Below are 57,671 nucleotides of genomic sequence, written 5' to 3' on the forward strand. Positions count from 1 at the left end.
AAAGGGGGCGATCTCGGCAACGCTGGAATTCAGCAGGCTGAAGCCCGACACATGCAGCGCCAGCCAGGCCACAAGAGCCGTCATCACGATGTCGGCGGCTTTCAGGACTTCGCGCAGCAGCGGCCGGTTGATGGCATGGCGGCGCAGCAGAATGCGTTCGGCGCCTCGGGCAAGGTTGATCGCGCGGGAGCGCTCTGGCAGGTGCGCCTCGGTGGCACCGGGCGGCGTATTGGAATTTGCCGCCATCCTCATTTGTGAAAGCCCGTCGGCCATTCGGTGAGTCCCGTCACAGTCATCGCCCTGAGCTGTGCCAGATTAGGATCAAGATCAGGTTTCGGCTTTATGCAAAATTTGATCCAATTGCGCTTGAAGCGGGATCTCGTGCATGTGTCTGGCTGTGTTGCCATGAAGACAGGACGCGGCTGACAGCCGCCAACGGCATGGCCCTACCATCCTGGGCGGTGCGGTTCAGATCTTGTCCTTGTACCAGTCGCGGGTCAGGAAGCCGTCGATCATGTCGCAAACGAGCCCGATCTCGGTCAGCGTTTCGATGAAACGGTCCGGGTCCACCAGCGGTTTGAAAACCGACCCGGCTTCGAACTGATCGCCCGCCTCAAGCGCGATGGTGACATGGCCATCCTCGAAGACGCCGCGCAGCTTGCCGCCCTTGAAGTGTCGCTCCAGCGCGATGAGGCGTTCCATCCGGTCGGGTGTGAGCAGGGTGCGCGCTTCGACCTGGTCGGTGGAATAGACGGTGAAGGCGTCTTCAAGCTCCTTGGAGACGAGGGCGACCTTGTCCATGCCGTCGGTCCGGCCCCAGCTCCACCAGCCGTCACGGGCGATGAGGGTGCGTCCGTAAAAGCGGTCGGGATAATCGATATTGAACAGAATGCCCTGGAATTTGGTAACGGTGCGCCGGTTCTTGCCGGACCCCTGTTTCTCGGTGAGCTTGCACTCGACCATGGTGAAATCCGCCTCCGCGCGTTTGCCCTCGATCAGGTCCTCGAATTTCGAGGTGTCATGAGAGGGCAGGAGCTTGGCGTCCTTCAGCCGGTCGAAAGCCGGTGTCGGTGGCGTCTTGACGCTGGCAAAGCTGGTGAAGGATCCGCTGGTGGACTGGCTCTTGATCCAGCTGCCGAGGGAGCGCCAGTCGGAGATGGCGCTGACATCGGGGTGCAGCGTCTCATACCGGAAGCCGAAGCATTCGCAGGCCGCGCCAACGACGAGCTGTTTCGTCTGTGACTTCATCGAGAAGACCGGCACCCAGACGACCGCCGATGCGATGACAATGGCGATGATCCCGAAGAAGATGCCGAACGGGAAGATGACGGCGCCGCGGGTCAGGATGGCGATGATGGCCAGCGCGGTTGCCACGATGACCGCCGCGGTCACCGTGCGCGTGATGGCGCGCTTGATGACGGCCTTGCGCTCGGTTTCCATCTCTTTCAGGCGCGGGGCGAGCCGGTCGCGCCATGTCGTGATGGCGGCCTCGAATTCCGGCCGTTTTTGGCGGATTTCATCGAAATAGATGTCCAGCGCAGCTTGCATCGCCTCTCCCCTCCCATCGCCTCACCGTCAAGACCAGCCGGCTTATTCCTCCGGACCGGCCGACCAGAGGTCTCGTTCCGGCGAGGCTATATGCGCCAGACGGGTTAGCAGGCCGTGAAGCATGCGCGCCTCCTCCGGTGAAAGCGAAGCCAGGAGTTCGCGTTCATAGGCCAGGGCCCGCGGCTTGATCGCGGCGTAGATCTCCTTGCCCTTCTTCGTGAGGCGCAACTCTGCCTTGCGCCGGTCGGCATTGTCGGAGGTGCGCGAGATCAGGCCGCGTTCGGTCAGGCTGGCGGCGGCGCGGCTGACGGCAGGTTTGTCCATCAGCGTCTGGACGGCAACCTGGGTGGAGGTCAGACCTTCATGTTCGCCGAGCACCGCGATGATGCGCCATTGCCAGATCGAGATATCGAAGTCGCGCTCATACATGTCAGCAATTTTTCGCGAGACCGCGTTCGACAGGACAGACAGCCGATAGGGCAGAAATCCGTCGAGCCGGAGGGTCTCCCGGTTTGCGTCCTGTGTCGCATCTGTCGAATCCGTCATCCGTCTTTACGCCTCCGGCGGTTGATTTAGTTGCAGATGCAACTATTATGAGTCATGCAATCTAGCGGAGGATAAAGCACATGGCGGACCTGTTTGAAAATCCGGCTGGCCTCGATGGCTTCGAATTCATTGAATTTTCTGCCCCTGAAAAGGGCCATCTCGAAAAGGTTTTCGAGACGATCGGCTTTACGAAAGTGGCCCGTCACCGCTCCAAGGATGTGGAGCTCTGGCGCCAGGGTGGCATCAATCTGATCACCAATTACGAAAAGGGCACACCGGCCTATTACTTTGCCAAGGAGCACGGGCCGAGTGCTTGCGGCATGGGTTTCCGCGTGCGCGATGCGAAGGCAGCCTATGACCATCTTCTGGCCAATGATGCCGAGCCTTGCGACATTCCCACGGGTCCGATGGAGCTGAAACTCCCGGCTGTGCGCGGCATTGGTCACTCGCTGATCTATCTCATCGACCGCTATGACGACGAGAAGGGCGACGGCCTGTCCATCTATGACATCGATTTCGAATATCTGCCGGGCGTGGAGAAATATCCCGAAGGCGCCGGCTTCAATAAGATCGACCACCTCACCCATAACGTCTACAAGGGCCGGATGAAGTATTGGGCGGAATTCTATGAGACGCTCTTCAACTTCCGGGAAATCCGTTATTTCGACATCAAGGGCGAATATACCGGCCTCACCTCGCAGGCGCTGACGGCGCCGGATGGCAAGATCCGCATTCCGCTGAATGAGGAGGGCGAAGGCGGCAAGGGCCAGATCGAGGAATTCCTGCGCGAATTCAACGGCGAGGGCATCCAGCACATCGCCCTCATTTCCGACGATCTCATCGCTTCCTGGGACAAGCTGAAAGAGCTTGGCGTCCCGTTCATGACACCGCCGCCGGACACCTATTACGAAATGCTGGAAGAGCGCCTGCCCGGCCATGGCCGCGATGTGGCCGAACTGAAAAAGCGTGGTATCCTGCTCGACGGCACGACGGAAGACGGAAAGCCGCGCCTGCTGCTGCAGATCTTTGCCGAGACGCAGATCGGGCCGGTCTTCTTCGAGTTCATCCAGCGTGTCGGCGACTATGAGCAGGGCTTCGGCGAAGGCAACTTCAAGGCCCTGTTCGAGTCCATGGAACGCGACCAGATCAAGCGCGGCGCGCTGAAGGTTGATGAGACGGAGGATGCATAATGGCCGATGCCCCCAAACTCGGTGGGGTCCACCACGTTGCCTATCGCTGCAATGATGCGAAGGAGACTGTCGAGTTCTACAACAAGCTGCTCGGCATGGATTTCCAGCTCGCCATTGCGGAAAACAAGGTGCCCTCGACCGGGGCGCCGGACCCGTACATGCACGTCTTCCTGAATGCCGGGAACGGCAATGTGCTCGCCTTCTTCGAGCTGCCCAACAGCCCGGAGATGGACCGTGACCGCAACACGCCGGAATGGGTCCAGCACATCGCCTTCAAGGTCGACACGATGGACGACCTGATGAACGCCAAGGCACGCGCTGAAGAGATGGGGCTCGACGTGGTCGGGCCGACCCATCATGGCATCTTCAAGTCGATCTACTTCTTCGACCCGAACGGCCACCGTCTCGAGCTGGCTTGCGACATCGGCACGCCTGAGCAGATGAGCGAGCTCAAATCGGTCGCCTGGGACATGCTGGACGAGTGGTCGCGCACCCGTAAGGCGCCGCGCCACGCCGCCTGGCTGCACGAGAAGATCGCCGAGGAAATCGACTGAGGATCCTGCATTCGATAGAGTGTTCATTGAGGCCGTCCCTTCGGGGGCGGCCTTTTTTTCTAAGCTACTCCCCGGCTTTCCATTTGCCGGCCCGGTCGGGCTGGCGCATTTCGCTGCCGGGCTTGCGCGTCCGCGTGGAGGCCTTGCGAAGCGGCGTGAACCGGATGCTGAGCGCCCGCAGGTCGGCGCAGGAATTGAGCAGCGCCATTTTTTCCTTTGTGGTCAGCGCGCCAAGATAATCGCGCACGGAGGTGGCCCGTTCCGCCCGCGCCCTGGCCAGTGCCAGCGGCTCATAGACCTCATATCGGTCCAGCGGCCAGTAAGGGTCGACCAGGAATTCACGGCGTGCCTGCGCTTCGCGGTCCATGAGCAGGCCCGACAATTGCGGCGGGTGCACGGTGCGGAAATTGCCGCGGGCGTCCTGCGAGGTCTGGAAGGAGGGCGGCGCGTCCAGGTCCGAAGGGGTGACGAGGATGCCGGCCTTTCGGGCGGAGTCTCCAGCCGAGCGCAGGCCCGTCCACCAGGTGATCGGCGCGCTGAGAATGAGGCCCACTGTTGCCGGGGCAAGCCAGGCTGCGAAGACTGGCGAGATCGCCACCGCGGAAACCGTCAGCACGATGCCGAGCAGGGTGGCCGGGGCATTGTGGCGCAACGTGGCGACAAAGGTGTAGCCGCCTTCGGCACGCTGCTGCGGCGACCAGCCGGCGTCGCGGCCGAGAAGGACGCTGATGACGGCGCCGGTCTGCGTGGCCATCAGGATCGGGGCGATGAGAATGGAGAGCGCGGTTTCAGAAATCACGCCGACAAAGGTGCGCCATAGCCCCACGGTGCGCCGCCAGTGCTTGCTGGCAAAGCCATAGAGCAGGCCGTAGATTTTCGGCGCGAACAGGATCGTCATGGTCACGACGAAGAGTTTCAGCGCGCGCTCGGAGTCGATGACCGGCCAGGACGGGAAAAGCGAGGCACCGTCGCCGAAATAGGTGGGGGTGAGGAAGCTGTTCTGCAGCGACAGGAACATGCCGATTGTAATGAAGAGCAGCCAGAAGGGCGAGGCGAGATAGGAGAAAATGCCAGTGATGAGGTGGAACCGGCTCGTCCAGGTGAGCCCGCGCGTCTTCAGGAGGACGGCCATGTGCTGCATGTTGCCTTGGCACCAGCGCCGGTCGCGGATAACGAGATCGACGATGGTCGGCGGGCCCTGTTCATAGGAGCCTTCGAGATCGGGGCGGATATCGACATTCCAGCCCGCCCGGCGCAGGAGCGCAGCCTCGACGAAATCATGGCTGAGGATCGTCCCGCCAAAGGGCGCGCGGCCGGGCATGACGGGCAGGCCGGCGGCTTCGGCCAGCGCCTCGATCCGGATGATGGCGTTGTGCCCCCAGAAATTGCCTTCCTTCTGCGCCCACCAGGCGATGCCATGGCCGAGGACGGGGCCGTAGAGCGCCGAGGCGAATTGCTGATGATGGGCAAAGAGGCTTCTTGCACCGACCAGCTGCGGGATGGTCTGTATGAGGCCGGTCTGCGGCGCGGCCTGCATTGCGTCGACCAGCTTCAGGATCGTACCGCGCTCCATATAGCTGTCGGCATCATAGACGATCATATAGTCATAGCGCCCGCCCCAGCGGGTGACGAAGTCGCGGATATTGCCGGCTTTGCGGTGGGCATTGATGGTGCGACGGCGATAGCGGATGGCGACGTCGGAGGGGGCTTGGTCACGAAGACGCAGGAAAGCCGCCTCTTCGCGCAGAGCCGTGTCCGGATCGGTCGTGTCGCTCAGGATGAAGCATTCGAAATGGCCCGGCGCGCCAGCCAGCATGCGGGCCGTCGACAGCACCGTGGCGAAGACCTCACCCACGGCTTCGTTATAGATCGGAAAGCAGATGACCGTGCGCGCATGGGCCAGGCGTTCCGGATCGGGTTTCGCAGGCGCCCGCCTCAGTGTGCCGAGCGCGGCCAGGAAGCCGATCGTGGCATTGATGAAGGCATAGCAGACCCAGCTGATATTGATCGCGAAGATGGCGAGCAGGATCCATTCGAGGATGGTGAGGCCGGAGACCGTCAGCACCTCGTACATTTCGCGTGTCGTCCAGATCGTCAGGGCGAGCGAGGTGACGAGGATGAAGAGCTTGCGCCAGAGATAGGATTTCGGCCGGTTCGCCGGCGTCTCCGGCACGCGCCCGAAGGACTGGTCCGGCATGGTGACCGGAAATTCGGTCGGACGGGGCCTTGAGACACTCATTCGGCTCTCCAGCGGTATAACCAGGTTTCGGTCAATGGCTTGCCGGCCCGCACCAGCAGGGCTCGCAGCTCGGCGACATTGGTTGCCTGGGCATCGAGTTCGAAGCTGAGGCGCACCTTGTCGGAGTTGGGCAGGCGCTTGATCACGGCATTCTTGATCTCGCCGGCAGAAGACGAGATCTCCGGTTCGGCGCCTTCCAGCATGGTGGCATCGGGCACGTCATAATCGATGACGAAGATCTCCCGCTTGCCATCGAGCGTCTTGCCGGCCCGGGTCGCCTTGACCGCGATGGTGGAGGCGGCAGGCGAGGACAAGCCCCAGCGCATCCTGTAGGAAACATTATAGACATTGCCCTTGGTCCAGGCGTTCTCGGGGCGCCAGAAAGCGACGATATTGTCGTTGAATTCATTGATGGTCGGGATCTCGACCAGCATCAGCTCGCCATCCTGCCAGCCGCTTTGCGGTTCGATCCAGACATTCGGGCGGTGATAGTACTGGGCCTCGAAATCGGAATAGGCGTCGAAGCCGCGCTGGCGCTGGATCAGGCCAAAGCCACGCGGGACAGATCCGGCAAGGGCCGAGACCTGCAGCGCGGCTGGATTGACCAGCGGGCGCCACGCCCATTCGCCATTCGCCATATGAATGGCGAGCCCTTCGGAATCGTGCACCGCCGGGCGGAAGTCATTGGCCTGCTTGCGCAGGTCGTGCGGCGAGAAGAAGTACATCGAGGTGATGGGCGCCAGGCCAATGCCGTTGACCTCTCGGCGCGGATAGAAGCTGGCCTCGACATCGACAGCCGTCTGGACACCGGGCTGGACGGTGAATTTGAAGGCACCGGTCACGCTCGGTCCGTCAAGCAGGGCATAGAGTGTGACCTGTTCGGTGCCGGGCTTCGGCTTTTCCAGCCAGAACTCTGTGAAATAGGGGAATTCCTCGCCTTCGGGGGAGGCGGTGCCGATCCCGAGCCCGCGCGAGGAGGCGCCATAGACGCTGCCTGTGCCGAGCGCGCGGAAGAAGCTTGCCCCGCGAAAGCTGATCACTTCGTCGAATTTGCCAGACTGGTTGAGCGGGGTCAGCACGCGGAAGCCAGCAAAGCCGAGCGTGTCTCGCACCTTGCCCGGAACCGGCAGGTCGAGAAAGTCAAAATCCTCCGGGCGGTAGGGGCGCGGAGAGACTTGCCCCTCCTCGACCAGATTGATGGTGATTTCCTGGTTGAAGAGGTACCCTCGCGGGTCGAGCATCACGCGATAGCCATGCTCGCCCTCCGGCCAGATCGCCGCTTCGTCATTGAACTGAATGCGTCGATACTGGTCGTAATTGAGGCTGGACGCTTCTTTCGGCGCACCCGCTGGGGCCTTGTAATCCTTTGCGGCAAGCGCCTTCGCTTTCTCGCGCACCTGGGCGAAGCTGAATCGGGTCAGCGCCGGTGTCGCGGGATTGGCCGGGGACAGGGTCAGCGGCGCAATGACAGGCTCGCCGTCTGCCGACGTGGCAGGCATGCCGGACGTTTCGGAAGCGGCTGTCTCCGACGCAGGGGCCCCAGTGGTTTCGCCGGAGCCCGGCAGCGCGTTCGGGGCGGTCTCGACCGGAAGGGGGGCAATCGTCTGCAGGTGAGCAGCCGGGCTGATGTCTCCGGTCGTGTCAGCTTGTTCCGATGGCTCGGATGGCTCCTGAGAGGCGCTCTGGGGCGTTGGGGAACAAGCCATGATGGAGAAGGCGAGGGCCAAGCCTGCCATATTCCATCCGCCCCGGACACATGGCGTTGGTCTCAAGCTCCACGCTCCCTCACCAATGACGGCTTTAGCAAGCCGCCCGGCCTGCTGCAGCGCAACAATCCATTAAACGTACTAGTGCGTGAGGAAGGATTTGGTTGCCAAACAGGCTGCAGTGATTTGCGCTGAGGCAATTAAAAATCGGACAGGCAGGCGCGCAAGCCGGATCGCTTGCGCGCCTTGGGAACCTAGTCGTCAACGACCATCGAGGCCATGCGCTTCTTGATGATGGTTTCGGCGTCGGCGACGATACGATCGATCAGGTCTTTCACGGTCGGGATGTCGTGGATGAGGCCCTGGATCATGCCAGCCGACCAGATGCCGTCCTCGGTGTCGCCTTCTTCCATGGCCTTGCGCCCGCGCACGCCGGCGACGAGGTGCTGGATGTCCTCGAACTTGGCGCCGCCTGCGCCTTCGATGGCGACGACTTCCTCGCTGACCTTGTTCTTCATGACGCGTGCGGTGTTGTGCAGGGTCCGGAAGATGAGCTTGGTGTCGCGCTCGTCATTCTCGACCATCTGTTTCTTGAAGTTCTCATGGATGGGCGCCTCTTTCGTGACGCAGAAGCGCGTGCCCATATTGATGCCGTCGGCGCCCAGTGCGATGGCAGCGGCCAGCCCGCGCCCGTCGCCGAAGCCACCGGAGGCGAGCATCGGGATCTTCACTTTCTCGGCTGCCGCCGGGATCAGGATCAGGCCGGGGATGTCGTCTTCACCAGGGTGGCCGGCGCATTCGAACCCGTCGATGGAGATCGCGTCCACGCCCATGCGCTCGGCGGAGAGCGCATGACGAACGGCGGTGCATTTATGGATGACCTTGATGCCGTGCTTCTTGAATTCATCGACATGCTCCTGCGGCTTGTAGCCGGCAGTCTCGACGATCTTGATACCGCCCTCGATGATGGCCTGGCGATACTCGGCATAGGGCGGCGGATTGATGGCCGGCAGGATGGTGAGGTTCACGCCGAACGGCTTGTCGGTCATCTCCTTGGTGCGCTTGATCTCCTTCGCGAGATCCTCCGGTGTCGGCTGAGTGAGCGCTGTCAGAAAACCGAGGCCGCCGGCATTGGCGACGGGCGCAACCATTTCGGCATAGCCGACCCATTGCATGCCGCCCTGCACGATGGGGTGCTGGATACCGAATTCTTCCGTAAATCTGGTCTTGATCGCCATGATGTTGTTTTCCTCCGAAAAGTTTGTCTGATGGTGTTTTAGTCGATGCCGATATAACCGAGCGTGGTGGCCCGCCGGATGGCTCGGGCCTTGCCGGAGACGCCCAGCTTCCTGGCACTGTTGGTGATGTGAAAGCGCACCGTGGGCACCGAAATGTCGATGATGGTGGCGATTTCGGAATCGGTCTTGCCGGCCGCGGCCCACTTCAGGCACTGGATCTCCCGGCGGGTCAGATAGACCGCTGGTCCTTTCGGCCCGATGGCATGGGCATCGTGATAGGTCGCAATGAATTTGAGCGCCAGCGCATGCAGATATTCGGCATGGGTCTCGAAAACGGGTTTGACGTCGAACGCCTTGTCACTGGCCCAGACAATGGCGCCTATGACACCGCCCGGCAGGTGTACGGGCGCGACAATGGCGCATTCCACATGCGCCTGCAGGTACTGGTCGGGATCGTTCGTGGCCTGGAGCGCCTCGTTCGGGCGCCAGCTGCCAAGCTCGCCCTCGGCGAAATAGAAAGGTTCCGCACAGGTGCGTGTGGCGTGAACGAGCGCGGATCGCAGCGCGAAGGCACGATCCTTCCAGTATTCGAGGTCCGGATCGATCCAGCGGAACAGCGTTTCCGCGAAGGGCCGACCTTCGGCGTCGACCATGGGTTCGGGGCTGCCGATGTCGGCGCTGACGGCGATGTATGGCAGGCCCAGTTTACGGCCGGCCTCATACACCTCCCGGGCACGGGCGGCGACCTGATCTTCCAAAAAGTCAGACGGGGAGGAATGAGGCATGCGAGAACGACGGTTGGAACCCTATTACAACTGGCAGCTTGTCCGGTGTTTGCGCCCACTGCAAGCTTGACCCCAAGGCAGCTCGCCCAAGTTCAATAATGGTAGAGAGGGCAACACATGCAACTGGCGCTGGAAGAAAAACACGAGACGTTTCGCCAGGAGGTGCGCGCATTCCTCGAAGAGAAACTCCCGCCGGAGCTGGCGGAGGCTGGACGGCTGACAACCAGCGTCTTCATTGATCCGGAATACAGCCTGCCCTGGCAGCGTATCCTGAACGAAAAGGGCTGGGCCGCGCCTCACTGGCCGGAGGCTCATGGCGGGCCCGGCTGGGACGAGATGCAGAAATACATTTTCGCGTCCGAATGCGCGAAAGCCGGCGCGCCGCCCTTGGCACCCATGGGGCTTAACATGGTCGGACCCTGCATCATGGGCTACGGCACCGAGGAACAGAAGGCCTATTACCTGCCGCGTATCCTTTCGGGTGAGGACTATTGGTGCCAGGGCTATTCCGAGCCGGGCGCGGGTTCCGACCTCGCCAGCCTGTCGATGAAGGCCGTGCGCGATGGCGACGCGTACATCCTCAACGGCTCCAAGATCTGGACCACCCATGCCCAGTTCGCCAATCGCATGTTCTGCCTTGTTCGCACCGATGGCTCCGGCAAGCCCCAGCAGGGTATCACTTTCCTGCTGCTGGACATGGACCTGCCGGGAATCCGGGTGGAACCGATCATCACGCTGGCCGGGGAGCATGAGGTCAACCAGGTCTTCTTCGACGATGTCCGGGTGCCGGTATCGGGGCGCCTTGGCGAGGAGAATGATGGCTGGACGGTCGCGAAATATCTGCTTGAATTCGAGCGGGGCGGTGGTTCGTCGGCCGGGCTTGAAGTGGCTTTGCAAAGGGTGCGGGACATTGCGCGCGCCGAAGCGCTGAATGGCGGGTCCGTGGCCGATGATCCGGACTTTGCCCGGCGTCTGTCCGACACGGAAATCGCGCTGGAATCCGTCAAGATGACCGAGCAGCGTGTCACCGCCGCGCTGGCTGGCGGGAAGAATCCTGGTCCGGCCTCGTCCATGCTGAAGACCGCCCGCACCGAAACCATGCAACGCATCGATGAACTTGCCATCGAGGCCGCCGGTCTCTACGGCAATGTCGATCAGATGGCCGCACGCCAGCCGGGCTCGAATGTCGAGCCGATCGGGCCGGCGCACAGCCTGACGGCGATGCCGCGTTATCTCAATAACCGGGCCGGGTCGATCTATGGCGGCTCGAATGAGGTACAGAGAAACGTCATGGCAAAGCTTCTTCTCAAGCTTTGAAGCCTGCCGAATCTGTAGCTTTTACGGCGCCCTGTCATTTCCGATAGCTTGTGCATGAGGCCGGCTTTGGGAACCCTCTAAGGCATATTCGACATCCGGTAAAAACGGATGCGGCCTTTAGGGAGGAAAACATGGTTCCATCAAAAACATTCCGTCTGAGTCTCGTCTCAAGTGCATCCTTTGCAATCCTTGCCGGCCTGGCGCCGGCAATGGCACAGGAAGCGACCACCACGCCCCAGCCCGCCGCGAGCGATGAGGCACCCGCCAGCGAGGCGGACCAGAACATGCGTCTGCAATCGATTCAGGTGACGGCTCAGCGCCGTGAAGAATCGATCAACGACGTCGGCATGAACATCCAGGCGTTCGGCGAAGACCAGCTGAAGGATCTGCGCGTCAAAGGCGTCGACGACCTGCAATCGGTCGTGCCGAGCTTCTCGGTCTCGCAGTCCTATCAGGGCGTGCCGACCTATACACTGCGCGGCATCGGCTTCAACACGATCAACCTCTCGGCCACCTCAACGGTCGGGACGTATGTCGACGAAGTCGCTTATCCGTACCCGATCATGAATTCCGGCCCGGTCTTCGATGTCGAACGCATCGAGGTGCTGAAAGGCCCGCAGGGTACGCTGTTCGGCCGCAACACGACGGCCGGCCTGATCAACGTTGTGACCAATAAGCCCTCCGAAGAGTTTGAAGGCTTTGCCGCGATTGATGTCGGCAATTACGAAACCATCAACTATGAGGGCATGATCAATGTGCCCTTCAGCGACATGCTCCAGGGGCGCCTGGCGGCTCGCTACGAGACCAGTGACGAAGGCTGGCAGGAATCGATCTCGCGCGGCGAAGACCGCGGCAAGATCGACAAGCTCGGCTATCGCGGCGCTCTTGCTTTCCAGCCGACCAGCAACCTGAACATCGATTTCTCGATCAATGGCTGGGTCAACAAGTCCGACACGGTTGGCGGGCAGGGCATCGCCTTCACACCGGCGACCGATCCGGCGAACGGCAACACGTTCAACGAGCCAGGTCTGGCCGCCTTCCTCGCCAACAATCAGCCCGACAGCGCCAAGGATGCCGACTGGGCCCCGCGCTCGGCGCGCGAAACCGATATCGGTATCGGCGACGGTGTCGATGGTCCGCTTGAGGAGGATACCACCTTCATAGGCTACAAGCTCGGTGTGGATTATCAGTTCAGCGACAATATGCGGATCGTATCGCTGACGGGCTACAATGACCTCGATCGCGAGGCCAATCTCGACTGGTCTGGCGTGCCTTACCAGATCCTGATCCAGGACGTAGATGGCGAGATCACTTCCTTCAGCGAGGAAATCCGCCTGGAAGGCTCGACCGACAAGGTCGATTGGCTCATCGGCGGCTATTACGGTAAGGATGAAATCACCGATTCGAACCGGACGCTGCTGCGCGACAACTCCAACAGCAACCAGGTCAGCACGGTAGCGGCTGGTCTTGCCACCGCGCCGGTTCCAACCGTCGCGGCCATTCTCGGGGTAGATCCCTCGCTTCTGCCGCCTGCGCAGATCGCGCAGATCAATGCGCTGGTCGCTGGCGTGAATGTCGATCCGGAAACCGGTCAGCCCTATGCGATCACGGACATCCTCAATTCCTTCCAGACCTATCAGGACATTGGCGAGTTCGAGACCGAGACGGTCAGTATCTTCGCGAATGCCAACTGGCAGCTGACAGACGAGTTCGAGCTGATCACGGGCATCCGCTACACCGAAGACAGCCAGGACTATGTCGGCTGTTCGCGTGATGTGGACGGCTCGATGCAGCCGAACGTCAACATCTTCAACCGCGTCTTCTATTCGCTGACCTACGGTGTCGCACCGCCGGCTCCGCTGGAGGAGAACCAGTGCAACACCTACAGCGAAACAGATAATGCCTTCGGCAACGTCACCTCCGACCTCAAGGAAGACAATGTTTCCTGGCGGGTCGTCGGTAACTATACGCCGCAGGAGAACGTGCTGCTCTTCGCGTCAGTGTCGCGTGGCTTCAAGTCCGCTTCGACCCCGGTCAATGCGGCCTCCAAGGCCGAACAGAACGCCCCGGCCACGCAGGAAAAACTGACAGCCTACGAAGTGGGTGTGAAAGCCGGCCTCCTGAACCAGACGCTGCAGACCAATGCGTCCCTGTTCTACTATGACTACACCGACAAACAGGTCTCGACCTTCTTCCCGGACGACATCTACACCGCGCTTGCGCGCCTGCAGAATGCGCCGTCGGGTGAAGCCTACGGTCTCGACGCGGAAGTCACCTGGTTGCTGACGGATTATCTTACGGCTGTCGGCGGTCTTACCCTGCTGCACACCGAGTTTGGCAGCTTCCCGACGACCGACTTTGCCGGTGACCCGACCAATATCGAAGGCGATCCGTTCTTCTACAGCCCTGAGCGCACGATGAGCCTCAGCCTGCTCTATGACGACACGCTGACCGATACACTCGGCCTGCGCGCAGCGCTTTCGGCTCGCTGGCAGAGCGACTCGACGGCTGGCGACCCGGACAACCCGCTGTACGATATTCCGTCCTATGGCGTCCTGAACGGGACCATCGGTGTCTACGGCCTCAACGATAACTGGGAAGTCAGCCTGTGGGGCAAGAACCTGCTGGACGAATATTACTGGCAGCAGGTTACGTCGAACGCGAACGTTATTCTGCGCTTCGCCGGACGTCCGCGCACCTTCGGCGCTTCGCTGAGCTATCGCTTCTAGGAGCTCTCCTAGCACGAACTCCCGTGTCTCCTCCCGGGTCGTGCTCTTGGCGCCGGATCCCGCTTCTCCAAAAAGTGGATCCGGCGTCCCTTTCAGATCATGTCAGAAACCCCGCCACGGCGGGGTTTCTTTTTGTCTGGTCATGGCTGGCAGGCAAAAGGCCATTATTACGAAAAATTTATGCAAGCCGGAATTGAAAGCGACCCCGTTTTCAGCCAAATGCTTGCCTCGTTAGCAGTCGATGGAGTCGAGTGCCAAAAACCGGTTCCGGCGGTTGCTGACACCCCTGTTTCAACAAAACCCAATCTGGATTTCAGGAGGCATCAGCCATGTCATTCCGTCCGCTCCACGACCGCGTTCTCGTGCGTCGCATCGAAGAGAGTGAAAAGACCGCGGGTGGCATCATCATCCCCGACACCGCCAAGGAAAAGCCGCAGGAAGGCGAAGTCGTCGCTGTCGGCTCCGGTGCACGCGGCGATGACAATGCGATCATCCCGCTCGAAGTGAAAGCCGGCGACCGCGTGCTGTTCGGCAAGTGGTCCGGCACCGAAGTGAAGATCGATGGCGAGGAGCTGCTCATCATGAAAGAGAGCGACATTCTCGGCATCATCGAAGCCCAGGCCGCCGCAAAGAAAGCGGCCTGACCGTCCGTTCCAACCGTTTCTTTTCAAGGAAAAAGAAGAAATGTCTGCAAAGCAGGTTGTTTTCAGTACCGATGCCCGTGAGCGGATGCTGCGTGGCGTCGACATTCTCGCCAATGCCGTGAAGGTGACGCTCGGGCCCAAGGGCCGCAACGTCGTCATCGAGAAGTCCTTCGGCGCGCCGCGCACCACGAAGGACGGTGTCACCGTCGCCAAGGAAATCGAGCTTGAAGACAAGTTCGAGAATATGGGCGCCAAGATGCTGCGCGAAGTGGCTTCGAAGGCGAACGATGTGGCTGGCGATGGGACCACGACGGCCACGGTTCTTGGTCAGTCTATCGTGCGCGAAGGCATGAAGCGCGTGGCCGCGGGCATGAACCCGATGGATCTCAAGCGCGGCATCGACAAGGCCGTTCAGGATGTCGTTGAGCATCTCGGGACAGATGCCAAGAAGGTCTCTGCCAATTCCGAGATCGCCCAGGTCGGTACCATCTCTGCCAATGGCGATACCGAGATTGGCGACATGATCGCGAAAGCCATGGAAAAGGTCGGCAATGAAGGCGTGATCACGGTCGAGGAAGCGAAATCGCTTGAGACCGAACTCGACGTCGTCGAGGGCATGCAGTTCGATCGTGGTTACCTGTCGCCGTACTTCGTGACCAATGCCGACAAGATGACGGTCGAGCTGGATGATCCCTACATCCTGCTGCACGAGAAGAAACTCTCTTCCCTGCAGAGCCTGCTTCCCGTCCTTGAAGCCGTTGTCCAGAGCCAGCGTCCGCTTCTGATCATCGCTGAAGACGTCGATGGCGAAGCGCTTGCCACGCTGGTCGTCAACAAGCTGCGCGGCGGCCTCAAGGTCGCGGCTGTGAAGGCGCCTGGCTTCGGTGACCGCCGCAAGGCCATGCTTCAGGACATCGCCGTCCTGACCGGTGGCCAGGTCATCTCTGAAGATCTTGGCATCAAGCTGGAAAATGTCTCGCTCGACATGCTCGGCACCTCGAAGCGCGTCTCGATTGCCAAGGATGATACGACCATCGTCGACGGCGCCGGCACCAAGGCCGACATCGAAGCCCGCGTCTCGCAGATCAAGAAGCAGATCGAGGACACCAGCTCCGACTATGACAAGGAGAAGCTCCAGGAGCGCCTTGCCAAGCTCGCCGGCGGTGTTGCCGTGATCAAGGTCGGCGGCGCCACCGAGATTGAGGTGAAGGAACGCAAGGACCGCGTCGATGACGCGCTCAACGCGACCCGCGCCGCTGTCGAGGAAGGCATTCTGCCGGGCGGTGGTGTGGCGCTGCTGCGCGCCTCCCGTGCGATCAAGGCCAAGGGCGCCAATGCCGACGAGCAGGCCGGTATCGACATCGTTCGCCGCGCCCTCGAAGCGCCGATCCGCCAGATCGCCGAGAATGCCGGCATGGAAGGGTCGGTTGTCGTCGCCAATGTGCTGGCCAAGTCCGACCGCGGCTATGGCTTCAATGCCCGAACCGAAGTCTATGAGGACCTCGTGAGCGGTGGCGTGATCGACCCGGCCAAGGTTGTCCGCTCTGCCATCCAGAACGCTGCTTCGGTGGCTGGCCTTCTGATCACGACCGAAGCCGGTATCGCGGAACTGCCGAAGAAGGCCGGGGCGGGCATGCCCGCCGGCGGTATGCCGGACATGGACTTCTAGGCGTCCCCATATCCCTGAACAGAAAAGGGCGGCTCCCGAGGGGCCGCCCTTTTTCATGATAATTTGCATCCTAGGGGTTTCTACGGATGCACTGCCTCTTCGGCTCAAGGCAGGGTGGATGATGCTGACGTCCGGTAGCTCACTTCATTCTTGATGTCTGCCGACGCTTGCCGGTTTCGCACCAGCCGGCATTCAGCACCCCGGCGGTTTGGTGGGTTGAGGGGCCCGCCAGACTGTTCTGGCGCCGCTCGGAATACACTTTCCGGGCGGCGCATTTTTTATCTAGTCTTATCTAGCGGCCTTTCCAGACGGGCGCGCGCTTTTCCAGGAAGGCGCGCGGGCCTTCCTTGGCATCCTCGCTTGCGAATACCACGGCCGAGGCTTCGTTCGATGCGGTCCAGAGGTCTTCCTCCGTGCCGTCATAGGCCTGGCGGGCAACCTCAAGGCTCTTGCGGACCGCGAGCGGCGCATTCACGCCGATCTGGCGCGCGAGCTCATGCGCTTCGCCGAGCACCTCGTCGGCGGGCACCATGCGGTTGACCAGGCCAAGCTGGTACATCCGCTCAGCCGGCATCGGGTCCCCCGTCGCGACAATCTCCAGCGCGACATTGCGGGGAAGGGCGCGAGGCAGACGGAAGACCCCGCCAGCTCCGGCGAAGATGCCGCGCTTCACTTCCGGCAGGCCAAAGCGGGAATTGTCGGCGGCCACGATCATGTCGCAGGCCAGTGGCAGTTCGCAGCCCCCGGCAAGTGCATTGCCGCGTACGGCCGCGATCCACGGCTTGGTACGTGGATATTTTACGAAGCCGGCAAAGCCACCTTCCTTGGTCGAGAGGGCCCGGGCATTGCCCTTCGAAATTTCCGACAGATCGGCTCCGGCGCAGAAGGTCGAGTCCAGCGATGAGGCCAGGATACAGGCGCGCACATCGTCATCGCGTTCGGTCTCTTCACAGATCCAGCCAAGGGCGGAGGCGACAGCGCCATTGACGGCATTGCGCTTGTCGGGGCGGTTGAGCGTGACGACCGCGATATGATCCTTCACCTCATAGAGCACTTCATTGCCAACGCTTTCAGGTTTGTCCGACATGGAGCTTCTCCTTATCCTCTGATGCCTGTCAGAGAGCATGCAGGGTTGGGCTGGACAAGTGTCACGTTGGGGCAGGACCGAGGACACGTTGAAAGGGGGCTGGACGGAGAAGGCCATGCGGGATTGTCCTTATGGATGTGGGGCGTAACCTCTCTCAGGAAGGGGCATGAGCAATATGGCTGAGACAGGCCTCATCATCGAGACGCTGGAACGGGCCGGCACCCTCTGTCCGGATCCCGGACCGCGAATCTATAAGCGACTGTTCGAGTTACGCCCGGAATTCGCGGACCTGTTCGTGATGGATGCGGGCGGCGAGGTTCGCGCAACGATGCTGGAGACCAGCCTGACTTGTCTCATCGGGATTGCCGAGGGCGACGAAACCCAGGCCATGCAACTGGCTGCCAACCGAAGCCATCACGAAGGCTATGGCATCGCAGAAGACGAGTTCGACATCATGTTTACCGCCATGCGGGACGTCTTCCGCGATCTGCTGGGAGTGGCCTGGACAGAGGCACATGAAGAGGCGTGGCACGCGCTTTTGGGCGAGGCCGCAGAAGTCCGTCACAGCTAAGCTGCGCGCGCCTCGGATTTCGATCCGTTAACCCGTGGAACGCTGTCAGGGCCATCGTGTTGGTGGGGCATAAGAGGAAGCCTTCGGGAGAGGTGCCGGGCGTCTAGAAGAAGGCTCGCCGGCGTCGCGGCCATGTCAGGATCGTCCTGAGCCCGAACCCCTCAAAGGGCGAGCCGGAATGGAGGTTAGCCATGCAAATCCGTGACATCATGCATCGTGATTGCAGCTTCATCGGGTCCGACGAAAGTCTGCAGCTTGCGGCGACCAAGATGGAGCGCGAAGGTATCGGGGCGCTTCCCGTTGCCGATAATGACAAGCTGGTCGGGATGATTACCGACCGGGACATCGTCACGCGCGCCGTGGCCACCAACAGGGATGTCCGTCATACGAAGGTGCGCGAGCTGATGAGCGACCGTGTGCTGTATTGCTACGATGATGAGGACATTGAGAAGGTCGCTGAGAACATGGCCGAGCAGGAAGTCCGCCGATTGCCGGTGATGAACCGGGCGAAAGAGCTTCAGGGCATGGTTTCGCTTGGCGATATCGCGGCCAAGGCGTCCGGTAATGCCGCCGGCGAGTCGCTGAAGCGGATTGCCGAAGCGGCCTGATCAGGAAGCGATGCGCGCGCCAGCGGTGTCTGGCTGGCTTGCCGGCACTGGATAGCGCTGGCGCCTGATGGGGCGGCCGGGATCCTCTGGCTGCTCGGCGCAGACCACGCGGTCGCGTCCGCGCGTCTTGGCGGCATAAAGCGCCGCATCCGCCATGGGATAAGCGTCCTCGAACAGGGTCCGTGCGCCGAGTTCGGCAACGCCGAAGCTGGCGGTAATGTTGGCGTGATCGGGCAGCTGCGCAAGGCTGAGGTCTGCCAGTGTCCGTTTCAGGCGTATGGCCAGTTGACGCGCGCCCAGCATGTCGGTGCCGGGCAGGAGGAGGCAGAATTCTTCCCCGCCCATCCGGCCAGCCAGGTCGCTCGACCGGGTCTGGCGCATCAGAAAGGTGCCGAAGGCGCTGATGACGGCATCGCCGGCGGCATGGCCGTATTCGTCATTGATCAGCTTGAAGTGGTCGATGTCGATCAGGATGAGGCTGGCGGCGATGTCACCGGAGCGGTTTGCGCAATACTGACGCGCGGCTTCTTCAAAGGCGCGTCTCGTCTTCAGGCCGGTGAGGAAGTCGCGTTCGGCATCTTCGCGCAGGGCGTTCAGGCGCTGCATGACGCAGACGGCGATCAGGCTGCCGCCCATCGCTAGCAGGGACAGGGTGGAGATAACATTCATCGTGCCCCAATAGACTGTCTGGAAAAAAGTCTCCGGGGTGATCATCGAGCGGATGATGTTGTAGGGCGCCAAGGTCATTGCGTTGAGGGTGCAGAGCAATAAGGCTGCATAGGTGGTCGCACCGGTCCAGTTGCGCTTCCAGATGCCCCAGAGCGAGAATGCGCTGACGACAAACATGCAGCCCTGCAGCGTGTTAATCCAGAGAATGCGCTGGCTGAGTTCGGCGGGCGAAGCCTGTATGATGGTCGCGCCGACAACGCTGCTTGTGCCGATCGCTGCCAATATCAAAACGGGCATTTTTTTCGAAAAGGCGCGGTGGATACCGTCGAGCAGCAGGTAAAGGCCAGCTGCATAGAATGTATTATGAGTGATCGCATTGGCGAGCGTGTCCTTGGCCAACACGAAATGGTTCAAGGTGAAGCCAATAGCGCCAAAAGCGAAGGCGACTGCGAAAGCCAGCGTCGCCTTGTCCTGGCGGTTATAGTACCAGAAACACAGGAAGATTGCGCACATGCTTCCTGCAACTGCCGGTACGGTCAGCCCGATGGTCGCTGCCTGATCCAAAGGCTCTGCCCCTGTCCTCATTCCTACAGTCAAGCATGTATCAGCTATACGAGAATGAATGCTTAAAGCGTGTTTGGAAATTCGTGAGACCCGTCGGTTTTCAAGGAAAATCCGCCGTTTTCGTCCTCTGCAGTCATGGCAGCGTGTGATGCCGCTAATGCTCAGGCAGAAGTGGCCCTCCTGAGAGGTAGGCGGCGGCCAAGTTCGTAAATATATGTCACGATAAACAGGTACAGGGCCGTTTCCTGGGCTTCGGATTCTCGCGGCACCAGATCGACCATGCCAAAACTCTTGCGGGCTTCCTCGGCCAGGATCCAGAAGATCACGGTCGCGGCGCTGGACATGCAGACGGGGCCGGGCAGAAACACACCAAAGCGCTGGCGGACGTCTGACAGCTTTTCCATGTGACGGATGGCAGGCGCCAATATCAGGGTGAAAAGGGCGGCCAATTGAACAAGCGCTCGGGGTTTGTGGTTCAGCCAGGCGCTCGTATTGTGAAGATTGGTTTCGTCCTGGACATTGATGGCCGACCAGCCTTCTCCGGTCGACCAGCCAAAAAAATGCTGGCCCCAGCTGGCCTCTTCTCCAGCAATATAGACACAGCCCAGGGCAAATATGATCAGCCACGGCTTCATGAGCGGGATATGACCGGTCTGGCGTGTCCCGCGATAGAAGATCGCCAGCCCGGCGCCGATGAGCGGAATGATGACCTGGGACATTTCGACCGGCGGCCAGCCTTCCTCGAACAGCCAGGCGCTGAGTTCCGGGGCTGTGAAATGGATCAGGATAACGACCAGGCTGAACGCAATCGGAAGCGCTGCGAGCGCCAGGAAGCATGGACGTGAAATGGGCGTGTCTGGGAGAGGGCGATCTGCCATACTCTAAATCTCCGATTTAAGTCTCCCAGACTTCGATCGGCGATATGGGGCGTGACGGATTTATGACAATATGCGATTTATTCACGAATGCGCGAAACCTGTGGATAAGAGACGGGTCCTGAGGCTGTTGCGATAACAACAGGATGCGCGTGGGGCGAAGTGTTGTGCGGCCGGATAGAGACGGTGGGCATGCCACAAGCTTCTCCCGGCTCACGCTCTGGGGAGTGCAAGTTTCGGTTGAATGCTTGTTTTTAGCTTGCGCAGCCGATGCAGCGTGTGGCGGCCGGGTCGGTTTTGAGCCGGCCGGGCGCGATCGGTTCGGCACATTCGGTACAGTAGCCGAACTCGCCGTCTTCAAGACGCTGGAGGGCTGCTTCGAGGGCCCGGACACGCTGCTGACGCCGGGCCTCGGCCGCTTTCGACATCGCCTGGACCTGGAGCGAATCGATGCGCGAGACACGCCCGATGCTCTGCTGGTCGAGTTCGACCGGTTTGCGGTCACCTTCCGACCGCTCGCGCAAAGCTTTCAGTTCGTTCAGCTCCTCGCGAATGAGGGGCTCAAACATGAGGGCAAGCTCTTCATCGGTCATGGGCGCCATTGGACCAGACTGTACCCACGGCGCCAAGTCAGGATCCTGTCGCGGCAGGGCTGAAAAGGGCAACAGACTTTGCGTCTTTGAGAATTTTGCGAATATTTGCAAATTTTGCGTGATCTGTCGTGCGCTAAAAATGGCTTTTCATTACCACTTAAAGGCACAATGAGCGAGCTTTATCGCAATCATGGCGGAAAAGTGAAGATTTTGGTTTGCAATCTTTGCGCATTTTTGCGATACGCTGTCAGCGACGAGATAAAAGCTCGCATTGTCAGGGAGGAAAATATGGCAATCACGGAGTCCATCCGGGGCAGGCTGCTTGCAGGCGCTGCGACTGGGGCCATGCTGATGTTCGCTGCGCCCGCGCAAGCGCAAGAGACTGACACCGAAACAACCGCGCAAACGCCCGCCACCGTCGATGAAGAGACTGGCCAGGAAGATGGCACGGCGCGCCTCGATGTGGTGACCGTGTCGGGTATTCGCGGCTCGATCCGAAATTCCCTGAATGTCAAAAAGAACGAGACCTCCATCGTCGAGGCGATTTCCGCGGAAGACATCGGCAAGCTGCCGGATCTGTCCATTGCCGACTCGCTGGCACGTTTGCCGGGTGTCACTGCGCAGCGTGTGCGCGGCCGTTCTCAGCAGATCTCCATCCGTGGCCTTGGTCCGGACTTCTCGCTGGCGCTTCTGAATGGCCGCGAGGTCGTTTCCGCCGGCAACAATCGCGGCGTCGAGTTCGACCAGTTCCCCTCCGAACTCATCGCCCAGGGCGTGGTCTACAAGTCGCCGGATGCGACACTCGCCGCGACCGGCATTGCCGGGGCGGTCGATCTGCGCACGGTGCGCCCGCTCGATTATTCGAACCGTCAGTTCAACCTGTCCGGCAAATATGTGCTTAACGACAACGGCCAACTCAATCCCGATTTCGACGATGACGGCTATCGCTATTTCGCTTCCTATATCGATCAGAACGAGGCCGGCACGATTGGCTGGTCGCTGGGCGCCACCATCCAGTCCAACCCGACGCAATTCTATTCGCGCGAACTGAAGACCAATCAGGGGCAGACCTCCTCGACCGAGCCGGGCGGTGGAACGATCTATCCATCGGACAATCCGCGCACCGGCGTTTCCTCGCGTGAGTTCGAGCGCACATCGGTTGCCGGCACGCTGCAATTCGAGCCGAGCGGCCGCTGGCAGACGGTGGTCGATGGTTTCTATACGGATACGGAAGACTCCGGCATCTTCCGCGGTGTCGAAACGCCGATTGCCTCGTGGAGCGGGACGAGTGCGGATGTCACGCCGGGCAATGGCGCTTTCGCCGACTCGGCCACCTACGCGCCGGTCAATCCGATCCTGCGCACCGATACCGAGGGCAGCCAGGCGGAGATCCTCGCGCTCGGCATCAACTCCACCTACGCCGTGACCGAGCGTCTGAGCATCACGGGCGATGTCAGCTATTCGAGCCTCGACCGCTCCGACGTCGACTACGAGTCCTATGCAGGCACCGGCTTTGCCGGCTCCGGCCCGACCGACACGCTGCGCTTCACCTTCCCGGACAATGGCGAGTACAGTATTGGCCACGATCTTGACTATACCGATCCGGGCACGGTGGTGCTGACCGATCCGGGCGGCTGGGGACAGGTCGGCTTCCTGCGTGAGACCGACATCGAGGACGAGCTTTCCCAGATCCGTCTGGAGGCGGAATATGCCCTCGATGTGCCCTTCATTTCAGGCCTGACGGGCGGGGTGCTCAAGACTGACCGCGAGAAGACGTTCAACGACAACCCCTTCTATCTGCGCGAGTCCGAAGCCTTCACCGATGGTGAGGTGACGATCCCCGATGGCTCCGTCATCGGCCAGACCGATAGCGGCGATATCGGCCTCGACATCATTGCCTACAATCCGGGGCCTCTGCTGAGCGACGGCACCTATTTCGTGCAGGATTGCGAAGAGGTCGCCGGCTGTGTTGAAACCGAATGGGTCGTCGAGGAAGACGTCACGACCTGGTACGGCATGGCGACCATCGACAGCGAGATTGGCGACATGCCCCTGCGCGGCAATGTCGGCTTCCAATATGTCGACACGACGCAGACTTCGACTGGCACGCTCGCCGGTAGCGGGACCCAGACCATCGAGGAAGACTATACGAACTTCCTGCCGAGCCTGAACCTGTCGCTTGAGGTGATGCCGGATACGCTGGTCCGTTTTGCCGCGGCGAAGACGCTGACGCGCGCCCGGCTCGACCAGCTCGCGGCGAACCAGAGTTTCAACCGCAACACACTGGTCTGCCCGGACGGCAATGGCGATGGCGTGCCCGATGCGGTGGTCGATGCCGATCCGCCGGAGCGGACCTGTTCGACCCTGGAGGGCGGCAACCCCTTCCTGCGGCCCTACAAGTCGACCCAGTTCGACATCGCTTTCGAGAAGTATTTCGGTGAGGCCAGTGCCCTGTCGGTCGCTTTCTTCCGCAAAGAGTTCGACGACTGGGTGCTCGACCGCTCTGTCATCGTCGACGGTACCCAATATTATGAGGCGAGCGGGCTTGGCGATTTCGCGGCAAATAATCCCGAGGTCGTGCCGACGCGTCTTAGCGGGCCGGTCAACTTTGCGGATGGCTCGATGGAAGGCTATGAGCTGACCGCGCGGATCAGCCTGGATGATGTGGTCGAGATGCCCCCGGCGCTGGAAGGTTTCGGTTTCGGCGCATCCTACACCTTTACCGAGAATGGGTTGGAGGACGAGACCGGCAATGAGATCACCATTCCGGGGCAGTCGGACATCGTCTGGTCGGGGGATGTCTATTACGAGAACCATGGCTGGCAGGCGAAGTTGAGCGCGCGTCGCCGCTCCGGCTTCCTCTCGGAAATCCTGCAGTTCGACGGCACGCTGAGCGGCGCGCGGGCGATGGACGAAACCATTCTCGACGCCCAGATCGGTTATGAGTGGGGTAGCGGTCCGCTGGAAGGCTTTGCGGTCAATCTCGAAGTCTACAACATCACCGACGAGCCGTTCCGCACCGAGAACCAGCTCTTCTATGATCCGGCCGTTGCCGGCGGGCCTGATGTTCCGACATCGGAGTATTTTGTCAGCCGTCACGAGCTTTACGGCACGACCTATAACTTCACGATCTCAAAATCCTTCTAGGATCCTCAATTACCTCCCGGATCGTGAGTGGCCCGCCCCGACCAGGGCGGGCCTTTTTTCTTGGGCTGGCAGAGCTAAGCTTTGCGGTCAGTATGAACAGGACAAGGGCATGGCGCGGCCGCAGATCGAAAAGGTGGTAATTGCCGGTGGCGGCACGGCGGGCTGGATCACGGCGGCTGCCCTGCGCAAGCTGCTGCCCGCCCATCTCGACATCACGCTGATCGAGTCCGAGCAGATTGGTACGGTCGGGGTGGGGGAAGCGACCATCCCGCAGATCCGCCGATTGAACGCCATTCTCGGCCTCGACGAGGATGCCTTTGTCCGGGACACCCGGGCGAGCTTCAAGCTCGGCATCGAATTCTCCGACTGGGGGCATATCGGCGAGCGCTATCTCCACACTTTCGGCGATCCGGGCATCAACCTTTCCAGTCTGCAGTTTCATCATTACTGGCTGCGCGCGCGGGCCGAAGGCAGCGCCGCCAGCCTGTGGGACTATTCCCTGCATCATCGTGTCGCCTATGCGAACAAGTTCGGGCGGATGGAACGGGTCGGTAATACGCCGATGACGGGGCTTGCCTATGCCTTTCATTTCGATGCCACGCTCTATGCCGCCTGCCTGAGACGCCATGCCGAGGCCGCTGGCGTGAGGCGTGTCGAAGGGCGGATCACCGGCACCGATCTGAACGGCGAAACGGGTTTTATCGAGGCGGTGCAGCTGGAAAACGGTGAGCGTGTCGCGGGCGAACTCTTCATCGATTGTTCCGGTTTTCGCGGCCTGTTGATCGAGGGCGCGCTCGGTGTCGGCTATCGTGACTGGTCCCACTGGCTGCCCTGCAACCGGGCGCTGGCCGTGCCCTCCGAACAGACCGAGCCGCTTTTGCCCTACACCAGGGCGATGGCGCGCGAGGCCGGTTGGCAGTGGCGCATTCCACTGCAGCACCGCACCGGCAATGGCCACGTCTTCTGCGACGCGTTTATGGACGAGACGCGCGCGGCAGACCTGTTGCTCGCCAATCTCGACGGCCGACCGCTCGCCGACCCGAAGCCCTTGCGCTTCACGACCGGGCGGCGCGAGCGGTTCTGGGCGAAGAATTGTGTTTCCATCGGGCTATCGAGTGGTTTTCTGGAGCCGCTTGAATCGACCTCGATTCATCTCATCCAGTCGAATGTCTCGCGTCTCGTCGAGCTTTTCCCGACTCGCGATTTCGAAGCTGCCAATATCGAGGAGTATAATCGCCGGGTCGGCCACGAATATGAGCTGATCCGCGATTTCCTGATCCTGCATTATCACCGCACCGACCGCGATGACTCCGAGTTCTGGCGCTATTGCGCGACTATGGATGTGCCGGACAGCCTGAAGGCGAAAATGGCTCTCTTCGAGGGCGGCGGGCACCTGTTCAAGGATCCGGAAGACCTTTTCCGCGAGTCGAGCTGGGTGCAGGTCATGGTGGGGCAGGGGCTGATGCCGAAAGGCTATCACGCCATGGCAGACCGTCTGTCATCGGAGCAATTAGCGCGTTTCCTCTCCGACGTGCAGGCGATCATCGCCAAGGCCGAAGCCCAGCTGCCGGGGCACACCGACTTCCTGCGTTCTCACTGCAAGGCTGATTTGCAATAGCGCTCGATATAGGCGCGATGGTCCGGCATGGCGGCGACGGCGTCTGTCATCGCCGCGCGGACCTGTGCCATGCGCTCTTCGACCGGGACTTGGGGGCGAAGGCCCGAGAGCGCCGGGGCGCGCTCCGGGACAATGCCCTGGCCGAGATAGACCGCGATCCAGCTCGGATTGGCGAAAAGTTCGCGCTCATCGGACACGATCATGCCGTGGCGGCGGAAATGCTCGATCTTGTAGGCGAGCCGGTCGGGTATCTCCATCTCCGCACAATGGCGCCAGAAGCCGTCGCCACGCCGCTCGGTTGCCTTGTAGTGCAGGATGAGAAAGTCCCGAATGCGCTCATATTCGGCCATAGTCAGCGCATTGTATTCTTCCGCCAGAAGCGGCGACATTTGCCTGTCCGGGAAGAGGGCGAGAAGGCGCATGATGCCATACTGGATGAGATGCAGGCTGGTCGATTCAAGTGGCTCCATGAAGCCGGCCGACAGGCCGATGGCAACGACATTCCGGTTCCAGAATTTCCGCCGGCGCCCCGTCTGAAAGCGCAGATGGCGCGGGTCGGCCAGTGGCTTGCCCTCGATCGAGCGCAGAAGCTCGGCTTCCGCATCGTCTGCTGAAAGATGGTCGGCACAATAGACATAGCCGTTGCCGACGCGGTGCTGCAGCGGGATGCGCCATTGCCAGCCCGCTGTCTTCGCTGTCGATTGTGTATAGGGCAGGAGCGATCCACTGCCCGTGCAGGCGACGGCAACGGCGCGGTTGCAGGGCAGCCAGTGCGACCAGTCCTCGAAGCCTGTCTTCAGTGTCTTCTCGATGAGCAGGCCGAGGAAGCCCGTGCAGTCGATGAAGAGGTCCCCCTCGAAGGTTCGCCCGTCTTCCAATGTTACTGATCGAACGAACCCGCTTTCGCTGTCCTGATACACGTCCACCACGCGACCTTCGGTGCGGACGACGCCGCGCTGTTCGGCATGGCCACGCAGAAAACGGGCATAGAGGGTAGCATCAAAGTGATAGGCATAATCGAAGGTCGACTGGATGAGACGTTTGTCCCGCGCCGGATGCTCGAACTTTCCGGCTTTCGCCGCCGCCCAGGCCATCGTGTAGTCATCAACGGTGGTTTCGCGTCCGGCGATCAGTTCCCGGATGAGGTATTGGTAGAAGGGCACCTCGTCGAACTCGGCGCCATACTGGCCGAAGGGGTGGGAGTAGGTGTGCCCCTCCCGGGTCCAGTTCCTGAACTCAATGCCGAGCTTGAACGTGCCGCTGGTCTCGCGAAGGAAGGTGGCCTCGTCGATGCCGAGGCGGGCATTGAAGTATTTCACGGGCGGAATGGTGGCTTCGCCAACGCCGATCGTGCCGATCGCCTCGGACTCGATCAGCGTGATCCGGCAGGCGCCCTGCGTGGCATTGGCAAGCGCAGCCGCCGTCATCCAGCCGGCCGAGCCGCCGCCGACAATGACCACATCGCGCACAGGATCCCCTGTCATGACGGGTCTCCTGCAGTTGCTGCGGTGCAATGTCGCAGCTTTCCTGATATGAAACCTGCAAGAGAGCGGGGAAACGCGAAAGAATGACGGACAACGCTGACCAGCTTGGCCAGACGCTGCCTTATCATGTCCTCTATCCGGGCGACGAAGGCGAGCCCGTCGTCGTCATAGACGACTTCTTCTCCAGTCCGGATGCGCTCCAGGAACAGGCGGCTCGGCAGGATTATGCGCCGGGCGGGCGTCACTATCCAGGCCATCGGGCGCCGGCCCCGTCGGGTTATCTCGCTGAACGGATCGACCTGTTGCAGGATATCCTGACCGATGTTTTCGACATGGAGGCAGGCGCGAGGCTTGTGGAATGCAACTTCTCCAGGGTGACAACGCCGCCGGATGAACTGACGCCGATCCAGTGCCTGCCGCACTTTGACGGGACGAATCCCGGTTTCGTCGCCCTGCTGCACTATCTGAGCGGACCGGAGTATGGCGGGACCAGCTTCTACCGGCATTGCTCCACGGGGTTCGAGACGATCAGTGCTGACCGGTTCGACATCTATGACCGCACGCTTCAGGCCGAGGCCAACGCCATTGGCCTTCCGCCGCAACGCTATTTTTCCGGGTCCACCGACCAGTTCGAGCAGATCGGGCAAGTCGAGGCACGGGTCAATCGCATGGTGCTCTATCGTGGCCTCTGCCTGCATTCCGGAGATATTCCGAGGGCGGACTATATTGGCGAGCCGGACGAGGAGGCGCGCCTGACGGTGAACACCTTTCTTGTCGCGCGAAATCGATAGACAGGTCATCTCTCGACAGCCTCACGTGCGGCCTGCTGAGCCAGCAGCAAGGCCCCGGTGACGCCTGCTGCCTCGCCGAGGCCTGGCGGGACGATATAATCGGAGAGATCGCCCGATAGTGCCCCACGACGAACATAGCCGGCCAGGCGGTCCTGCGTTTGTTCGCGCAGCGCCTCGATCAGGCCGGGTGTCTTCATCACGCCGCCGCCGACAATGATGCGGCCTGGCATGTGCGCGAGGATGATGGTGAGCGCCAGCTGCGAGAGATAACTTGCCTCCAGCGCGACGGCGCCTTCACCGAGGTGCGACAGCGGCTCGCCCCAGCGCGCCTGGATAGCCGGGCCGCAGGCCAGCCCCTCAAGACAGTCGGCATGGAAGGGGCAGTGGCCGCCATAGGTGTCGTCCGGGTCGCGGCGAACCGGGATATGGCCCATCTCGTAATGGCCTGTGCCGTTGCGCACGCGGCCGTCATTCACGATGCCCGCGCCGATGCCGGTCCCGACCGTGACATAGGCGAGCGTCTTCTGATGGCGCCCGGCGCCATGGGCGTATTCGCCGAGGCAGGCGCCAGAGACATCGCTTTCGATCTTGAAGGGCACCGTGAAACCCGAAAAGGCCTTGAACCAGGAAGCGCCCGTCCAGCCGGGCTTCGGCGTATTCAGAACCTGGCCATAGGTCTTCGAGCGCTTGTCGATGTCGACCGGCCCGAAAGCCGCCACGCCAATGGCGCGGACGGAGCGCTGGGCTTTCAGGAAATCGCGGATGTGGCCGAACGTCTCTTCCGGCGTGGTGGTCGGGATCTCGATGCGCTCGCGGATGTGGGCGGGGTGCTCCGCCACGGCGCAGACCATCCGGGTTCCGCCAGCCTCGATCCCTGCGAGCATCCTCGTCTGTGTCCTTATCCACCCTGCTTCGTGAACACCCTGTAGCTCCAGGCGGGCAGGTCAAGCGCGGTCTTTGCGTCGATTGTGAGAGGTTTGCCCGAAAAGTATTCGGTATACGCGCCCGCATAAGGCCCATCGGTGAAGCGCACGGTTTGTCTTTCTGGTGAGAGGTTGAGCACGGCGAAGACCCCGCCATTGCTGTCGAACCGGGTGAAGGAAAGCACGGCGTCTGGCGCTGTGTTCACCACCGGCACCATCCGCGCCCCGGCGGCCCCATTGTGGAGGGCTGAGGTCTCGGTTTTCAGCTCGATAAGAGACTTGAAAAGATCGCCCACCGGAGAATCGCGCCACGCAATCGGGTCTTTCTCGAAGAATTCGAGTTCCTTCGTATTGCCCGCTTCCTGGCCATTATAGATGAGCGGCAGGCCCTCGCCGACAAAGGAGAGGACGATGGCCGCTTCATATGCGTCGCCATAGATGTCGGGGGCCGCGCCGTCCCAGGCATTCTGGTCATGGTTGGAGGTATAGGTCATGCGATAGGCGTCGTGCGGCCAGGCGCCGTCCGTCTCGGCATAGTATCCGAAAAAGGCATTGGCGCCGGCTTCGCCCTCGGCAATGGCCTGCATCGTATTCTTCCAGTCCCATGCGTAAGAGGCGTCGAAAGCGCGGGCATGGACGTCGCGCTGGTCGAATTCAGCCAGCATGAAGACCGGCTTGATGGTGTCGAGCTCGGCGCGCACCGTCTCCCAGAAGTCGAGTGGGACATAGCCCGCGACATCGGCGCGGTAGCCATCGATGCCGGCTTCCTCGACCCAATAGCGCAGCGCCCCGGCCATGTATTCGCGGACCTCCGGGCTGGAATAGTCGAGATCGATGATGTCCGACCAGTCCCACCAGCGTGTCGGCATGAAGTCGCCATCCCAGTCGGTCTCGTACCAGTCGGGGTGTTCGGTCACGAGCGGATTGTCCCAGGCGGTATGGTTGGCGACCCAGTCGAGAATGACGTGCATGTCTCTTTCATGGGCGGCATCGACGAAGGATTTGAGGTCATCCAGCGTGCCGAATTCCGGGTTCACGCCATAATAGTCCTTCACCGAATAGGGCGAGCCGAGGCTGCCCTTGCGGTTTGTCTTGCCGATCGGGTGGATGGGCATCAGCCAGAGAATGTCGACACCGAGCGCGTCGAGCCGGTCGAGTTCTTTCTTGGCCGCCGCGAAAGTGCCTTCGGGTGTGAACTGGCGGGTATTGATCTGGTAGAGAACAGCGTCCTTCGCCCAGTCCGGATGGTCGAGCTTCACATAAGGTTCGGGCTGCCACTTCGTGTCGGTGTCCTGCGCGAGCGCCGGGCCGGACATAAGCGCCAGCGTGGCGAGGGTGGTGATCAGGGCTCTCATGTCTCGGCTCCTATGGGCTCAGGCGAGGCCTCTTCCGCGGTGTCGGAGACAAAGAGGACGGCGATAGCGGCCAGGGCGAAGGAGGCGGCCGCGATGGCAAAGGCCCAGATCGGTTCATTGCCGAAAAAGGTGCGGAGCAGGAAGCCGAGCAGGGTGGCCGCGACGAGCTGCGGCACCACGATGAAGATGTTGAAGATGCCCATATAGACGCCCATTTTCCGCGCCGGGACCGAGCCGGCGAGGATGGCATAGGGCACCGAGACAATCGCCGCCCAGGCCACGCCGACCCCCACCATGGGCAGGACCAGCGGGGCCGGATCGTCGATCAGGATCATGCCTGCAAAACCAAGCGCACCGAGGCTTATGCAGATCGCATGCAGCTTGCGCCGGTCGACCTGCGCGGCGAGCCAGATGATGGCGAGCGCGGCGGCGGCAGCCACACCGTTGCGCACCGCACCAAGCAGCGCCCACCAGTTGCCGGCTTCCTGATAGAGCGCGGTTGCCGCATCGCTGGTGCCGTAGTGATGCTCGGCCACAGCGGGCGTGCCGTAGATCCACATGGCGAACAGGCCGAACCAGGAGAAGAACTGCACCACGGCGAGCTGTCGCATTGTTTTCGGCATTCGGAAGAGGTCGCCGACGACTTCCATGAAGCCGTTCTCGCTCTTTCCGCTTGAGCGTATGGTGCCGGCGACGAGTTGGATCACGCCGAAACCGGCGACCAGCGCGGCAAAGACATAGAGGTCCTGCTTGAACTCGACATCGCCCAGCCAGGTGAGCCAGCCGGGCCGTGGGTCCATCCGTCCGGCATGGAAAAAGGCGGCAAGTAGCAGACCGACCGCGAGCCAGATCAGCCCCCCTGTATAGAAAGCCCGGGCTGAGCGCGGCGGGGGCGTATCTTCGGTCTCGTCACCAAGGCCGAGCGCTTCGCGCCGGGCGGCCTCGAAGCGCTCCATCTGTTCGGGCGAATATTCCGGCGTGGTCAGCACGGTCACCAGGACGGCGAGGAAGAGCGCGGCCCCGCCTGCATAGAAGGCGAGATGCACCGTCATCGGGATCTCGCCTTCGGGCGCGGTGTTCGAGACGCCGAACTCGGTCATCAGCCAGGGCAGGGCGCCGGCAATGACGGCCCCGAGGCCGATGAAGAAGCTCTGCAAGGCGTAGCCGGTGGTGCGCTGCTGGTCGGGCAGCATGTCGCCGACAAAGGCGCGCGTCGGCTCCATGGTGATGTTCAGCGAGGCGTCCATGATCCAGAGCGTTCCGGCCGCGACCCAGAGCGCCGGAGAGTTCGGCATCACGAACAGGGCCAGGCTCGCCAGGACCGCACCGACCAGAAAATAGGGCCGACGGCGGCCGAGCCGTCCCCATGTCTTGTCGGAGAAATGTCCGACAATGGGCTGGACGATCAGCCCGGTCAGCGGGGCCGCGATCCAGAGGATGGGCAAGGAATCGATGCTGGCGCCAAGCGTCTGGAAGATGCGGCTGACATTGCCATTTTGCAGGTCGAAGCCGATCTGGATGCCGAGAAATCCGAAACACATGTTCCAGATCTGGCCGAAGCTCAGCTTGGGTTTCTGCATCGCTTTTACCTCCCCGGCCATCTTCGTATCGTTCAGCAGGCGCAATCTCTTCTGCCGGCTATCGCCCGGCCACCAGCCGGACCGCTGCCCCTCCGGATGACGCGAGGGGCAGTTCCAGCGTGTCCGGGGCCGTCACGGTGCGACTTTCAATGGTGATGGCATAAGGGTTGGTCTGCCAATCGGCGTCCTCGCCGTCGCGATAGATCTCAGCGGTGTAGCTGCGGCCGTCATCAAGGAAATCGAGGGGGACGGACACTGTACGCGCGGTCTCGTCCGTCAGCGCGCCGACATACCAGTCATCGGATTTCCTGTCCTTGCGGGCCTGGACGATGAAATCTCCCACCTCGCCATCGAGCGCGATGGAGGTCTCCCAGTCGGCCGGCACATCCTTGATGAACTGGAAAGGCTCCGGATTGGCTTCGTAATTCTCCGGCAGGTCTGCGGCCATCTGCACCGGGCTGTAGATCACGACATATAGTGCGAGCTGTTTTGCGAGCGTCGTCTGGATACGGTTCTCGTTGTCCTCGCCATTCGGCATCAGGTCGAAGATGCCGGGCGTGAAGTCCATCGGGCCGGCGAGCAGGCGGGTATAGGGCAGGATGGCAGTGTGCTCCGGCGGATTGGGTGGGCTGCCCCAGGCATTGAATTCCATGCCGCGGGCGCCTTCGCGGCTGACGGCATTCGGGTAGGTGCGGCGAAGGCCAGTGTCCTTCACCGGTTCGTGCGCATTGATGGCGAGGCCGTATTCATGCGCCTTCTTCAGCACATTAAGGTCATGGACAACCCGCTCCTGGCCGGCATGCCAGCCATAGCGGCGGAAGCCCTCTTCATCTTCAAGCACGAGGTCGCTCGCATCGGCGACATAGCCGGTCTTCACCGTGGAATAGCCATTGTCCCGATAGAGCTGGAAGGCCGCATCGAGCTGGCTTTCATAGTTCGGTAGATTGGCGGCGGTTTCGTGGTGGCCGATCAGTTTCACGCCTTTGTTGGCGGCGTAGTCCGACAAGGCTTCGATGTCGAAATCCGGGTAGGGTTCGGCGAAGCGGAACTTGTCGCCATTGTTGAACCAGTCCCCGTCCCAGCCAATGTTCCAACCCTCGACCAGCACGCCGGAAAAGCCGTTCTCGGCCGCAAAGTCGATATAGCGCTTCGTGTTCCCGGTTGTTGCGCCATGGTCTGGTCCCGAGCCCCAAGTGTATTTGTTGATGTGCATGCCCCACCAGATGCCGACATATTTTCCGGGTTCGAAATAGGAGACATCGCCGAGCTGGTTCGGCGCGTTGAGGTTCAGATAGATGTCGGCGCCATTGACGAGCCCGGCTGCGGTGTCGGCGATCTGGATGACGCGCCAGGGCGTCTTGAAGGCGCCGTCGATCTTGACCTTGGTGCCGTCATGGCGTGGGGCGAGTTCGGCCTCGAGGACGCCCGCACGGCGCTGGTCCAGCCACATGCCGGCATAGTCGACTAGAGCGGCCTCGTGGATGGCGAGATAGGGGCCGTCGGCGCCTTCCACGTCGTATTTCAGCGTATAGGGTGTGTGGACGCGGTAGATGTCGCGCACCGGGGTCGTCTTGTAGATGTATTCATAGCGGTTGTATTCGCCGGCCGGTGTCCACCACGATGTGGCGTTCGGCTCGACGGCGAATTCCGTGATCTCATCGACCAGCGCACGCTCGCCCGTATCCGGCACTTCATAGCGGAAGGCGACGCCCGCATCGAAAACGCGGGCGCGGACGGTAAAGCTGCGCTCCGGGCCATCATCGGTCGATGTAAAGCGTGCCGTGATCTCGTTGTGAAGATCGCGCACAGTGCGCTTCTCGCCCCAGGGCTGCTGCCAGGTCTCGTCGTGGCTGTCGGCTGCGGTCTCTGTGATTTCGAAACCCCGGTCGAGATTCGCGCCGCTGGCAAAACGTAGGCCGAGTTTCGATTGGGCGATGAGCGGTTTGCCATCGCGGGTGACGGTATAGACGGGCTGGCCATTGGCTGTGGCAAGGCTGATTTCGGTGCGCCCATCGGGGGAGGTTGCGTCAACGCTGGCCGAGCTGGCGGGCATGCTTTCTTGCGCCACTGCGACGGAGGGGCTCAGAGTCGCCGGGCCAATGCCGCCGAGCCCTGAGAATCCGGCAAAAACGAGGGTGAGGGCCTTTAAGGCCTTGGCCTGTGTCATGGCGGATCCTCCCAATGGTCCGGTCTATTCTTTGGCGGGAAGAGTGCGTTGCAAACTTGTGCAAGTCAATTCAAAATTTGAAATTCAGATGACCTGGGCGGTGAGAGAATTGGGCAAGCTTTGATAGAAAGAAAAGACGATTCTGGCTTGCGGTGTATGGATTTTGTTATTTCGGCCTTGCATCCGTATCTGCGCATGCTAGCAATGCAAAAAGTTGCGGAAGCGATAAAGAAAATCCGCTCGGACGAGGGAGGAGAGAATGCGCCTGAATGCCGCTCCACTGCGTGGCCTGATGCTGGCTTCAAGCGTGCTCGCCGCGGCCTGCGCGAGTCAGGCGCAAGGCGCAGACACGCCGTCCCCGCCGCCCATCTCCGACCGGCTGCCGCAGGACGAGATCATCTATTTCGTCATGCCGGACCGTTTCGAGAATGGCGATCCGTCGAATGACAAGGGCGGCCTTTCAGGTGGACGGCTCAAGACCGGCTTCGACCCGACCGACAATGGCTTCTATCATGGTGGTGATCTGAAAGGGCTGACCGACAGGCTGGACTATATCGAGGCACTGGGCGCAACCGCCATCTGGCTGACGCCGATCTTCGAGAACAAGCCCGTTCAGGGGCCGCCCGGCCAGGAGTCGGCCGCCTATCATGGCTACTGGATCACCGATTACCTCAACGTCGATCCACATCTCGGTACGCGGGAAGACTTCAAGGCCTTTGTCGATGCCGCCCACGCACGTGGCATGAAGGTCTATATGGACATCATCACCAATCATTCCGCCGACGTCATCCAGTACCGCGAATGCGCGGCGACGGCGGCGCCGGGCGATGCGACCGAGGAAACCTGTCCCTATCGCAGCATCGGCGACTATCCCTGGACGACGCGCGGCGACGTAACGGGCGAGGCGATCAATGCCGGTTTTGCCGGGACCGATCCGGCCCATCACACACATGAGAATTTCGAAGAGCTGGCCGAGCCGGGCTGGGCTTATGAGCCGTTCGTTCCGGAGGGGGAGAAGACGAGCAAAAACCCGGCCTGGCTGAACGATCCGCTCTATTATCACAATCGGGGCAATTCCGCCTTCGAGGGCGAAAGCTCCCGCATGGGCGATTTTGGCGGGCTGGACGATCTGATGACGGAAGACCCGCGCGTGGTCGCGGGCTTTATCGACATCTACAAGCAGTGGATCACCGATTTTCGGGTCGATGGCTTCCGCATCGATACGGCCAAACATGTAAATCCGGAGTTCTGGCAAGCCTTTGCGCCCGCCATGAAGGCGCATGCCGAAAGCCTTGGCATCGAGCACTTCCATATCTTTGGCGAAGCCTATGAGTTCGATGCCGGTCGGCTATCTGCCTATACGACCCGGGACGGTCTACCGTCCGTGCTTGATTTCGCCTTCGAAGGTGTGGTGCGCGACGTCGTCGTGAACGGGGCGCCGGCCCGCCGGCTGGAAGAGCTGTTTGCCGTCGATCACTCCTATGCCGATGGTCTCGAGACAGCCGCCATCCTGCCGACCTTCCTCGGCAATCACGATATGGGCCGGTTTGCGGGTTTCCTGCGTGAGGCGCATCCGGAAATGAACGATGCGGAGATGCTGGAGCGGCTGACGCTCGCCCACGCCATGCTGATGTTTTCGCGCGGCGTGCCGACCATCTATTATGGCGACGAACAGGGCTTCGTGTCCGATGGCGGGGATCGCGGCGCGCGTGAAGACATGTTCGAAAGCCAGGTGCCGGACTATCTCGACAATGATCTTGTCGGGACCGACGCCACAACCGCGGATGTCAATTTCGATACCGGCCATCCGCTCTTCGAAGCCATCTCGCAGATGGCGGCCATTCGTCAGGCCCATCCGGCGCTGCGGCGCGGCCATCAGCTTATCCGTCATTCTGACAAGGCGGGCGGTCTCTTCGTCATGTCGCGCTTCGACGCCGCCCGCAGCCGGGAATATTTGATCGCGTTCAATGCGGGCAATGACACGCGCGATTTCAATAGCCTTGTCGATGGCCGGGCAAAGCGCTGGACGGCCGTGCACGGAGACTGTGCGGCGCAGGTGCAAGCCCCCGGCAGCTATGCGATTTCCATTGCGCCGCGGGATTTTCTCATCTGCTACAGTGATCTTGAGGAGTAGAGTTGTGGACGACTGCATGACCAACAGGCCAGCCAGCGCCGCCAATGCGACCCCCTCGCCGCAGCCGGGGGCAGACGCGCCGTGGTGGAAAGGCGCGACGATCTATCAGGTCTATCCGCGCAGTTTTCTCGACACCACAGGCGACGGCATCGGGGACCTTCAGGGCATCATCAAGGGTCTGGATTATATCGCCTCGCTTGGTGTCGATGCGGTCTGGCTGTCGCCCTTCTTCGCCTCGCCGATGAAGGATTATGGTTATGACGTCGCCGACTATTGCGACGTCGATCCCATGTTCGGCACGCTCGCCGATTTCGACCAGCTGATCGAAAAGGCACATCGTCTCGGCCTGAAGGTCATCATCGACCAGGTCTATTCCCACACCTCCGACCAGCATGCCTGGTTTGCCGAGAGCCGTGAGGACAAGATCAATCCGAAAGCCGACTGGTATGTCTGGGCCGATCCGAAGCCGGATGGCTCGCCGCCCAATAATTGGCAGTCGGTCTTCGGCGGGCCGTCCTGGGAGTGGGACGCCCGGCGCCAGCAATACTACTTCCACAATTTCCTCGTCTCCCAGCCGGACCTGAACGTCCATAATCCGGAGGTGCAGGATGCGCTGCTGGCGGCGGCGACATTCTGGCTCGACCGGGGCGTTGACGGGTTTCGACTCGATGCGATTAATTTCGCCATGCATGACCGCGAGCTGCGGGACAATCCGCCCTCGGGCCTGCCGATGGAGAAGGTCACGCGCCCCTTCGACATGCAGCGCCATGTTTACAGCATGTCCCAGCCGGAAGTGCCGGCCTTCCTGGAGCGCATCCGCACGCTGCTCGACCGCTATGACGGCAGGTTCACGGTCGCCGAGATTGGCGGGCCGGACCCGATCGGCGAGATGAAGGCTTTCACCGAAGGCCAGGGCCGGCTGAATTCCGCCTACAGTTTCGACTTCCTCTATGCCCAGAGCTTATCGCCGGCGCGCATTGTGCGCTCGCTCAGCGAATGGGGCGGTGTGGCGAATGAGGGCTGGCCGAGCTGGGCCTTTTCGAACCATGACGCCCCCCGCGCGGTGACTCGCTGGGCGGCGCCGGAGGACCGCAAGCAGGCTGCCGACATGCTGCTGCTGCTACTGCTGGGGCTCCGCGGCAATGCCTTCCTCTATCAGGGCGAGGAGCTTGGTCTGCCGCAGGCGAAAGTGCCGTTCGACTACCTCAAGGACCCGGAAGCCATTGCCAACTGGCCGCGCACGCTGGGCCGGGATGGCGCGCGCACGCCGATCCCGTGGGTGGCCGATGCGACCAATTCGGGCTTCTCGACGGGCGAGCCCTGGCTGCCGGTCGATCCGCTCCACGATGCCCTCTCAGCCGACCGTCAGGAGGCGGACCCGGTGTCGACGCTGAATGTCGCGCGCTCGCTCATCAAGCTTCGCCAGTCCCTTCCAGCCCTCAGGCTTGGGACGCTGCATTTCCATGAGGCGCCCGAGGGGATCCTCTTTTTTCAGCGCGAACATGAAGGAAAGAGCGTCGCCTGCGTCTTCAATATAGGAGCTGAGCCTGTTGAGTTTGTGCCAGCTGCTGCGAACCAGATGCAGGTTCTTGCAAACGAGACGGGGGCTGTTAACGCTTCCGTTTCACTGCCAAGGCAAATTGAACCCTGGTCCGGTTACTGGGCACTGCTCGACGAGGCAGGGGACTGAGGGGACGGAAAAAGGATGGCGAAAGACAATTCGCGCAGCGCCAGAAAGTCGACGCGGCTGGAGGACCTTGCCAAGCGGGCGGGGGTCTCGATCTCGACCGTGTCGCGGGCGCTGAATGACAGTCCGGCGATCAACCGGCGGACCAAACAGGCGATCTGGGAGCTGGCGCGAGAGCTGGACTATCCCTTCCGTCAGCGCATGCCCGCCGGCCCGATCGGGGCCGAGGCGACCATCGCCGTGGTCGTGCCGCAGCCGCAGGCGCGTGACGGGCATATCTACGACCCTTTCTTCTTCGATCTGCTCGCCGGTGTCGTCGAAGCCGCGCGTGAGCGCAATTGCGACGTCCTCGTCAGCCACATCACGCCCACTACCTATGAGGATCTCGCCTTTGCGATGAGCACGAGCCGGGCCGATGGCGTGATCTTCATCGGGCAGAGCTCGCTGCATGTGGAGTTCAACCGGCTGGCGGCCAAGGACAGCCGGTTCGTCGTCTGGGGCGCGGAACTGCCGGAGCAGTCCTATTGCTCCATCGGCAGCGACAATACGATGGGCGGACGCCGGGCGACCTCGCATCTGGCGCGGCTGGGCCGTGAGAAGATCCTGTTTCTTGGCGATACCGAAGCGCCTGAAGCCATGCAGCGCTATCGTGGCTATCTCGAAGGGCTTGAGCGGGCCGGTATCGAGGCACAGCCGGACTGGTATCTGCCTGTGCATTTCGAGGTGGAGTCGGCCGAGGCCGCGATCCACAGCCTGATCGAGAAGGGCACGCCATTTGACGGGATCGTCGCGGCGAGTGACCTGATCGCGCTCGGGGCCATCCGGGCCATTCAGGCGTCCGGGCGTAGCGTGCCCGACGATGTCTCCGTAGTCGGCTATGACAATGTTCCGTTCAGCAAGCTCACCAAGCCGTCGCTGACGACGATTTCCCAGGACACCGAAAAGGCCGGGCGCCTTCTGGTCTCGAAACTGATCGACTCGCAGGGCGGATCGCGCAGGTCCGAACGTTCGCCGACCGATCTGATCGTGCGCGAATCCTGCGGCGCCTGATACGGTTTCTTTAAAAGACACGCGTTGCGTTCGCGCTGAATGTCTCTAGCCTGCCTGCCAGATACAAGATCGGCAGGGAGGGCAAGGATTATGGCTGAAGGCGACAAGCGGCCAGACCACAAGGCCTATTGGCGTGAGACAGTCAGGCTGACAATCAGCCTGCTCATCATCTGGTTCGCAGTGTCCTACGGGGCAGGTATCCTGTTTCGCGATTTTCTGGACCAGGTCTCGATCGGCGGGGCGCCGCTCGGCTTCTGGTTTGCCCAGCAGGGCGCGATCTATGTCTTCGTGGTGCTGATCTTCGTCTATTGCTGGGCGATGCGGCGGATCGAGAAGAAATACGGGGTGGAGGCCTGACATGCTCGACGCCTGGACCCTCTTTTTCGTCATCACGACCTTCGCGCTCTATATCGGCATCGCCATCTGGGCGCGCGCCGGCTCCACTGACGACTTCTATGTCGCCGGCCACGATGTTCACCCGACCGTCAACGGCATGGCGACGGCGGCCGACTGGATGTCGGCGGCGAGTTTCCTTTCCATGGCGGGCCTGATCGCCTTTATGGGGTATGGCGGCTCGGTCTATCTCATGGGCTGGACGGGCGGCTTTGTGTTGCTGGCGCTCCTGCTCGCCCCCTTCCTGCGCGAGTTCGGCAAGTTCACCGTGCCGGACTTTGTCGGCGACCGCTATTATTCGACCACCGCGCGCATCATCGCTGTGGTCTGCGCGCTGTTTGTCTCATTCACCTATATCGCCGGGCAAATGAAGGGGGTGGGAGTCGCCTTTTCCGGCTTTCTCGGTGTGCCCTTCGAGTGGGGCATCGCAATCGGCATGGTGATCGTCTTCTTCTATGCCGTGCTCGGCGGGATGAAGGGCGTCACCTATACGCAGGTTGCGCAATATTGCGTGCTTATCTTCGCCTTTACCGTCCCGGCGATTTTCATGTCGCTGATCATCACCGGCAATCCGGTCCCGCAGCTTGGTTTCATCGGCGAGGCGAAAGGCGAGGGCGTGGCGATGCTCACAAAGCTCAACACCGTCCTCAACGATCTGGGCTTCGGGGAATATACCCGCAGCGACAAGGCCCGGATCGACATGTTCTGTATCACCGCCGCGCTGATGTTCGGCACGGCCGGCCTGCCGCACGTCATCATCCGTTTCTTCACCGTGAAGAGCGCCGGGGCGGCGCGTGTCTCTGCTGGCTGGGCGCTTGTTTTCATTGCGCTGCTTTATACGACAGCACCGGCAGTCGGCGCCTTCGCACGGATCAACTTCATCGATACCGTCAACGAGTCCACCTACATCGCCGACAATGAGGATTATGACGCCCGCGCCGCCGAGATCGAGGCCGACGGCGGCAAGCCGGTGCCGACCTGGTACAAGACCTGGGAGACGACGGGCCTTCTCGCTTTTGAAGACAAGAATGGCGACGGCGTCATGCAGTATCGCGGGCCCGATGCGCCCGATGGTGTCGAGAACGAAGTGAGCCCCGACCGGGACATCTTCGTGCTTGCTAATCCGCAGATCGCCAATCTGCCGGGCTGGGTGATTGGCCTCGTCGTGGCCGGCGGGCTGGCGGCGGCGCTGTCGACGGCTGCGGGCCTGCTCATGGTGATCTCCTCGGCTGTCAGTCACGACCTCTGCCGGCGCACGATCTTCAAGGACATGACCGACAAGGATGAGCTACGCGTGGCACGGGCCTCGGCGGCAGGGGCCGTTCTGGCCGCCGGTCTGCTTGGCATCTTCTCTTCGCAGCTCGGCTTTGTGGCGCAGGTTGTTGCCTTCGCCTTCGGCCTGGCGGCCGCCTCGCTCTTCCCGGTTATCTTCCTCGGCATCTTCTGGAAACGGATGAACCGGGAAGGCGCCATTGCCGCCATGGTGACGGGTCTGGCGACCACATTCGGCTATATCTACTGGTTCAAATTCGTCGACACCGATCCCGCCCACTGGCTGTTCGGGGTCTCGCCCGAGGGCATCGGCTTTGTCTTCATGTGGGTGGCGGCAGCGGTCGGCGTCGTCGTCGCGCTCGCCACCAAGGCGCCGCCGCAGGACATTCAGGATCTGGTCGAGGATATCCGCGTGCCCGGCATGCGGACCCCGCACGGCAGTGGCGATACCGAGATGGCGCCGCTCTCCGACAGATAGCGGCCATGTAAAGCCGCTGAGGCGAGCTGCCTACTCGGCTGGCTGCTGGCGGTTGGCCTCGCGCAGTTCCTCGTCCAAGGCCCGCGCTGCGCTGGCGCGTGTCTTGGAGAGGCTTGCCACACCGAGATAGATCACCGGTGTCAGGAAAAGGGTGAACAGAGCAGCGAGCCCCAGCCCGCCAAAGACAACCCAGCCGATGGAGTTGCGCGATTCCGCGCCGGCCCCGCTCGAAAGGATCAGCGGCAGCGCGCCGAGCACGGTCGAGATGACGGTCATGGCGATCGGGCGCAGGCGGATCGTGGCGGCTTCCAGCACGGCATCGTGCACCGAGCGGCCTTCCGCGCGCAGCTGGTCGGCGAACTCCACGAGCAGGATGCCGTTCTTCGCCATCAGGCCGATCAGCATGATCAGCCCGATCTGCGAATAGATATTGAGCGAGACGCCCGTCATGGCGAGCGCATAGATCGCGGCAGCCAGTGCGAAAGGCACGGTCAGCATGACCACGACCGGGCTTGTAATGCTCTCGAACTGGGCAACGAGCACGAGCAGCACGATGACGAAGGCAAAGCCATAGGTCAGCATGATGTCGTGATTGCTTTCCTCCAGGGTTGCCGCCTCGCCCTGAAGCAATGTGCTGATGTCGTCCGGCAGGACCTCGTCGGCGAGACGCTCGAACTCTGCGATGGCATCGGCCAGCGGCATGCCTGGCGGGGTGTCCATATCGACCTGGATGGCGCGGCGCTGTTCGGTCCGGTCGAGCTGGGCGGCGACGCCTTCCTCGCGGATATTGGTCAGGGTCGAGATCGGCACGAGGCTGCCGGAATTGGACCGGACATAGAGGTTACGCAGCCCTTCCGGGTCGCGGATCGCGCCGGACTCCGATTCCAGGATGATCGGGATGGCCTGATCCTCGACATTGAGGTCGATCAGGTCTTCGCCGTCGACCATGGCGCGCAGGGTGAGCGAGATCTCGTCCAGCGGCACGTCGAGATCAGCCGCGCGGCGCCGGTCGACCTGGACCGACAGTTGCGGCTGGGTCGGCTGATAGGAAATGTCGGGGTTCGACAGTATGTCGGATTCGGTCTCGATGGCTTGGGTGAGAGCGCGCGCAGCGGTGTAGATTTCCGGGTACTCGTCGCCGAGCAGGGCCACCCGCAGGCCGCCACCGCGTCCACCACGGCTTTCCAGGCTGGAGCGGCCAAAGACCGAGACGCGTGCGCCGGGGATGTTTGACATCGGGCCCTGCAGTTCGGAGATGATTTGCTGCTGGCTCTTGTCGCGCTCTTCCCATGGGGCGAGCCGGGCGGTCACGCCGGTCCGGTTCGGGTCCCAGCGCCCGACGACGGTGAAGAGCGACTCGATCGTGCCATCATCGACATAAGGCTGGAGGATGGCTTCGATTTCGTCGGTTTCGCGCTCCATATAGGAGAGGCCGACCCCATCCGGACCGGTGGCGAAGATCTCGATGACGCCGCGGTCCTCGGCCGGAACCAGCTCCGACGGCAGGGTCGTGTAGACGAAAAGCGCGCCGCCGGCTGTCAGAAGCGAGACAAGAACGACGATGAGCGGATGGGCGAGGCAGGCCTTCAGGCTGGTCTTGTAAACGCCCAGCATCCAGCGACCGGCCCGCTCAAGCGGGCTGTCGGCAGACTCCGTGTCGCTGAAATGGAATTTGGAGGCAATCGCCGGGGCGAGTGAGAGCGCGACAAAGGAGGAGATCAGAACGGCCAGGGAAATGACGAAGCCAAACTCCCGGAAGAGCCGGCCCGTGGTCGAGGGCAGGAAGGAGATCGGGACGAAGACGGCAATCAGCACGGCTGTCGTTGCGATGACGGCGAAGAAGACCTGTTGTCCGCCGATAGCGGCGGCCGCGCGCCGTTTCAGCCCGTCGGACTGTTTGCGCTGGATGTTCTCGAGCACAACGATGGCGTCATCCACGATGAGGCCTGTGGCGAGGACGAGCGCCAGCAGAGTGAGCAGGTTGATCGAGAAGCCCAGCGCCCAGATGCCGGCCACGGTGCCGATCAGCGAGACCGGAATGGCCACAGCCGGGACAATGGTCGCTCGCATGGAGCCGAGGAACAGCCAGATCGTGCAGACGACGATAATGATGGTGATGGCGAGACTGGCGAGCACCTCGGTGACGGACTTCTCGATAAAGATCGCCTCGTCGGAGGTTACCGTCAGCGAGATATTGTCGAAGCGCTTGTTCAGCTGGTCGACCTTCTTCTTGGCGGCCTCGGAAATCTGGATCGTGTTGGAACGCGCCTGACGAACGATTCCCAGCCCGATGATCGGCTCTCCGTTGAGGCGCAGGAAGTCTTCCGCATCGGCCGGGCCGAGTGCGACCTCGGCGATATCCCCGATGCGCGTATTGTCCCGGATGATGATATCCTTGATGAGTGCCGGTGTGGCGGCTGTCGCTTCGGCGCGAACGATCAGCTCCTGATCGCTTGAGCGGAAACTGCCGACAGGCACGTCAAAGGGGGCCTCACGCAGGGCATTGGCGACATCCCCGGTCGTCAGGCCGAAGCGGCTCAGCCGCAACGGGTCGACGACCACGCGCATCTGGCGCTCGCGTGTGCCGAATTCCTGGACGGTGGCCACCCCGTCAATCGCAAGGAATTCCGGGATGATGTCATTAGTGATGATCCGCGTCAGTTCCTCGTCGCTATAGGCGTCACTGATCACGGCGATGGTGAGGACCGGTCGGCCTTCATCGTCGGCCTTCGTCACGAAGAGGTTTTCCAGCCGGTCGGGCAGCTCGCGGGTCACACGGCTGACGGCTTCGCGCACATCGGAGGCCGCGGTGTCGAGATCGACACCGGGATTGAACTCGATGTGCATGCGGGAATTGTTTTCCTCGCTCGAGGACTGGATCTCGCGCACGCCGGACACGCGCGCAACCGCACCTTCGAGGATACTGGTCACTTCCGCATCGATGGTTTCAGGCGCCGCGCCGGGCAGGTTGGCACGCACGGAGACGACCGGGCGGTCGACATCCGGCAGTTCGCGCACCTCGACGCCCAGAATGGCAGCGAGCCCCGCGATCACGATCAGAAGATTGAGAACGGTGACGAGCAGGGGGCGCCGGACGGCCAGTCCGGGCAGGCCTGATCCGGGTGGCATCATGGCAGGCCAGCGGTCGGGCCGCCCTCTGCATGCCGTGTGCCGCCGGGCCCGGCGAGCGACTGGGTCTGGCCGGGTGTCTCGACAGGTGTGCCCTCACGGACTTTCTGGACGCCTTCCTCGATGATCCAGTCGCCTTCCTGAAGACCGGCCTTTACAAGCACATAGCCTTCTTCCCGCGAGACGATGGTCAGCGAGACCCGTTTGGCGCGGCCATTGTCGACAGCCCACAGGAAGGCGCCATCGCCGCCCCAGACGATCGCGGCGCGGATCGTATAGGCGCGGGTCGTCGTATCGATGGAACTGTCGATGTTGACGATCTCGGCCTGATAATGCTGGTCGGGCTCGGAGAAGGGCTCGATGCTGATCACATCCCCCGTCTCGACGCGGCCGAAGGTCTGTTCCGGGGCCGGGAAATCGACATAGAGCACATCGCGGTCGTCCAGGCGGGTGATTACCGTGTCGGTGGTGATCCGTGCGCCGGGATCGATATCGGTGAGCCCGACATAGCCGGTAAACGGCGCGCGCACGGTGCGGCGCTCAAGAGCATCCTGGGCGATGTCGAGTTCGATCTCGGCGGCATCATAGGCGGCCTTCGCCCGGTCAAGCTCATTGCCGGCAATGACGCCGGGGGTGCTGACACGGTCATAGCGGTCGATCAGGCGCTGGGCATCTTTCAGCGCGACTTCTGCCTGCCGCACGGCCAGACGCTCGGCGCGCGCTTCCAGCTGTACGAGAACCTCGCCTGTCTCGACCCGGTCACCCGCGTCGAAATTGACCTTGGTGACCTCTCCGCTTGTTTCGGGATAGATCGTGGCTGTCGTCCGCGCCCGTGCCGTGCCGACAGCTTCGACACGCGTCGTTTCCGTCACGAAGGAGACCTGGTGTGGCACGATCTGTACGGCGCGTTCGGAACGCGCGGCAGGCGCACTTTCCTCACCGCCCTGGCAGGCAGTGAGCGCAAGGGCAGCCAGCGCCAACAAATATGATCTTGTTCGGGTCGTCACACTGACCTTCATACCAAACCAGTCCTAAAGTTTCGTCACTGCAGCAATGACAATTGCGTGAGGATATGCGGAATATCTGCCGCCGTCCTGTCGCGAGCCAGTCTCGCGAGCTTCGCCTGCGCTTCTGACACGATGGTCATGTAGTCCGGACAGGCGATTCAACCAACAGTATCTCCGTCTCTTTGGGCAAAATTATGTGCCTGCACAATGAGCGGGTTTCCGTTGCGCGAGCATCGGGCAGAGTGGCAGGGCGAAACCGGCCCCGGGCAATGAGAAAACGGGCCACTTGCCATGATCGCCCCCGTGACTCCGGGCAGGGGCGGCGCCTATAGTCGATCTGGTTGATATTCGGGGGCATGGAGGCTGGTTTGAAGCCACAGAGCAAGGCGACGCGCAGGCCAGGCACATGGTCCAACTGGTCGGGCAACCAGACGGCCGCGCCCGAACGCATTGCCGAACCGCGCGATCTCGACGCGCTCAAGGTGCTGGTAAAGGCTGGCACGGCGCCGGTGCGGGTCGCCGGGGCCGGTCATTCGTTCACACCCGTCGCCATTACAGAAGGCACGCTCCTGAAGCTCGGCCATCTTGGACTTGTCCACAGCGTTGACACGGAAACGAAACGCGCCTGGGTGAATGCCGGGGCACGGCTCAGGGATCTCTCTCCGGCGCTGGAAACGCATGGTCTCGCCTTTCGCAATCTCGGCGATATCAATGCCCAGACGCTGGCGGGCGCCATCTCGACAGCGACGCACGGGACCGGTGCGAGCCTGCCCTGCCTGTCGGCCGAAATTACCGGACTGAAGATCATGCAGGCGGATGGCGAGATGCTGACGGTTTCGCGCGAGGCGGATGCGGATGTGTTCGACGCCGCCCGGGTTTCGCTCGGAACGCTCGGTGTTCTGGTGGAAGCAGAGGTGCAGCTGGTCGATGCGTACCGCCTGCACCGCACGACCTGGGCCGAACCGCTCGACAGCCTGATCGGTCATGCGCCATCGCGCTGGCAAACGCGGCGCAATTACGAATTCTTCTACATCCCCTTTGCCGGCTACGGTATCTGCATCTCGCACGAGGAAACCGGCAAGCCGGAGACCGAACGCCCGCCGCGCGATGATGACGAGGCCGTGCTCGGCCTGAAACGCGCCCGCGATTATGCAGGCGATGACATCAAGGGCCGCAAGGCTTTCCTCAAATCGGCCTTCGAGAATTTCCAGGGTGAGGATGTCGTCGGCAATAGCTGGGAGCTGCTGGCGAGCCAGCGCAACATCCGCTTCAATGAAATGGAGTATCATCTGCCGGAAAAGCGGGCGCTGTCGGTTTTCGAAGAGGTGGTCAGGACAATCGAGAAGAAACGGCCGGATGTTTTCTTTCCGATCGAGGTGCGCCGCACGCGGGGCGACAATATCTGGCTGTCGCCGTTTAATGGCGGCGGCCGGATCTCGATTGCCGTGCACGCTTATCATGAGGATGATTACAGCTTCTTCTTTTCGGAGATCGAGCCGATCTTTCGCAAGGCGGGCGGACGGCCGCACTGGGGCAAGCTTCACAGCCTGAAAGCTGCGCAACTTTCAGACGTTTACCCTGACTTCGTGACCTTCTGTAATGTCCGCAACCGGCTCGATCCGAAGGGCCGGTTCCTGACCCCTTACCTGCGCGCGCTGTTTGGCGCGAACGGGGCCTAAATGGCCGGCGATCCAGCTCTCTCCCGCGACTATTTTGACAGTCTGTCGGCAGCGCTTGTCGAGGCCGGCATCGCCCAGCCGACGTTGATTGTCGACCGCGCGCGGCTGGACCGGAATATCGACACCCTCATGCGTCATCTGCCGGACGGCATGGGCTATCGCATCGTGGCGAAGTCGCTGCCATGCCTGCCGCTGATCCGGTATATCCGGGAGTGCACCGGCACCGACCGGCTGATGACCTTCAACCTGCAGATGCTGTTGCAGATCGCGCATGATATGCCGGACGCCCATCAGCTGCTTGGAAAGCCGATGCCGGTCGCCGCGGCCCGGCGTTTCTATCAGGAGGCCGGCCCGGAGGCGCGGGTCCAGTGGCTGGTCGATACACCGGAGCGGCTCGCGCAATATATCGCGCTTGCGAAAGATCTGGCTGTGCCGCTCGATCTCGTGCTGGAGGTCGATGTCGGTCTTCACCGGGGCGGGTTTGCGCCCGATGAGGCGCTGAAGCAGGCGGTCGAGACGATGGAGGCCTCGAACCATGTCCGCTTTGCCGGATTGATGGGCTATGAGCCGCATCTCACCAAACTGCCGGAAAAGGGCGGTCTCAGAGAGCGGGCCGCAGAAAGCGCTTGGGAGATTTATGCCAGGGCCAAGGCGTTGACCGGTTGTGCAGACGGGCCGGCTGGCCAGCAGCCGCTCACGCTCAACACGGCGGGCAGTCCGACCTACCGGCTCTACCGGGATACCGGTCTGGCCAATGAGGTCTCTGCCGGCTCGGTGCTGGTCAAACCGACCGATTTCGATACCGATCTTCTGGTAGATCATCTCCCGACCAGCTTCATCGCGACCCCGGCGCTGAAAGTGCTCGACGGGGTGAATGTCGCCGGGTTCGAATTCGTGCCCGGTCGTGAACCGGACGTGCCGGACGGGCATGCCAAAACGGTCTACACCTTTGGCGGCAACTGGATGGCGAAGCCGGTCTGGCCGGACGGGCTTGTCCTCAACGATATGTATGGCCGCTCCAGCAATCAGCAGATGCTGACCGGGCCGGCGGATCTTGATCTTGAAGCCGACGACTTCGTCTTCTTCCGGCCGACCCAGTCGGAAGCCGTCTTCCTGCAATTCGGCGATATCGCGGTGTATGAAGACGGTCGGATTGTCGAGACATGGCCGGTCTTTCCGGCCTCAGCCTGACGGCAACTGTAGCGGATGCCGCAGGATTGTGCCTGAGACTTGCGGCGGGTCCGATTTCCGCCGAATATCGGCGTGATGGGACAGACAGTTGCAAAATCGCGCGCCGGGCAGGCGGATGCGCCGCTCAACAAGGACCGGATCGTCGAAGCGGCCCTGGGGCTGCTGGATGAGGTCGGCCTTGAAGGGCTGAGCACGCGCCGGCTGGCAAGCGAACTCAGCATCAAGAGTGCGTCGCTCTACTGGCATTTCAAGAACAAGGACGAGCTTCTGGATGCGATGTGCTCAGCCATGTTCAACGAGAATATGAGCATGCTGAAGCCGCGGGGGGCGAGCTTCGACTGGGCAAAGTGGCTGGCCGATGGCGCCCGCAGGATCCGCCAGACAGCGCTCTCGCGCCGCGATGGCGCACAGATCATGGCGCGGGTGCGCCCGCATGGTGAACGTTCGACCGAGCGCACGCGGCGCAATCTCGAAATGCTGGGCGAGATCGGGTTCGGCGCCGATGAGAGCCGCTACATCATCGTCACGCTGAGACGCTACGCGATTGGCTGTGCGATGCAGGAGCAGGCCGACATCGCCGCCGGGAAGATCCCGACAGAGGGCGATGGAACCGCCTCATTCGAGTTCGGCCTTGGCCTGATCATCGACAGTCTGCGTGCACGTGTGGCGCCGGCCTGAGCCTACTCCGCAGGCGGGGCGACGAGCCCTTCGGCCGGATAGTCCATCTCTCTCAGGATGCGCTGCTGAACTGCCGGGCGCTTCCAGGCGAAGTTCCAGGGCAGGCCCAGCCGGATGGCGGCGTCTGCGGCGGGATAGCCTTTAACCGGAATCCGGTCCGCTGTCTTGCCCAGCGCCTTGATCGTCGTGCGGGCGATCGGCGAGAGGTCGTATTCCGGTCCGAGTTCCAGCACTTCGCGCACTTTTGGCGGCAGGATCGAGACCGATGCGTTGGCGAGGCTCGACTGCAGCGCTTTCGGGACGCCCTTGGCGGCGCGCCCGGACTTCATGATATCAAGGAATTCGGTGTTGATCTCATGCGGCTCGAACCGTGGCAGGAGCTTTTCCAGCATGGCATCGAAATCTGCCGGGGAGCGCACCGGATTCTGGACGCCATAGAGCCTGGCAACAGGCTCACCTTCCTCGTAGAACTGGCACTTCTCGGCCTCGGACAGCGGTTTCACGAAGCGGTCATAGGCAGTCATGAAGCCGTAGCTGGCGGTCGCGGATACCCAGTCGAGCAGCTCGACGTCCAAGGCCTCGTAATGCTCACCGAACGGCGTCTCGCCCTTTACGCGCTTGTGCATGTTGGTGACGCCCTGGATAACCCGGCGCGCGGCGCTGGCCGGGCCGTACACGCCGACCATGGCGGCGGTGCCAGTGCGCTGCGAGCGGCCGATCGGATCGGTCTTGAAGACCGAATGATCCCAGACACCGGAGCGGATGCGGGCATCGGCGAATTCGAGAAGGACGGCGGTCACGCCGCCAATCGCCAGGGCGATCGGGTTCTTGAAAACGCGCCATGACATCGAATCCGGTGCGGCATAGGCCGGCTCGCCGGGCGGGGTTTTGTAATCGATCTTCCAGCCGAGATAGGACTTCATTTTTTCCATTTTCGGGTCTCCCAGTTACAGGCGAGTCTCTGACAAAGCGTCCGGATCGCCAAGCTGTTGGAAGTAACAGGATCATATCGTGGTTAAGGGGGCACGCGCAATTCGGCGGGTCCGGTTGCCGCGCGCTTAAGGGGCAGGGCCTTAGAGTAGGATCGACGTAAACTGACCTGAGGGCTTTTCGCCATGCAATTGTCTCCTGTCGTGACACTCATCCTCTCCATCGTTTTCGGGGCGGCCGCCGTCATCGGGGCACGTCTCTGGATTGGCTCGACGCAGAACGAAGAAGCGGCTGTGGAAACGGCTGCGCCGGTCGAGGTCGAGACAAGTGAGGTGCTGGTTGCGGTGCGCGACATCCCGCGCGGCGTGACCCTCAGCGCCGACTGGTTCCAGACCGAGACCATGCCTGTCACCGATATCCCGCGGGGCGCCTTCAGTTCGAAGGCCGATTTCGAACGCACGGGCCAGGGCCGGCGCACCCTGATCGAGATCGCTTCTGGGGACGTCCTCTCGGAGAAGCTTTTGCTGGCGCCGGGGATGCGCGCCTCGCTGTCGGCCAAGATAGAGCCGGGCATGCGCGCCTATACCATCCGCACAACGGATGTGAGCGGTGTTGGCGGTTTTGTTCTGCCGGGCGATCGGGTGGACGTGATCTTCATCGAACAGCGTGCGATTGAGAGCCTCGCCGAGGGTGGAGCAGGGCAAGCGTCCCGGGCCATCAGCCCGACGTCCGAGGTCCTTCTACAGAATGTTGAAGTTCTGGCCGTCGATCTCAATGACGACATGACCGGCAATGATCCGGGTGTCTTCCGGACGGCCACGCTTGGCGTGAGTCTTGAGCAGGCACAGAAACTCTCCGTGGCAACAGAGCTCGGGGGCCTCTCGCTCGCGTTGCGCGGCAGTGCCGACAAGGCTTTCGAGCAAGCCGAGGCGATCAATCTCAAGGACAAGCCGAAGCCGCGTCAGGTGGCCTATCGTCCGTCACCGCCCAAGCGCCTGCAGCCGAAGAAGGCCCAGTCCCTGGATGTCGAGGTCGTTCTTGGCGATCAGGAAACGACCCACACCGTTCCGAAGAGCGAATAAGGAGCAGTGGCCCTTTTCTTTGCTGCCCGTTTTCCAGAGATCAGGGACTCAAGGGCTTTTGCCTGTTTGAGTAAGCCTACATCTGACCCATGACATCGACCATGCGCATGGCGGCTGGCAGCAGAAGTACGGTCAGCAGGGACGGGAAGACGAACAGGATCAGTGGCACGGTGAGCTTGGCCGGCAGGGCCAGCGCCTTTTCTTCGGCCTTGAGCATCCGCTTTTCCCGCATGTCGGTGGCGAAGACGCGTAGCGTTTCGCTGACGCTCGTGCCGAGCTCTTCGGACTGGCGCAGCATCACTGCAAGTGACCGTGCCTCGTCGAGCCCCAGCCGATCGGCAAAATTCTTCCAGGCTTCCGCGCGGGCCCGTCCGGCGCGGGTTTCCAGCGTCATGATCTTCATATGGTCGCTGAGCCAGGGATAGCGCTGGGCAACCTCCTCAGAGACGCGCTGGACCGCACCATCGAGGCTGAGACCGGCCTCGACGCAGGCAACCAGCAGGTCGATCATGTCCGGAAAGCCCTCGCGGTACTGATCGGTGCGTTTGCCGATCTTCTTGTCGAGCATGAAGGAAGGCGCGACAAAGCTCACAATTGCCAGGGCAACCGAGGAAAGTAGGAGGCCATTGTCCGGCATGACGTCATTGATCAGCGGCCAGCAGCCCAGGAGCAGGAATTGCGGGATGACAAGAGCGACAAACCGGATCCCAATATAGAAATAAGGCGCTGATTTCGAATAATATCCTGCGCGCATCAGACGGTCGCGAAGCACGCTCAGCTGTTCGGAGTTGGGGTCGGAAAAGCGCCGCCCGATCGTTTCGATCACGGAGGATTTCTGCCGGGCCGGATAAGCTTCAGCCTTGGGTCGGCGGGCCTCGCTTTTTAGCCGCTCATTGACCTGGCGTTTGTCACGGACAGAGCGAAAGACACTGCTGCCAAGTACGAGCATGGCCGCGCCCATGACGATCATGATGATCGTGATGACTGTCGTGTCCTGAGGAATGTTTGCCATCATCGCACGGCTCCTCCTCAGACCTTGAAGTTGATCATCTGGCGCATGACAACATTGCCGACCACGATCCAGAAAAAACAGGCGCCAAGGCCGATCTGGATGAAGCGTTCATGGATGACATCGCCATAGAAACTTGGGGTGAGGAGGTACATCGCCGCCATCACCAGGAACGGGGCTGCTGTTAGGATCAGGGCCGAGGCGCGGGCTTCCGAGGAAGCGGCATTGATCTTCAGGCGCATCTTTTGACGCGCGCGCACCGTGGCGGCGTTGATCTTGAGCAGGCTGGCGAGATTGCCACCCGTCCTGGCCTGAAGGCGCACTGTGGCTGCAAAAAGTTCGACATCGGGCTGCCTGGTGCGCTCGGCGAGCTTCTTCACCGCCTCTTCGAGGCTCGAGCCATAGGCGATTTCGTCGGCGGCCATGCCGAACTCCGACCCGATCGGATCCGGCATCTCCTTGCCCACCAGCGTCACGGCGGTCGGGACGGGGTGGCCGGCCTCGAGGCTGCGCACGATGATTTCCAGCGCATCGGGCAGCTGGGCGCCCATGAGCTTTTCCCGCTTGGCGGCCATGTATTTCAGGAAGAAGACCGGCAGTGCCGTGGAGGCCAGCAGCGCGGCCACGACACCGATAACAAGGCTGTCCAGGAACCAGTAGGCGAGACCGAAACCGACCGCGCCGAGCCCGCCGGCGAGCGCGGCCCACTGGGTCGGCTGGAAGTTCAGGCCGGAGCGGGTCACGAGATCGTTGAACCAGCGCATGGCGAGGCGCTGGTTGCCCTCACCGTCGAGCCCGCGCTGACGGCGCAGCTCGACGATAAGGTCGGCCACAGTGTTCTGCGTTTCCTTGACCTTGAGGCGGGTATTGATGCGCGTCTTGGCGACGGCCTTCTTGCCGAAGCCCAGCACGGCATGCATCGCCATGAAGGCGGATGCGAAAGCCAGGACATAGATAACGGCGGAAATATCCATGGGCACCCGGATGCGTCCTTACGGCACCTGAAGCAGCGGCTTTGACGGATCGAAATATTCGACCGGCAGGTGCACGCCGCGGCGCTGCATTTCGTCCAGGCATTTCGGACGCAGGCCCGAAGCACGGAATTCCCCGACGACCGTGCCGTCTTCTTCCGTGCGCAGCCTGTCGAAGGTGAATATGTCCTGCATCTGGATGATGTCGCCTTCCATGCCGGTCACCTCGGTGATGTGCGTCACGCGGCGCGAGCCATCCGACAGGCGCTGGGCCTGGATGATGATGCCGATGGCCGAAGCGATCTGGTGGCGCACCGCTTCCGGCGAAATGCGCAGGCCGCCCATGGCGACCATCTGCTCCAGACGGCTGATCGCCTCGCGAGGATTGTTGGCGTGGATCGTGGCCATTGAGCCTTCGTGACCGGTATTCATGGCCTGCAGCATGTCGAAGGCTTCTTCAGAGCGGACCTCACCGAGGATGACGCGGTCCGGGCGCATCCGCAGGGCGTTTTTGACCAGTTCGCGCTGGCGGATTTCGCCCTTGCCCTCAAGGTTTGGCGGGCGGGTTTCCATGCGGGCCACGTGCGGCTGCTGCAGCTGCAGTTCGGCGGCGTCCTCGATGGTGATGAGGCGCTCCTTGTGGCTGATCGCCTTGGAGAGGGCGTTCAAAAGCGTTGTCTTGCCCGAGCCGGTGCCGCCGGAAATGATGGTGGTGACCCGGCACTTCACCGCGCCATGCAGGAATTCCGCGACCTCTTTCGGCATGGCGCCGAACGAGATCAGCTTTTCCAGGGTCAGCGGCTTTTTCGAAAATTTCCGGATGGAGACGAGCGGCCCGTCAATCGCGACCGGTTCGACAGCGGCGTTCACACGTGAGCCATCGAGCAGGCGGGCATCGACCAGCGGCTGGCTCTCGTCGACGCGCCGGCCGACGGCGGAAACGATACGCCCGACGATGCGGCGCAGGTGAGCATTGTCGCGGAACTTGGCTTCGGAGAGTTCAAGCTCGCCGCCGCGCTCGACATAGACCTGTTTGGCGCCATTGATCAGGATATCTGAAATGGTCGGGTCGGCCAGCAGCGGTTCAAGCGGTCCGAGACCCGTCATCTCATCATAGACGGAATCGGCGAAGTTCGCGACTTCGGCCTGGTTCATCGGGATGCGCTCGTCGCGCACGATCTCGGTCACGAGCCGGCGAACCTGCTTCTTCATTTCCATCTCGTCGAGCTTGTCGAGGACGGAGAGATCGAGTTCGTCGATCAGCTTGTTGTGGACCCGCAGCTTGGCTTCCAGCAGGTCGAGGGACGGGGAATCGAAATCGGCGTCCTCGGCTTCGGCATCGTCGGCGGTAAAGATCGGCGCTTCGTCATTCTTCGCGCGCACGGTCGGGGTGCGTTCCTCCGGGGCCTCTTCTTCGGGCCGGGTGGCTTGCTGGGCTTTGGAGAGAAGGGAAAACCTCGCCATTATGCGCTCTTTCTCGCCTTGATGATCTGGCTGGTGGCATTGCCGCCGCGTTCCAGCGTCTCGATGAGAAGGCCGACATCCTTCGTGATGCGGTTGCCGGGTTTGGCCTGGCTGACGGCCTGACCGAAATTGACTGCGGAAAGGGCGGCATCCCAGTCCGAGGAAATCGTTCCGAAGACCGGCCGGCCAATGGCTTCTTCCGCCTGCGCGACGGTGACGGTGTTGCCGAACACCTTCTTGGCCATGCGGTTGAGCACGATGCGCGGGCTTGCGAGGCCTTCCGACAGGTCCTCGATCTCTTCGGCCCGGTTGCGCGCGGCATGCAGGGCTGGGACGGTGAGTTCGCTCATGACGATGTTCTCGTCCGAGCCGGTCACGACGGCCGCCGTCCAGGGTGACGGCCAGCGAGGCAGGTCGATCACAACATGGTCGTAGCTGGCGCAGGCAATATCGAGCACCTTGAGGATGGCTTCCGGCTTGATCGTGTTCCACAACCGGTCGGAGCGTGGGGCCGAGAGGAGGTGGATGCCGTTCTTGTGGCGCGTGATGAAAGCCTGAAGCAGGGCTTCGTCGATCCGGTCTGCCGACTGGGTGAGCGCCTGCTGGTTCAGGTTGGATGGGCAGTTGAGATAGCTGGCGCAGGCGCCGTCGAAAAAGTCGAGGTCGACGAGGCAGACCCGGTTTTTGTGCTCGCGCTGGCTGATCTGATAGGCGATCTCGACCGCAACGAGTGTCGCCCCGGCGCCGCCGACCGATCCGGTCACGGTCCAGCACTTGCCGGTTTCGTCAGCCCCGGATGTGTCACGGCGCGAGACCTGGGCAACCGATTGCTGCAGGGGCTCGGTGCCGATCGGCGTGTCCAGCATGTCCCAGCGCGCCATGGAGAGCAGGTGTTTCACCGCCAGGACAGGCACATTTTCGCCGATCACGATACCGGGCAGGTTGGGGGCGTCGCGGCCAACCCTGATCAGGAGTTCGACCAGATCGAAGCTGCCATCATTCTCGATGATGACGATGGCGCCCGGCTCGGCGATGGCGGCTTCGACGGCTACAGCCGCTTCGCTCTGAACCGTTACTGCGAGGCCGGCTTCACGGGCGGCTTCCGAAACGCTTCGGCCCCATTGTGGGGCGAAGACGTGCAGCCGCTGGCGGCCGCCTGCAGGACGCTGCGCGGGGGTGTCGCTCATTGAGAGGCTCCAGCCGATTGTGGAACGTAGCCAAGGTCGGGACGGGCTGTCTGGGCGTCGATATTGCGCTTCACAGCGCTGCCGAAGGCGGGCGCATCCGGGTCATCGACCCGACCCAGCAACAGGCGCTCGGCTTCGGAGGGCTCGGTCCGGCCCTGACGCGGATCAGACAGTTTCGTCCCCTTCGCGGCGGGATGAACCAGCCGCGGAGTGATGATGATGACGAGTTCGGTTTCGTTCTCGCGGAAGCGGTTCGACCGGAACAGCGCCCCAAGGATGGGCACATCGCCCAGCCAGGGGGTCTGCACCGATGAGGTGTCGACCGTGTTCTGGATCAGCCCGGCAATCGCGAAGCTCTCGCCGTCGCCCAGTTCGATAACGGTGGTCGCCTTGCGCACGCTGAGCGCCGGGATTTCGACGTCCGACAGGCGCACGGAATTGCGCGGATCGAGCTGGCTGACCTCGGGGCTTACTTCCAGGCGGATCTTGGAATCCGAAATGATGACGGGCGTGAATTCCAGACCGACGCCGAACTCGCGGAACTGGATCGTGACGACGTCCTGGTCTGCCGAGACCGGCACCGGAAATTCGCCGCCCGCCAGAAAGCTCGCTGGCTCACCGGAGCGGGCCACAAGGTTCGGCTCGGCAAGGGTGCGGATAATGCCTTTTTCCTCCAGCGCCCGCAGGAAGACATCGATATTCACACTGCCGGACCCGCCAAGAATGGAGGCGATGGTTTTCGGTGGATTGCCCGACAGCAGGCTGGACCCGGTCGAGAAGATGAAGTCCCCGGCGCGGCTGACTTCACTGCCAAGGCCGATTTCCTTCACATCTTCGCGTGAGGCCTCGACGAAGCGCACTTCCAGCATCACTTGCTGCGGGCTGCTGATGTCGAGCGCGTCGATGGTTGCATCGGGGGCATAGCTCGATGCGATTTCCATGATTTCGGCTGCGGTCGTGTCATCGGGCACATCGCCGCTGACATGCAGGCGCTGGGCGACCGTGCGCAGGTCGAGACGGATCTCGGGATAAAGCGCGGCAATATCGCTGCGGATGGCGCCGAGATCATACTGCACGCGCACATCGATCACTTCGACCAGAGCGCCGTCTTCGTCATAGACGAGGATGTTCGTGCTCCCGATGCTGCGCCCGCGGACATAAAGCCGGTTGTCGGCGGTCGGGGAGGCATCGGCGATTTCAGGCTGCGAGACGGCGATCCGCTTGAAAGGCCGGGCGACATTGACCGGCGTGGAGCGGTTCACCGTCACGGTGAGATCGGTATGTGCCGGTCCGGCGGTGGCGGCCACAGCATCGGTCTTGCCGCCGGAGAGGTTGGCTTCGGCCTGCGCAGGTCCGGCCAGGCATAGCACTGCGGCCAGGCAGGCAAGATGGGCGCATGGTTTGCGCAGTATCGACAGCATGGTCAGCCCCTGAACATTCTGTTCGGGCCGCGGAAAGGGCGGCCTGTCCAGTTGACAGGCTTAATGGAGAGGATTGAAGCCGCGCTGAAGTGATGCGATCAAACTTCTCGCAAATTTGTCTCTTCCCGGTGACTGGCTGTGAACGGGGGAGGGCGCTCAGCCCTCCTTTACCGGGCCGATCCAGACCTGCTGGGCATTGACGAATTCCATGATGCCATGCGGGCCGAGCTCACGGCCCAGGCCGGACGCCTTGATGCCGCCGGAGGGCAGGCGCGGATCAGTCTTCACAATGCCGTTTACGCTGACCTGGCCGGCCTCGATGCGCCGGGCCATTTCTTCGCCGCGCTTGGCATTGGTCCAGACCGAAGCCGCAAGCCCGTAAGGCGTGTCATTCGCCATCTCAAGCGCATGGGCTTCGTCCTTCGCGCGGATCAGTACGCCGATGGGGCCGAAGGTCTCCTCCTTGAAGGCCGTCATGCCAGGTTCGACGTCAGCGAGCAGGGTGACGGGGTAGAAGAACCCGTCGCCGTCGGGCAGTTCGCCGCCCAGCAGACAATCGGCGCCTTCCGAGATCGTGCTGCGCACTTGCCGGTCCAGCGCGTCGCGAAGGTCCTTGCGGGCGATCGGTCCGACATCGGTCTCATCCAGCTTCGGATTGCCGAGCTTCAATGCGGCGAGCTTGTCGCGCATGAGCTGCTTCATCTCGTCATAG

Annotated in this window: 45 protein-coding genes (2 of these 45 only partly in view); 20 read left to right on the forward strand and 25 right to left on the reverse strand. The window is 61.9% G+C overall.

The genetic code is table 11. The annotated features are described in order from the left end of the window. From B8784_RS15805 to B8784_RS15815, 3 genes are all read right to left on the reverse strand, one after another. A protein-coding gene (locus tag B8784_RS15805) for an exopolysaccharide biosynthesis polyprenyl glycosylphosphotransferase (protein ID WP_233356189.1) crosses the window boundary here: on the reverse strand, positions 1 to 252 show its beginning. It extends 1,260 nt beyond the left edge of the window; the window shows 252 of its 1,512 coding nt (coding positions 1–252); its start codon is at positions 250 to 252; its stop codon lies off the left edge, out of view. Positions 253 to 468: 216 nt separating this feature from the next. After that, positions 469 to 1,548: a DUF3137 domain-containing protein gene (locus B8784_RS15810; RefSeq protein ID WP_084398873.1), complete on the reverse strand. Its 1,080-nt coding sequence runs from the start codon at positions 1,546 to 1,548 to the stop codon at positions 469 to 471. A 42-nt stretch (positions 1,549 to 1,590) separates the two neighbouring features. After that, positions 1,591 to 2,094: a MarR family winged helix-turn-helix transcriptional regulator gene (locus B8784_RS15815; RefSeq protein ID WP_084398874.1), complete on the reverse strand. Its 504-nt coding sequence runs from the start codon at positions 2,092 to 2,094 to the stop codon at positions 1,591 to 1,593. Between the two features lie 80 nt (positions 2,095 to 2,174). On the opposite strand from B8784_RS15815, the gene hppD reads away from it, so the two are divergent. Together hppD and B8784_RS15825 are read left to right on the forward strand one after the other, a co-directional pair. Continuing rightward, a complete protein-coding gene (hppD, locus tag B8784_RS15820) occupies positions 2,175 to 3,284 on the forward strand; it encodes a 4-hydroxyphenylpyruvate dioxygenase (RefSeq protein WP_084398875.1) in 1,110 nt (369 codons plus the stop codon). Further along, a complete protein-coding gene (locus B8784_RS15825) occupies positions 3,284 to 3,838 on the forward strand; it encodes a VOC family protein (RefSeq protein WP_084398876.1) in 555 nt (184 codons plus the stop codon). Before hppD ends, B8784_RS15825 begins: the two co-directional genes overlap by 1 nt. Positions 3,839 to 3,902: 64 nt before the next feature. On the opposite strand, the gene mdoH is transcribed toward B8784_RS15825, so the two are convergent. The 4 genes from mdoH to B8784_RS15845 all read right to left on the reverse strand — a co-directional run bounded on the left by mdoH (position 3,903) and on the right by B8784_RS15845 (position 9,779). Next, positions 3,903 to 6,077 carry a glucans biosynthesis glucosyltransferase MdoH gene (gene mdoH, locus B8784_RS15830; RefSeq protein WP_084398877.1) on the reverse strand — a complete coding sequence of 725 codons (2,175 nt, stop codon included), beginning with the start codon at positions 6,075 to 6,077 and terminating at the stop codon, positions 3,903 to 3,905. After that, positions 6,074 to 7,813 carry a glucan biosynthesis protein gene (locus tag B8784_RS15835; protein ID WP_084398878.1) on the reverse strand — a complete coding sequence of 580 codons (1,740 nt, stop codon included), beginning with the start codon at positions 7,811 to 7,813 and terminating at the stop codon, positions 6,074 to 6,076. Before B8784_RS15835 ends, mdoH begins: the two co-directional genes overlap by 4 nt. Before the next feature lie 224 nt (positions 7,814 to 8,037). Continuing rightward, entirely contained in the window at positions 8,038 to 9,021 is a 984-nt protein-coding gene (locus B8784_RS15840; protein ID WP_084398879.1) for an NAD(P)H-dependent flavin oxidoreductase, read from the reverse strand. A 38-nt stretch (positions 9,022 to 9,059) separates the two neighbouring features. Next, positions 9,060 to 9,779 carry a helix-turn-helix transcriptional regulator gene (locus tag B8784_RS15845; RefSeq protein ID WP_233356190.1) on the reverse strand — a complete coding sequence of 240 codons (720 nt, stop codon included), beginning with the start codon at positions 9,777 to 9,779 and terminating at the stop codon, positions 9,060 to 9,062. Positions 9,780 to 9,923: 144 nt separating this feature from the next. Here B8784_RS15845 and B8784_RS15850 point away from each other — a divergent pair, with 144 nt between their 5' ends. The 4 genes from B8784_RS15850 (at position 9,924) to groL (ending at position 16,165) form a co-directional block, all read left to right on the forward strand. Beyond that, positions 9,924 to 11,123, forward strand: a complete 1,200-nt coding sequence (locus B8784_RS15850; RefSeq protein ID WP_084398881.1) for an acyl-CoA dehydrogenase family protein — start codon at positions 9,924 to 9,926, stop codon at positions 11,121 to 11,123. A 209-nt stretch (positions 11,124 to 11,332) separates the two neighbouring features. Further along, the gene (locus B8784_RS15855) at positions 11,333 to 13,852 is read left to right on the forward strand and encodes a TonB-dependent receptor (protein WP_233356191.1); all 2,520 of its coding nucleotides are present in this window, start codon (positions 11,333 to 11,335) and stop codon (positions 13,850 to 13,852) included. 329 nt (positions 13,853 to 14,181) lie between these two features. After that, entirely contained in the window at positions 14,182 to 14,496 is a 315-nt protein-coding gene (groES, locus tag B8784_RS15860) for a co-chaperone GroES (RefSeq protein ID WP_084398883.1), read from the forward strand. 40 nt (positions 14,497 to 14,536) lie between these two features. Then, positions 14,537 to 16,165, forward strand: a complete 1,629-nt coding sequence (gene groL, locus B8784_RS15865) for a chaperonin GroEL (RefSeq protein ID WP_084398884.1) — start codon at positions 14,537 to 14,539, stop codon at positions 16,163 to 16,165. Between the two features lie 292 nt (positions 16,166 to 16,457). On the opposite strand, the gene B8784_RS15870 is transcribed toward groL, so the two are convergent. Then, positions 16,458 to 17,252: an enoyl-CoA hydratase-related protein gene (locus B8784_RS15870; protein WP_084398885.1), complete on the reverse strand. Its 795-nt coding sequence runs from the start codon at positions 17,250 to 17,252 to the stop codon at positions 16,458 to 16,460. A 166-nt stretch (positions 17,253 to 17,418) separates the two neighbouring features. On the opposite strand from B8784_RS15870, the gene B8784_RS15875 reads away from it, so the two are divergent. Together B8784_RS15875 and B8784_RS15880 are read left to right on the forward strand one after the other, a co-directional pair. After that, positions 17,419 to 17,823 carry a globin gene (locus B8784_RS15875; protein WP_199288590.1) on the forward strand — a complete coding sequence of 135 codons (405 nt, stop codon included), beginning with the start codon at positions 17,419 to 17,421 and terminating at the stop codon, positions 17,821 to 17,823. 191 nt (positions 17,824 to 18,014) lie between these two features. Then, complete coding sequence (locus tag B8784_RS15880; RefSeq protein WP_084398886.1) at positions 18,015 to 18,431, forward strand: CBS domain-containing protein; 417 nt, start codon at positions 18,015 to 18,017, stop codon at positions 18,429 to 18,431. Here the strand turns inward: B8784_RS15880 and B8784_RS21670 are convergent, their stop codons facing one another. From B8784_RS21670 to B8784_RS15890, 3 genes are all read right to left on the reverse strand, one after another. Further along, positions 18,432 to 19,613 carry a GGDEF domain-containing protein gene (locus B8784_RS21670; RefSeq protein WP_158085708.1) on the reverse strand — a complete coding sequence of 394 codons (1,182 nt, stop codon included), beginning with the start codon at positions 19,611 to 19,613 and terminating at the stop codon, positions 18,432 to 18,434. It lies immediately after the preceding gene. A gap of 212 nt (positions 19,614 to 19,825) precedes the next feature. Further along, positions 19,826 to 20,542: a hypothetical protein gene (locus tag B8784_RS21675; protein ID WP_158085709.1), complete on the reverse strand. Its 717-nt coding sequence runs from the start codon at positions 20,540 to 20,542 to the stop codon at positions 19,826 to 19,828. Between the two features lie 251 nt (positions 20,543 to 20,793). Continuing rightward, positions 20,794 to 21,108, reverse strand: coding sequence for a TraR/DksA family transcriptional regulator (locus tag B8784_RS15890; protein ID WP_233356192.1), 315 nt, complete (start codon positions 21,106 to 21,108; stop codon positions 20,794 to 20,796). Positions 21,109 to 21,420: 312 nt separating this feature from the next. Here B8784_RS15890 and B8784_RS15895 point away from each other — a divergent pair, with 312 nt between their 5' ends. Beyond that, positions 21,421 to 24,279, forward strand: coding sequence for a TonB-dependent receptor (locus B8784_RS15895; protein ID WP_084398888.1), 2,859 nt, complete (start codon positions 21,421 to 21,423; stop codon positions 24,277 to 24,279). A gap of 109 nt (positions 24,280 to 24,388) precedes the next feature. Beyond that, positions 24,389 to 25,897, forward strand: a complete 1,509-nt coding sequence (locus B8784_RS15900) for a tryptophan halogenase family protein (RefSeq protein ID WP_084398889.1) — start codon at positions 24,389 to 24,391, stop codon at positions 25,895 to 25,897. Here B8784_RS15900 and B8784_RS15905 read toward each other — a convergent pair. Next, complete coding sequence (locus B8784_RS15905) at positions 25,873 to 27,381, reverse strand: tryptophan halogenase family protein (protein ID WP_084398890.1); 1,509 nt, start codon at positions 27,379 to 27,381, stop codon at positions 25,873 to 25,875. The genes B8784_RS15900 and B8784_RS15905 overlap by 25 nt on opposite strands. Positions 27,382 to 27,464: 83 nt before the next feature. Between B8784_RS15905 and B8784_RS15910 the strand changes: the two genes are divergently transcribed. After that, complete coding sequence (locus B8784_RS15910) at positions 27,465 to 28,172, forward strand: DUF6445 family protein (RefSeq protein WP_084398891.1); 708 nt, start codon at positions 27,465 to 27,467, stop codon at positions 28,170 to 28,172. A gap of 5 nt (positions 28,173 to 28,177) precedes the next feature. Here B8784_RS15910 and B8784_RS15915 read toward each other — a convergent pair whose 3' ends face one another. From B8784_RS15915 to B8784_RS15930, 4 genes are read right to left on the reverse strand one after another with little or no spacing between them, the layout of a single operon-like run. After that, positions 28,178 to 29,056, reverse strand: a complete 879-nt coding sequence (locus B8784_RS15915; RefSeq protein ID WP_084398892.1) for an ROK family protein — start codon at positions 29,054 to 29,056, stop codon at positions 28,178 to 28,180. Between the two features lie 14 nt (positions 29,057 to 29,070). Continuing rightward, positions 29,071 to 30,450, reverse strand: a complete 1,380-nt coding sequence (locus B8784_RS15920; RefSeq protein WP_084398893.1) for an alpha-amylase family glycosyl hydrolase — start codon at positions 30,448 to 30,450, stop codon at positions 29,071 to 29,073. Then, positions 30,447 to 32,030, reverse strand: a complete 1,584-nt coding sequence (locus B8784_RS15925) for an MFS transporter (RefSeq protein WP_084398928.1) — start codon at positions 32,028 to 32,030, stop codon at positions 30,447 to 30,449. The genes B8784_RS15920 and B8784_RS15925 overlap by 4 nt, the downstream gene beginning before the upstream one ends. 58 nt (positions 32,031 to 32,088) lie before the next feature. Next, a complete protein-coding gene (locus B8784_RS15930; protein WP_084398929.1) occupies positions 32,089 to 34,083 on the reverse strand; it encodes a glycoside hydrolase family 97 protein in 1,995 nt (664 codons plus the stop codon). 373 nt (positions 34,084 to 34,456) lie between these two features. Between B8784_RS15930 and B8784_RS15935 the strand changes: the two genes are divergently transcribed. The 5 genes from B8784_RS15935 (at position 34,457) to B8784_RS15955 (ending at position 41,211) form a co-directional block, all read left to right on the forward strand. Beyond that, positions 34,457 to 36,331, forward strand: coding sequence for an alpha-amylase family glycosyl hydrolase (locus B8784_RS15935; RefSeq protein ID WP_084398894.1), 1,875 nt, complete (start codon positions 34,457 to 34,459; stop codon positions 36,329 to 36,331). 16 nt (positions 36,332 to 36,347) lie between these two features. Beyond that, a complete protein-coding gene (locus tag B8784_RS15940; RefSeq protein ID WP_084398930.1) occupies positions 36,348 to 38,021 on the forward strand; it encodes an alpha-glucosidase in 1,674 nt (557 codons plus the stop codon). 15 nt (positions 38,022 to 38,036) lie between these two features. Further along, a complete protein-coding gene (locus B8784_RS15945; protein ID WP_084398895.1) occupies positions 38,037 to 39,068 on the forward strand; it encodes a LacI family DNA-binding transcriptional regulator in 1,032 nt (343 codons plus the stop codon). 90 nt (positions 39,069 to 39,158) lie between these two features. Further along, positions 39,159 to 39,425, forward strand: coding sequence for a DUF4212 domain-containing protein (locus B8784_RS15950; protein WP_084398896.1), 267 nt, complete (start codon positions 39,159 to 39,161; stop codon positions 39,423 to 39,425). A 1-nt stretch (position 39,426) separates the two neighbouring features. Then, on the forward strand, positions 39,427 to 41,211 hold the full coding sequence (locus tag B8784_RS15955; RefSeq protein WP_084398897.1) for a sodium:solute symporter family protein: 1,785 nt from the start codon (positions 39,427 to 39,429) through the stop codon (positions 41,209 to 41,211). 30 nt (positions 41,212 to 41,241) lie between these two features. Here the strand turns inward: B8784_RS15955 and B8784_RS15960 are convergent, their stop codons facing one another. Next, positions 41,242 to 44,340 carry an efflux RND transporter permease subunit gene (locus B8784_RS15960; protein ID WP_407646491.1) on the reverse strand — a complete coding sequence of 1,033 codons (3,099 nt, stop codon included), beginning with the start codon at positions 44,338 to 44,340 and terminating at the stop codon, positions 41,242 to 41,244. Further along, positions 44,340 to 45,320: an efflux RND transporter periplasmic adaptor subunit gene (locus tag B8784_RS15965; protein ID WP_233356194.1), complete on the reverse strand. Its 981-nt coding sequence runs from the start codon at positions 45,318 to 45,320 to the stop codon at positions 44,340 to 44,342. The genes B8784_RS15960 and B8784_RS15965 overlap by 1 nt, the downstream gene beginning before the upstream one ends. 395 nt (positions 45,321 to 45,715) lie before the next feature. On the opposite strand from B8784_RS15965, the gene B8784_RS15970 reads away from it, so the two are divergent. The 3 genes from B8784_RS15970 (at position 45,716) to B8784_RS15980 (ending at position 48,895) form a co-directional block, all read left to right on the forward strand. Then, positions 45,716 to 47,026 carry a D-arabinono-1,4-lactone oxidase gene (locus B8784_RS15970; RefSeq protein WP_233356195.1) on the forward strand — a complete coding sequence of 437 codons (1,311 nt, stop codon included), beginning with the start codon at positions 45,716 to 45,718 and terminating at the stop codon, positions 47,024 to 47,026. Continuing rightward, positions 47,027 to 48,217, forward strand: a complete 1,191-nt coding sequence (locus B8784_RS15975; RefSeq protein WP_084398901.1) for an alanine racemase — start codon at positions 47,027 to 47,029, stop codon at positions 48,215 to 48,217. It begins immediately after the preceding gene. Between the two features lie 75 nt (positions 48,218 to 48,292). Next, positions 48,293 to 48,895, forward strand: coding sequence for a TetR/AcrR family transcriptional regulator C-terminal domain-containing protein (locus B8784_RS15980; RefSeq protein ID WP_143435566.1), 603 nt, complete (start codon positions 48,293 to 48,295; stop codon positions 48,893 to 48,895). A 2-nt stretch (positions 48,896 to 48,897) separates the two neighbouring features. On the opposite strand, the gene B8784_RS15985 is transcribed toward B8784_RS15980, so the two are convergent. After that, positions 48,898 to 49,827, reverse strand: coding sequence for an oxygenase MpaB family protein (locus B8784_RS15985; protein WP_084398903.1), 930 nt, complete (start codon positions 49,825 to 49,827; stop codon positions 48,898 to 48,900). A 183-nt stretch (positions 49,828 to 50,010) separates the two neighbouring features. Here B8784_RS15985 and cpaB point away from each other — a divergent pair, with 183 nt between their 5' ends. After that, positions 50,011 to 50,907, forward strand: coding sequence for a Flp pilus assembly protein CpaB (gene cpaB, locus B8784_RS15990; protein ID WP_084398904.1), 897 nt, complete (start codon positions 50,011 to 50,013; stop codon positions 50,905 to 50,907). A 76-nt stretch (positions 50,908 to 50,983) separates the two neighbouring features. Here the strand turns inward: cpaB and B8784_RS15995 are convergent, their stop codons facing one another. From B8784_RS15995 to B8784_RS16020, 6 genes are all read right to left on the reverse strand, one after another. Further along, positions 50,984 to 51,922 carry a type II secretion system F family protein gene (locus tag B8784_RS15995; RefSeq protein WP_084398905.1) on the reverse strand — a complete coding sequence of 313 codons (939 nt, stop codon included), beginning with the start codon at positions 51,920 to 51,922 and terminating at the stop codon, positions 50,984 to 50,986. A 14-nt stretch (positions 51,923 to 51,936) separates the two neighbouring features. Then, entirely contained in the window at positions 51,937 to 52,890 is a 954-nt protein-coding gene (locus B8784_RS16000) for a type II secretion system F family protein (RefSeq protein WP_084398906.1), read from the reverse strand. A gap of 18 nt (positions 52,891 to 52,908) precedes the next feature. Continuing rightward, entirely contained in the window at positions 52,909 to 54,351 is a 1,443-nt protein-coding gene (locus B8784_RS16005) for a CpaF family protein (protein ID WP_084398907.1), read from the reverse strand. Further along, complete coding sequence (locus B8784_RS16010) at positions 54,351 to 55,538, reverse strand: AAA family ATPase (RefSeq protein ID WP_084398908.1); 1,188 nt, start codon at positions 55,536 to 55,538, stop codon at positions 54,351 to 54,353. The genes B8784_RS16005 and B8784_RS16010 overlap by 1 nt, the downstream gene beginning before the upstream one ends. Then, on the reverse strand, positions 55,535 to 56,959 hold the full coding sequence (locus B8784_RS16015) for a type II and III secretion system protein family protein (protein WP_084398909.1): 1,425 nt from the start codon (positions 56,957 to 56,959) through the stop codon (positions 55,535 to 55,537). The genes B8784_RS16010 and B8784_RS16015 overlap by 4 nt, the downstream gene beginning before the upstream one ends. Positions 56,960 to 57,115: 156 nt before the next feature. Continuing rightward, positions 57,116 to 57,671, reverse strand: the 3' end of a protein-coding gene (locus tag B8784_RS16020) for an NAD-dependent succinate-semialdehyde dehydrogenase (RefSeq protein ID WP_084398910.1). Its footprint extends 818 nt past the window's final position; only the last 556 of its 1,374 coding nucleotides appear in the window; its start codon lies beyond the right edge, outside the window; the stop codon is at positions 57,116 to 57,118.

This window comes from Henriciella aquimarina, assembly GCF_002088975.1.
In the GTDB taxonomy this organism is placed as follows: Bacteria; Pseudomonadota; Alphaproteobacteria; order Caulobacterales; family Hyphomonadaceae; genus Henriciella; species Henriciella aquimarina.

Bases quoted from the DNA above. Each gene is read 5' to 3' on its own strand.
- B8784_RS15810 (WP_084398873.1), bottom strand. From the start codon at position 1,548: ATGCAAGCTGCGCTGGACATCTATTTCGATGAAATCCGCCAAAAACGG.
- B8784_RS15815 (WP_084398874.1), bottom strand. From the start codon at position 2,094: ATGACGGATTCGACAGATGCGACACAGGACGCAAACCGGGAGACCCTC.
- hppD (WP_084398875.1), top strand. From the start codon at position 2,175: ATGGCGGACCTGTTTGAAAATCCGGCTGGCCTCGATGGCTTCGAATTC.
- B8784_RS15825 (WP_084398876.1), top strand. From the start codon at position 3,284: ATGGCCGATGCCCCCAAACTCGGTGGGGTCCACCACGTTGCCTATCGC.
- mdoH (WP_084398877.1), bottom strand. From the start codon at position 6,077: ATGAGTGTCTCAAGGCCCCGTCCGACCGAATTTCCGGTCACCATGCCG.
- B8784_RS15835 (WP_084398878.1), bottom strand. From the start codon at position 7,813: ATGGCAGGCTTGGCCCTCGCCTTCTCCATCATGGCTTGTTCCCCAACG.
- B8784_RS15840 (WP_084398879.1), bottom strand. From the start codon at position 9,021: ATGGCGATCAAGACCAGATTTACGGAAGAATTCGGTATCCAGCACCCC.
- B8784_RS15850 (WP_084398881.1), top strand. From the start codon at position 9,924: ATGCAACTGGCGCTGGAAGAAAAACACGAGACGTTTCGCCAGGAGGTG.
- B8784_RS15855 (WP_233356191.1), top strand. From the start codon at position 11,333: ATGGCACAGGAAGCGACCACCACGCCCCAGCCCGCCGCGAGCGATGAG.
- groES (WP_084398883.1), top strand. From the start codon at position 14,182: ATGTCATTCCGTCCGCTCCACGACCGCGTTCTCGTGCGTCGCATCGAA.
- groL (WP_084398884.1), top strand. From the start codon at position 14,537: ATGTCTGCAAAGCAGGTTGTTTTCAGTACCGATGCCCGTGAGCGGATG.
- B8784_RS15870 (WP_084398885.1), bottom strand. From the start codon at position 17,252: ATGTCGGACAAACCTGAAAGCGTTGGCAATGAAGTGCTCTATGAGGTG.
- B8784_RS15875 (WP_199288590.1), top strand. From the start codon at position 17,419: ATGAGCAATATGGCTGAGACAGGCCTCATCATCGAGACGCTGGAACGG.
- B8784_RS15880 (WP_084398886.1), top strand. From the start codon at position 18,015: ATGCAAATCCGTGACATCATGCATCGTGATTGCAGCTTCATCGGGTCC.
- B8784_RS21670 (WP_158085708.1), bottom strand. From the start codon at position 19,613: ATGTGCGCAATCTTCCTGTGTTTCTGGTACTATAACCGCCAGGACAAG.
- B8784_RS21675 (WP_158085709.1), bottom strand. From the start codon at position 20,542: ATGGCAGATCGCCCTCTCCCAGACACGCCCATTTCACGTCCATGCTTC.
- B8784_RS15890 (WP_233356192.1), bottom strand. From the start codon at position 21,108: ATGTTTGAGCCCCTCATTCGCGAGGAGCTGAACGAACTGAAAGCTTTG.
- B8784_RS15895 (WP_084398888.1), top strand. From the start codon at position 21,421: ATGGCAATCACGGAGTCCATCCGGGGCAGGCTGCTTGCAGGCGCTGCG.
- B8784_RS15900 (WP_084398889.1), top strand. From the start codon at position 24,389: ATGGCGCGGCCGCAGATCGAAAAGGTGGTAATTGCCGGTGGCGGCACG.
- B8784_RS15905 (WP_084398890.1), bottom strand. From the start codon at position 27,381: ATGACAGGGGATCCTGTGCGCGATGTGGTCATTGTCGGCGGCGGCTCG.
- B8784_RS15910 (WP_084398891.1), top strand. From the start codon at position 27,465: ATGACGGACAACGCTGACCAGCTTGGCCAGACGCTGCCTTATCATGTC.
- B8784_RS15915 (WP_084398892.1), bottom strand. From the start codon at position 29,056: ATGCTCGCAGGGATCGAGGCTGGCGGAACCCGGATGGTCTGCGCCGTG.
- B8784_RS15920 (WP_084398893.1), bottom strand. From the start codon at position 30,450: ATGAGAGCCCTGATCACCACCCTCGCCACGCTGGCGCTTATGTCCGGC.
- B8784_RS15925 (WP_084398928.1), bottom strand. From the start codon at position 32,030: ATGCAGAAACCCAAGCTGAGCTTCGGCCAGATCTGGAACATGTGTTTC.
- B8784_RS15930 (WP_084398929.1), bottom strand. From the start codon at position 34,083: ATGCCCGCCAGCTCGGCCAGCGTTGACGCAACCTCCCCCGATGGGCGC.
- B8784_RS15935 (WP_084398894.1), top strand. From the start codon at position 34,457: ATGCGCCTGAATGCCGCTCCACTGCGTGGCCTGATGCTGGCTTCAAGC.
- B8784_RS15940 (WP_084398930.1), top strand. From the start codon at position 36,348: ATGACCAACAGGCCAGCCAGCGCCGCCAATGCGACCCCCTCGCCGCAG.
- B8784_RS15945 (WP_084398895.1), top strand. From the start codon at position 38,037: ATGGCGAAAGACAATTCGCGCAGCGCCAGAAAGTCGACGCGGCTGGAG.
- B8784_RS15950 (WP_084398896.1), top strand. From the start codon at position 39,159: ATGGCTGAAGGCGACAAGCGGCCAGACCACAAGGCCTATTGGCGTGAG.
- B8784_RS15955 (WP_084398897.1), top strand. From the start codon at position 39,427: ATGCTCGACGCCTGGACCCTCTTTTTCGTCATCACGACCTTCGCGCTC.
- B8784_RS15960 (WP_407646491.1), bottom strand. From the start codon at position 44,340: ATGCCACCCGGATCAGGCCTGCCCGGACTGGCCGTCCGGCGCCCCCTG.
- B8784_RS15975 (WP_084398901.1), top strand. From the start codon at position 47,027: ATGGCCGGCGATCCAGCTCTCTCCCGCGACTATTTTGACAGTCTGTCG.
- B8784_RS15980 (WP_143435566.1), top strand. From the start codon at position 48,293: ATGGGACAGACAGTTGCAAAATCGCGCGCCGGGCAGGCGGATGCGCCG.
- B8784_RS15985 (WP_084398903.1), bottom strand. From the start codon at position 49,827: ATGGAAAAAATGAAGTCCTATCTCGGCTGGAAGATCGATTACAAAACC.
- cpaB (WP_084398904.1), top strand. From the start codon at position 50,011: ATGCAATTGTCTCCTGTCGTGACACTCATCCTCTCCATCGTTTTCGGG.
- B8784_RS15995 (WP_084398905.1), bottom strand. From the start codon at position 51,922: ATGATGGCAAACATTCCTCAGGACACGACAGTCATCACGATCATCATG.
- B8784_RS16000 (WP_084398906.1), bottom strand. From the start codon at position 52,890: ATGGATATTTCCGCCGTTATCTATGTCCTGGCTTTCGCATCCGCCTTC.
- B8784_RS16005 (WP_084398907.1), bottom strand. From the start codon at position 54,351: ATGGCGAGGTTTTCCCTTCTCTCCAAAGCCCAGCAAGCCACCCGGCCC.
- B8784_RS16010 (WP_084398908.1), bottom strand. From the start codon at position 55,538: ATGAGCGACACCCCCGCGCAGCGTCCTGCAGGCGGCCGCCAGCGGCTG.
- B8784_RS16015 (WP_084398909.1), bottom strand. From the start codon at position 56,959: ATGCTGTCGATACTGCGCAAACCATGCGCCCATCTTGCCTGCCTGGCC.